The organism is Intrasporangium chromatireducens Q5-1, from assembly GCF_000576575.1.
In the GTDB taxonomy this organism is placed as follows: domain Bacteria; phylum Actinomycetota; class Actinomycetes; order Actinomycetales; family Dermatophilaceae; genus Intrasporangium_A; species Intrasporangium_A chromatireducens.
Map to the genome: position 1 here is coordinate 1 of NZ_AWQS01000010.1, position 47,514 is coordinate 47,514.

A 47,514-nucleotide genomic window follows, 5' to 3' on the forward strand; every position below is an offset into this window, starting at 1 on the left:
TCGTCGGTTGGTGGCCCTTCGATGGGAGGTCGTTCGCGAGGTCGTCGGCGACCCAGCCGCCGCAGACCACCGCCTCGAGGAGCGAGTTGCTCGCGAGGCGGTTGGCGCCGTGCAGCCCGGTGCTGGCGACCTCACCCACGGCCCAGAGGCCCGGAACGGTCGTGCGACCGTGCCGGTCGACGGTGACTCCGCCGCACTGGTAGTGGGCCGCCGGCCGGACCGGGATGAGGTCGGTGGCGGGGTCGATGCCGGCTGCCTGGCAGGCCCGCGCCACCGTGGGAAACGCGTCGGCGAAGCGTGAACCGAGCGCCCCCCGGGCATCGAGGAAGACGCGGCCACCACGGGACAGCTCACCCCAGACGGCGCGGGCGACGACATCGCGGGCCGCGAGCGGATCATCGGTCAGGGGGGCGCCCGTCGCGTCGACGAGCAGGGCGCCCGCACCGCGTACCGCCTCGCTGACGAGCGGCATCGGGTCGAGCCCCACGTCAAGAGCGGTCGGGTGGAACTGGACCATCTCGAGGTCGCGCAGCTCCGCACCCGCTCGGGCAGCGAGGGCCAGCCCCTGGCCGCGTGAGCCGGTCGGGTTCGTCGTGTGCCGCCACAGCTGCCCCGAGCCGCCGGTCGCGAGGATGACTCGCTCGCTCCGGAGCTGGAAGGAGCGAGATGCCAGAGCGCCGGGTGCAGCGTGCGCAGGTGTGGCGAGGAGCGCAGGGGCCGGGCTCCAGGCGGCGCGTTCCGCGGCGACGCCGGCCACCCGACCGTCGGCGACGAGGAGGCGCGTGGCGATCGTGCCCTCGAGCACCGTGATCGAGGGGGTGCGCCGCACAGCACCCACGACGGCGCGCAGGACCTCTGCCCCCGTGCCGTCCCCGGCTGCGTGGACGATGCGGCGTCGGGAATGCGCGCCCTCGAGGCCGAGGCGATAGCGCCCGTCCGGCGTCCGGTCGAAGCGCGCGCCGAGCTCGGCCAGGTAGTCGACCGCTGCCGGAGCGGCGGCGGTGATCCGTGCGACGACCTCCGGCTCGCAGAGCCCGGCTCCGGCCGCAATGGTGTCGGCCGCGTGGAGCTGCGCGGAGTCGTCGTCACCAAGTGCCGCCGCGATGCCGCCCTGCGCCCAACCGCTCGCGGCGCCGTGCCCGAGCCGCCCCGCCGCCAGCACGATCACCGGATGCGGCGCCAGCCGTAGGGCGGTGACGAGGCCTGCGAGCCCCGCGCCGACGATGACCGGGACTCCGGTGGCACCCGCGGCGCCGGCGGGCGAGAGCTGGCTGAGCGTCATACCGACAACATCCGGTCCACAGCGGCTCGGGCACGGTCAGCCACCGCCGGGTCGATGGTCACCTCGTGGGTCATCGACTCGAGGCTGTGGCGGATCTTCGCGAGGGAGTTGCGCTTCATGTGCGGGCAGAGGTTGCACGGGCGCACGAAGTCGATCTCGGGATGCTGGGCGGCGATGTTGTCGCTCATCGAGCACTCGGTGATGAGCGTGACCTGGCGTGGGCGTCGCTGCACGACGAAGTCGAGCATCTGGGCGGTCGAGCCGGCGAGGTCGGCCGCTGCGACGACCTCGGGCGGGCACTCGGGGTGGGCCAGCACGACGGTCTCCGGATGGTCGGCGCGGATCCGCTCGATGTCCTGCGCGGTGAAGCGCTCGTGCACCTCGCAGCGGCCGGGCCACGTGATGACCTCGACGCCGGTCTGCCGGGCGATGTTCTGGGCCAAGAACTCGTCGGGGATCATGATGACGCGGTCGACGCCGAGGGACTCGATGACCTTGACGGCGTTGCCGGAGGTGCAGCAGATGTCGCTCTCGGCCTTCACGTCGGCCGAGGTGTTGACGTAGGTGACGACCGGGACCCCGGGGTGCGCCGCGCGCAGGGAGCATACGTCTGCTGCGGTGATCGACTCGGCCAGGGAGCAGCCGGCGAGCGGATCGGGGATGAGGACGGTCTTGGTGGGGTTGAGCAGCTTGGCGGTCTCGGCCATGAAGTGCACCCCGGCGAGGACGATGACGTCGGCGTCCACCTGCTGCGCCTCGCGAGCCAGGGCGAGAGAGTCGCCGACCACGTCCGAGACGCAGTGGAAGATCTCCGGAGTCTGGTAGTTGTGCGCGAGGACGACGGCGTTGCGCTGCTGCTTGAGGCGCAGGATTGCCTCGGCATCGTCGGCGTAGGTCGCCCACTCGACCTCCGGGATGACGTGGCGGACCTTCTCGTACAGATGCGCGGTCCGGTCCACGGCGGTCGGGGCAAGGGTGTCGCTCACATCGGCTCCTAATTATGCTTGTCGTGAGCATATGTCACATGCAGTATATATGCTTACTCGGAGCACATCGCGGCCGACGTGACGCAGCCGACACGCCTCGCGGGCGCGGGCGCTGCCATGCGTGGAGGCCACCTCGTCTCGCCAGTTCCTCGGTCTCATGCGCTTCGCCGCTCGCCGGTCGGGCTGCAGTCACACCACCGCCCCATTCGCCGGGCCTCAGACCCGCTATATGGCGTGCCCGTCGGGCTGCAGACATGCCACGTCCCCCCGCCTGTCGAGGGCAGGGGCGGGGCGGGGCCGCTATCGGTGGCCGAAACCGTGGGGGAGGTGCCAGATCACTTGGTCAGGCAGGATCTCTGGCGTCAGTCCGAGGGCGTGCACGACCGTGTGATGCCGGCCGCACAGCAGGACGCCGTTCGAGAGGTCGGTGGATCCGCCGAGGTACCACGGGACGGCGTGATGGGCATGGCACCACTGCGGAGGGACCGTGCAGCCGGCGATCGAGCAGCCCTTGTCCCGAATCGCGAGGGCGCGGCGTTGGGCCGGGGTGAAGAACCGCTCGGCGTGGCCGACGTCGAGCGGTTGTGAAGGGCCGCCCAGCATGGTCGGGATGATCGACGCCTCGCACGCCAGTCGACGCACCGTCTCTGCAGACAGGACCTCGTCGTTGCCCGCGACGCCGGCGCCGCGGACCTGCTCGAGCAGCGACTCGAGGCTCATCGTGATGATGAGCTGCGTGCGGGGCGTCCGCGGGCTGCCCTCCGGGTTGCCGACCGCCCGCTCCAGCAGCTCCAAGAGAGCATCCGCTCGCCGGGTGGCCGCCGCCCGCGGATCACGCCCGGTCTTGAGCCCGCAGTCGGCATGCGGGTCCTTGGCCGGGTCGCCGATGTCGTCCTCGCTCAACTGGCGTCGGCCCGTTCCCGCCGTGCCGCCGGACCTTTCCGTGCAGTCGTCCGCGCTCGACCGGTCGCGACGCGGCCCCGCCGGGCCGCAGGGTCCTGACGTGCCGCCGCCCGCGTGCGCATGCTGCTCGCGGTGCAGGTCGCAGTCGCAGGGGAAGCCGTCCCAGTCGAGGTCTGGCCGCGGACGCGAGAGCGGGTCGAGCGCGGCGTCCAGGACGGCGGCTGCCTCGGGATCGAGCCGGAGGCGGTACTCGACCATCCCGGCCGACCGCCCGACCCTGGTCAGGGACCGTCCGGCGCGCGTGCGGGCGTCCTCGTCCGCCACGTCCTTGGGTGGCTTGAGCGCAGCACGAGCGTGGGCGACCAGCCGGCGCAGCTCCTTCAGGCCGAGCACGTCGACCGTCTCGACCATAGAGTCGACCACGGCCTCGAGATGCTCGCGGTCGGCGACGCGCACCACGTCGTTGTAGAACCGGACGATCGCTGCGGCCTGCTCGACGGTCGCCGCACCGGACCGCACCTTGTGGGCGAGCGGTTGCCATCGTGGCTCGGTGAGTGCGGCGCCCACGGCGGTCGCCGCCGTGCCGGCCCCACCGGCCAACGTCGGGGCGTGCGCGGTGACCCAGTCGTTGCGGGAAACGCCGTCGGCCTCCCCGTAGCCATGCCGGACCACCGTCGAGGCCAGCACCGCGGTGAGGGCGTGCGCCTGCTGGCGCACTGCCTCGGCCTGCTCGATCGCGTCGCCGACCCCAGCGGCGGGCAGCCAGAAGACCGGATAGCGCTCGGTGATGGCGCGCAGCTCGTTCGCGATCGAGGCCAGTCGCGCAGCGAGCCCTGGCAGGTCCTCCATCGCCTCGTCGGACAGCTCGGCGGCCCGGACGGGTCGGTAGTCCAACCCCATCGAAGGCATCGTCGTTGCTGTCATGACTCGAACATACAAGCGACCGCCGACACTGCCCTCGAACAATCCACAGGCCCGTCCCCGGTCGGATCACGGGGCAGCCCTCCACCCGGACCGCTCGCGAACCGCCGCCGAAAACCGCCCGATCACAAGGGCTGCCGAGCGGATCCGCACCCATCAGGAAAAGCCGGCTCAGCGGCATACGAGAGGCGCGGCGTGCGCGAGACTCCGACGCCGTCGCGAGCGGCAGCGGCCCCCTCAGCGGGTCCGCGGCAGCTTCGTCCCCGCGATGGTGCGCTCGTCGAGGATGGCCCGCCGGAAGCGATAGACCCGGGCCGGGCGCCCGCCGGTCTCGGTGTCGGTGCCACCGGTCGGCTCGACGAGGTCCTGCTGCATGACGAGTCGCCGGAAGTTCTGCTTGTGCAGCGCCTGCCCGGCCAGCGCCTCCACCGCGGTCTGCAGCCGTCCCAACGTGAATGCGTCGGGCATCAGCTCGAAGACGACGGGGTGGTACTGGATCTTCGCGCGCAGCCGGGCGATCCCGGTCGCGAGGATCCGCCGGTGGTCGCCCTGCATCCGCTCGCCCGGCACGACGTCGCCGCCGGACCGCGCGGGCGCCTCGGGTAGAAGGCCCGCCTCGTGGAGCAGCTCGTAGCGCTGGAGCACGAGCTCGGGCGCCCATGGCCGCCCCGTGAGTCCGAAGCAGACCTGGGCGCGCAGCTCGCGCCGGTCACGTTCGTCGGTGCGCCGGCTGCGGGCGATCCACTTGTCGAGAAGCGGCCCGATGACGTCGTCGACGAGGGCCGGCCCGGTCGCTCCGGGACGCCGGTCCTCCCACGGGAAGTAGTCGTACCAGTCGCGCCACTCCGGATCGCTGCGGTCGGTGGGAGCCTGGGTGAGGCCGAGGTAGGACACCGACACGACACGCCCCCCGGCCGCCGAGCGGTCCGGGTCGGCGAACGTGTAGAGCTGCTCGACGTAGCCGAGCCGGTGGTGCGTCTGCTGCTCGACCCACGCGCTGAGCCCCGCCTGCATCGAGCGGTGCTCGCTCCGCAGGGGCCCGGACGGCAGGCGCTGCCCCTCGTCGGCCGTCAACACGAGAGGCCGGTCGTCCGCCACCGCGGTCACGACGGCGACGAGCTCGGTCCCAACGCGCTCTCCGGTCACGCGCCCATGATGCCCACTCCCGCACGTGTGGGGTATTCGAGCGGGCCCCCCGCGCGCCGTCGCGCCGCAACGGCAGAGGTATGCCGCTCAGCTCGGCCGGCTTGCCGGCGAAGCCAGCGGGTGGCCGGGCCGCGCTTTGTACCGACCTCTTGACACAAGACCGCGGCGGCGCCATGCTCACCTTGTCTCAAGTCATTGATACAAGGGGAAGCGAAATGGCAACAGGTGTTCTGGGCCTCATCGGAATGGTGGCAGTACTCGTCGCCCTCGTGGTCGGGTTCGCGGTCCCGAGGCAGACGGTGGCCGCGCCGGAGGGCGCCGGGCCAGCTGTTGATGCAGCCGAACGGCACGTGCGTCGCCTCCGCCTGGTCGGCCTCGTGCTAGGGGGCGTTGTCGCCGTCTGGCTGTGGGGAGTCGACGCGCTGGGCCGTGGCTCCATGCTCGCGGCTGTCGGGTTCGGGCTCGCCTTCCTCGTCGTGATGTGCGTCGGGGAGCTCACCAACCCGGTGAGCCGGTCCGCGCGTTCTGATGCCGACCTGCGTCGACGGCGGGTCGGGGACTACCTGCCTCGTCGCCTGTCGGTCCTCGTCGCCGTCACCGTGGTCGTCCTGGCGGCGCTGCTCATCGTCGGACTGGTCGCCGGGACCGCGGACGACTTGGGCCGCCCGGGTCGAGCGCTCGCGTGGACAACGCCCACGGGCGGCGGAAGTGCCGGGCCGTGGCCGGGCAGCTTCTATGCCTGGCCGATGCTCGGTGCGCTGCTGGTGGAGCTGGCTCTCGCTGGAGCGGCGCTGCGCATCATCGCGCACCGTGCGCAGGTCGTGCCGAGTCAGGCAGCCAGCGAGGTGGACAGCGCGTTGCGGAGCGCGGCGGCCCGTGGCGTCGTCGCGGCAACCGGCGTGGCAACCGCCTTCCCGCTCGGTGGCCTCGGTGTCGTCATGGCCATCACGGCCAGCAATGCTGTTCGTGGCGGAGCACCGGGTTGGCTGGCGGTCGTCGTGTGGGTCGCGAGCGCTGCCGTGCTCCTGGCGGTTGTCACCTTCTCGCAGTCGGCCGCCTCCCTCCTGCGGTCCGCTGCTGGCCGCGTCGTCCGGGACGACACTGACGAGAGGGCCGAGGACCTCGGGGCCGGCGCCGCATGAGAGTCAGCGTCGATGCCGACGACCCCACACCTCCCTACGAGCAGATCCGTGGGCAGGTGGCTCGGCTCATCGAGGCCGGCCGGCTCGCCCCGGGTGACCGGCTGCCGACGGTGCGCCAGCTGGCCGGGGACCTTCGCGTCGCGCCCGGGACGGTGGCGCGTGCCTACAAGGAGCTCGAGATGGCCGGCCTGGTCGAGACGAGGCGGGCAGCGGGCACCCGCGTGGCACAGCGCCCGGTCCTGACCTCGAGTCAGCGGGCCCGGCGCCTCGCCAAGGTCATGTCAGATGCGGTCGAGACGGCCCGTTCTCTCGGTTGCGCCGAGGAAGAGATCGCGAAGGCCTGGGCGACCGCGCTCGGCCGACGCTGAGTAGCGGCGGGGCCTCCGGTGACCACGAGAACTGGTGTTGACGCCACTTCTCGTGGTGCAACGGCGCCGGTGACCACGAGAACTGGTGTTGACGCCACTTCTCGTGGCAGCCAGCGGGCCCCCCACCCACGCACCCGGCGCGCGAGAACGAGGTCGTGAGCGGCATACGGCCGCCGATAGGCTGGCCCGCGTGATCGACATCAAGGTTCTGCGCGACGACCCCGAGCGGGTCCGCGCCTCGCAGCTGGCCCGTGGAGAGGACCCGGGGGTCGTCGATGCGATCCTCGCCGCCGACGAGCGTCGACGGTCGTCCCTCGGCGAGTACGAGGCCCTGCGCGCGGAGCAGAAGTCGGTCAGCAAGAACGTCGGCGCGGCCATGGGCGCGTTCCAGAAGGCCAAGAAGTCAGACGCCCCGGACGTCGCAGAGCTGGAGGCGGCGGCCACCGCCGCGCGGGAGCGCGCCGCGGAGCTGAGCGACCTCGTCAAGGCGCTCGAGGCGGCGGCCAGCGCAGCCGGCGACGAGCTGAACGCCCTCATGCGCCGGGTCGGCAACGTCATCGTCGACGGCGTGCCCAGCGGTGGCGAGGACGACTACGTCGTGCTCGAGACCGTCGGGGCACCGAGGGACTTCGCGGCCGAGGGCTTCGAGCCGCGCGACCACCTCGAGCTCGGCGAGCTGCTCGGTGCCATCGACATGGAGCGCGGCGCGAAGGTCGCCGGCGCGCGGTTCTACTTCCTCACTGGCGTCGGCGCCCGGCTGGAGCTGGCCCTGCTCAACATGGCCGTCGCCCAGGCCATCGAGCACGGCTTCACCCCCATGATCACCCCGACGCTGGCGCGGCCGGAGGTCATCGTCGGCGCCGGCTTCATGGACGCGCACGCCGAGGAGGTCTACCACCTCGAGACGGACGACCTCTACCTCACCGGCACCTCCGAGGTCGCCCTGGCCGGCTACCACGCCGACGAGATCATCGACCTGTCGGCCGGCCCGAGGCGCTACGCCGGCTGGTCGGCCTGCTACCGCCGCGAGGCCGGCTCGCACGGCAAGGACACCCGCGGCATCATCCGGGTGCACCAGTTCCAGAAGGTCGAGATGTTCGTCTACTGCCGGCCCGAGGACGCCGAGGCCGAGCACCAGCGGCTGCTCGACTGGGAGCGCGAGATGCTCGCCAAGATCGAGGTGCCCTACCGCATCATCGACACGGCCGCGGGTGACCTCGGCAGCCCGGCTGCCCGCAAGTTCGACTGCGAGGCGTGGGTGCCCACGCAGGGCCGCTTCCGGGAGCTGACCTCGACCTCGAACTGCACGACGTTCCAGGCCCGTCGGCTCAACATCCGCGAGCGCGACCCCCGCGGGGCCGGCACCCGCACCGTCGCCACGCTCAACGGCACGCTCGCCACGACCCGCTGGCTCGTCGCCATCCTCGAGAACCACCAGCAGGCCGATGGATCCGTCCTCGTGCCCAAGGCGCTGCAACCCTTCGTCGGCCTCGACGTGCTGACTCCCGTCGGCTGAGTCGCCAGCCCTCCCGTATGCCGCTCACCCGACGGCCGCGCGTGCGCTGGGTGGCGCGGCGGCTGGGTCATTCCTGCGTCAGCCGGCGCCCGATGCCGCGCAGGTGCTCGAGAACGGTTGTCACGACAGCGCGTTCGGCGCGGTCCGGTCTGGCGAGGGCAAGCACCGTCCGGCTCGACCGCACGTCGGTGATCGGCAGGGTGACCACGCCGTCGCGGGGACGAGTGGTGTAACGCGGCAGCAGAGCGAGCCCCTCGCCGACGGCGACGAGCGACTCGACGAGCCGGTTGTCCCTGACCCGGTGGCGCACGTCGAGGGCTCCGCCGGCGCGGTTCTCGATGGCGATGCGCAGGTCGTCGAACGGATAGCCAAGGGGCACGCCCACCCACGGCTGCCCGGCCAGGTCGGCGGCAGCCACGGACGAGCGCCCCGCCAGCGGATGGGTCGCCGGCACCGCGACGTCGAGCGGCTCCCGCGCCAGCGGAACGACGAGCAGGCGTTGGCCAGTCCGGGGTCGTCGGGCCATGCTGTGCCCGATGACGATGTCGTAGTCGGCGGTCTGCGGGGCGAAGTCGGCCTCGGCGATGTCGAGGTCGTCGAGCTCGATCGTCACGCGGGTGCCCCGCAGTGCGCCGAGCAGCGGAGGCACGAGCACCTCCGCGGCACTGGGCAGTGAGGCGATCCGGACGACTCCGGTCGGCTCGCCGCGCAACTCGTCGAGGTCGCGCTGCACCTCGCCGAGGGCGGTGGCCACGGCCACGGCGCCATCGGCGAGGAGGCGTCCGGCCGCCGTGAGGCGCAGGCCGCGCCCGTCCGGCTCGACGAGCCGCATCCCGACGTCGCGCTCAGCGGTGCGCAGCTGCTGCGAGACCGCGGAGGGCGTGCGATGGGTGGCCGCCGCGACGGCGGCCAGGCTGCCACGGTCGGCGAGCTCGCGGAGCAGCTCGAGGTGCCTGACCTCCATGTAGGGAGCCTAAATGATCGCATAAGAACAATGAGATGGTCCTGAAGGGAGGATGAGGCGAGCATGGACCCATGCCGTTCCGCCATCGCCTGCTCGCCGGCCTCGTTGCGGTCATGTGGGGCGTCAACTTCCTCGCGATCCACCTGTCGCTGGAGCAGTTCCCGCCGCTCTTCCTGGTCGCACTCCGCTTCGCGCTGCTGGCGGTCCCCACCGTCCTGTTCGTCCCGAGGCCGAACGTTCCGATCCGGTGGCTCGTCGGCTATGGTCTCGGCTTCGGAGTCATCCAGTTCACCTTCCTCTACACGGGGATGGCGGCCGGGATGCCGACGGGCCTCGCCTCACTGGTGCTGCAGGCCTCCGGCCCCTTCACCCTCGTCCTCGGGGCGTTGCTCCTGCGTGAACGGGTGCGGCTCGTCCAGTGGGCGGGCATCCTCCTCGCCATCCTCGGGATGGGCCTCGTGGGGCTCTCGCAGGCGGAGGCGGCCCAGTTCCTGCCCTTCGTCCTCGTCCTTGTCGGTGGCCTCGGTTGGGCGCTGGGCAACCTGTCGAGCCGGCTGGCCAAGCCGGCGAAGCCACTGCACCTCGCCATGTGGATGTCGGTCGTCGTGCCGGTGCCGATGCTGGCCCTCTCCCTCGTCGTCGAGGGACCGAGCGCCATCGGGCATTCGCTGGCGACTTCCTGGTCTCCCGCAGCGGCTCCGGCCTGGGCCGGACTCGTCTACACCGTGGTCATCGCCACCGTGGCGGGCTCGGGCGTGTGGACCTGGCTGCTCGCTCGGCACCCGGCCGGCGTCGTCGCGCCCTTCTCCATGCTCGTGCCCATCGTCGGAATCCTCACCGCGGCTGTCGTGCTCGGCGAGCGGCCCACCCTCCTCGAGTACGTCGGCGGCGCCATCGTGGTCACGGGAGTGATTGTCGGGTCACGCCTCGGACGCGACACCGCCGGGCCGGACCCACGCAGCGACCGGACCGCCGATGGTCCGCCGCGCGACGCCCTCGCGCCGCGCCGACTGCACCGGACCATGGGAGCCCGCTGAGCGGCATACCGACCGGGTTTGCAGGAGGGGGCGCGGTGGGTAGGAGCAAGCGGAACCCGACCACAGGAGGTGCGCCATGGGAGCAGGCGTGACGCTTGCCGTGCTCGGCGCGATCCTCGCGTTCGCCGTGCGGGCCACCCCGCCCGGCCTCGACCTGCACGTCGTCGGGGTCATCTTCATGGTGGCCGGCGCGGCGCTCATCGTCCACGCGCGACGGGGGAGCCGACGCGAACGCGTCATCACGCGGGTCGAGCAGCCCTCGGACCCCAGCCTGGCGCCGCACACGATTCGCGAGACGATCCGCGACGTCGATCCGGAATGACCTGGGGATCTCCGCCTGGGGACGGAGGCGCCGGCGCGAGCCGACGCCTACCCTGACGACGTGTCCGACACCGATGGCCGGCGTGCCCGACTGAGACGGTTCTTCGCCGTCGACGACCCCTGGGAGCGGACGCCGCCGACGGGCTACCTCCGGCGGGACGCCGCGCTCGCGGTGGCCATCTGGCTCGTCTGCGCGCTCGGGCTCGAGCTGGCCCGCAGCTGGGGTGCGCTCGACCACCGGGACCTGCACGTGCCGTGGTGGCAGGCCCAGGTCGCGTCCGCCACGGCGGCGCTGCCGCTCGTGCTGCGCCGACGCAACCCGCTCGCCCTCGCGGTCTACCTGTCCGCTCACATGTTCGCGGTCGGCATGCTGGCGCCGCTGGTGATGATCCAGTTCTCGATGCAGATGCTCTACTTCTTCGGGCTCTTCGGTGGCATGGCGTGGGCGCGCAGCCGCCAGGCAGCCGTGACGACGCTCGGCTTCATCGTCGTGTTCATGTTCGGCTGGCTGACGTGGCAGTTCGCCATCGGCGCCGGCGTCGAGGGCATGGACGTCGCCACGCGGCACGGGATCTTCCCCCCGGTCCTCGCGAACGTCGCCTACTCGATCCTGGTCAACATCTTCTACTTCGGCGCCGCGGTCCTCGGGGGCCAGCTGACGTGGCGCACCGCCCGTCAGCGGGCCAAGCTCGCGGACCAGGCGCGCACGCTCGCCGCTCAGTCCGAGCAGCTGCGCGAGCACGCCGTCACGGCGGAGCGGCTCCGCATCGCCCGGGAGCTGCACGACGTCGTGGCCCACCACGTCGCCGTCATGGGCATCCAGGCTGGCGCAGCCCGCAAGGTCCTGCGACGTGACCCCGACGCCGCCGCCGGAGCGCTCCACCAGGTCGAGCAGTCCTCCCGGGAGGCCGTCGGTGAGATGCGCTCGCTCCTCGGCACCCTGCGGGGCCGCGGTGAGAGCGCGTCGCGGGGCCCCGAGCCCGGGCTGGCCGACCTGCCGGCGCTCCTCGACGACGTGCGCTCGAGCGGGCTCGCCGTCTCGTATGCCGCTCACGACGACCTCGGCGTGGGCGCGGACGGTATCCCTCCCGCTGTCGCACTCAGCCTCTACCGGACCGTGCAGGAGGCGCTCGCGAACGTTCGGCGTCACTCGACGGCGCGGAGCGCCAGCGTCGTCGTCCGGCTCGGACACGCCGCCAAGGGGGACTATGCCGAGGTCGAGGTGCTCGACGACGGCCGTCCCCGGACCGGGACGGCGGGGTCGGGGCTCGGGCTGCTCGGGATGCGCGAGCGCGTGACCCTCCACGGCGGCGAGGTGGAGGTCGGACCACGCGCCCTCGGCGGCTACCGCGTGCGGGTGCGGCTGCCGCTCCAGGGAGTCCACGCATGAGTGACGGCTGTCTGCGGGTCGTCGTCGTCGATGACCAGCGCCTGGTCCGAAGCGGCTTCGCCATGATGCTCGGTGCCGAGGACGACATCGTCGTCGCAGGTGAGGCCGCGAACGGCGCGGAGGCCATCGACCTCGTCCGTCGCGAACGACCGGACGTCGTCCTCATGGACGTCCAGATGCCCGTCCTCGACGGCATCGCAGCGACAGCGACCATCGTCGGTGAGGACCTGGCCAAGGTCATCATCCTCACGACGTTCGACCGGGACGACTACCTCTTCGATGCCCTGCGCAACGGTGCGAGTGGGTTCCTCCTCAAGAACACCGACCCCGACGACCTGGCGGAGGCGGTCCGGGCCGTCGGCCACGGGCACGCCCTCCTCGCACCCGAGGTGACCCGACGGGTCATCGAGGCGATGACCCGCGAATCGCCCCGGCAGCCGGAGCAGCCGGGACGGGACAGCTCGGCGCCGAGGTCGGCTCCCGGCGCACCGGCGGCGCCAGCGGATCCCCTGGCGGCCGACCCCCGGCTGCGGCACCTGACCGCGCGCGAGCTCGAGGTGCTGGGACTGGTCGGGCGCGGCCTGTCCAACGCCGAGATCGCCGCCACGCTCTTCGTGGGTGAGGCGACGGTGAAGACCCACGTGTCGTCCTGCCTGGCCAAGCTGCACCTGCGCGACCGGGTCCAGGCCGTCGTGCTCGCCTACGAGACCGGCCTCGTCGTCCGCGGAGGCTGATCCGGGTCGCTCCCGAGCTGAGTCGGCCTCCCCCTCGAGGTGGAGGCGACACCGCGGAGCCGGCCGAAGATCCACCCCGCGGGGGATCCGGGGGAGGTGAGCGGCATACGACACTGGCCCTGACCCACCCACCACGTGACGAGAAGGACACCCCGTGCTCGAGGTGAAGAACCTGACCCGCCGCTTCGGCGAGCACATCGCCGTCGACGACGTGAGCTTCGACGTCGCCGACGGGCGACTGACCGGCTTCGTCGGCGGCAACGGCGCCGGCAAGACGACGACGATGCGGATGATCATGGGCGTCCTCGCGATCCACGGCGGCGAGGTCCGCTGGGACGGACGCCCCATCACCACGGCCGACCGGCAGTCGTTCGGCTACATGCCCGAGGAGCGAGGGCTGTACCCGAAGCAGCCCGTCCTCGACCAGCTCGTGTACCTGGGCCGGCTGCACGGGCAGTCGGCCCCGGCAGCCCGGGCCGCCGCCACCGAGCTGCTCGAGCGCTTCGGGCTCGCGGACCGCGCGAAGGACAAGGTCGAGTCGCTCTCGCTCGGCAACCAGCAACGGGTGCAGATTGCGGCGGCCGTGATCGCCGACCCGGTGGCCCTCGTGCTCGACGAGCCCTTCTCCGGCCTCGACCCGCTGGCGGTCGACTCGATGGCGGACCTGCTGCGCGAGTACGCCCGCCGCGGGGTCCCGGTGCTCTTCTCCTCCCACCAGCTCGACCTCGTCGAGCGGCTCTGCGACGCGCTGGTCATCCTCTCCGGGGGTCACGTCGTCGCGAGCGGCACGGCCGACGAGCTGCGCCGCTCCGGTCGTGTCCGCCACCGGCTCGTCGCCGGGGACGACGTCGGCTGGGTGCGCGACGTCCCGGGCCTGACCGTCGTCGACGTCGACGGGCCCACCGCCCTGGTCGAGCTGCACGACGAGGCCACGGGCACCCGCCTGCTGACCGAGGCGCTCCGCCGGGGCAGCGTCCGGGAGTTTGCCGAGGTCGTCCCGACCGTCTCCGAGATCTACCGCGAGGTGACCGCATGACCCTCATGACAGACCGGCGCACCACCGCCGCTCGTCCCGACCCGTCCACCGACCGGCCGGCCGTCGTCGAGCGTCCGTGGCAGGTCGTCGCGGCCCGGGAGATCGCGGTGAAGCTGCGCGACAAGAACTTCCTCATCTCGACGTTCTTCACGCTCGTCCTCATCGCCGGGTCCTTCGGGTTCCAGGCCTTCCTCGCCAACCGTCCGCACGAGGCCACCATCGCGGTGACGAGCCCGGCGGCGGCCGCCGTGGTCGACCAGGCCGAGCAGGCCGGCGTCGCCGCCGAGGTGAAGCTCGAGTGGAGCGTGAAGCAGGTACCCGATGCCAAGGCTGCCGAGGCGCTCGTGCGCGCCGGCGATGCAGACGTCGCCCTGCTGCCCGGTGCGAACGGGGCCCAGTGGCGGCTCGTCGGCGAGCGGGAGAGGGATGACACCGTCTCGACGTGGGTCGAGAAGGTCGTCGGGGAGCAGGTCCTGGCCGAGCACGCCACCGCCCTCGGCACGTCGGTCGAGCAGCTCCGCGCGGGGTCGACCGTCAGCTATGACCTGCTCGACCAGGACGCCCGCGACCCCGGCTTCGTCCGGGTCGTCGGCTTCGCGTTCGCGTTCCTCTTCTACCTGGCGGCGTTGATCTTCGGGATGCAGATCGCGCAGAGCGTTGTCGAGGAGAAGCAGTCGCGGATCGTCGAGATCCTCGCCGCCGCCATCCCGATCCGGCAGCTGTTGGTGGGCAAGATCGTCGGCAACGTCGTCATGGCGGTCAGCCAGCTCGTCCTCTTCGTCGGCGTGGGTCTGGTAGGACTCTCGTTCAGCCCGTGGGCGGCGCTCCTTCCGGCGCTCGCCGGTGCCGCAGGCTGGTTCCTCGTCTTCTTCCTCGTCGGGTTCGTCGTCCTCGCCGCCATGTGGGCGGTGGCCGGCTCGCTCGCGACCCGCAACGAGGACCTCCAGTCGACCTCGACCCCGGTGACGACGCTGACGATGGTGATCCTCTTCGGTGGCATCTTCCTGACCGGGACGGGCCAGCTGATCGCCTCGTACGTGCCGCTGATGTCCGTCGTCGCGATGCCGATCCGGCTCGCCTCGGGAACTGCCGCGTGGTGGGAGCCGCTCGTGTCGATCGGGGTCACGCTCATCCTCGCGGTCGTCCTCGTCCGTCTCGCGGCGCGGATCTACAGCAGGTCGGTCATGCAGACGGGCACGCGCCTGACCGTGCGCCAGGCGATGAAGCTGCAGGGCTGAGGAACGCCGGGAGGCCGGTCCGGCGGTCACCACCCGCAGGTACCGTATGCCGCATGACGAAGCGGATGCTGTGCCTCGACCTCGACGGCACCACCCTGCTCCACACGGGCGAGCTCACCGAGCGGGTCCGGGCCGCCGTGGCGGCGCTGCCCGACGAGGTGGAGGTCGTCATCGCGACCGGCCGCTCGATCATCGCGACGACGCCGGTGATCGAACAGCTGGGCCTGCGGCACGGCTTCGCCGTCTGCTCGAACGGCGCCGTCACGATCCAGGTCAACCCCGATCCGCCGGGCGGCTACTCGATCGCCGAGACGGTGACCTTCGACCCCCGGCCCGTCCTCGAGCAGCTGCGTGACGCACTGCCCGACGCCCGGATCGCCGTCGAGGAGCTGGGGGTCGGCTTCAAGGTGTCCCAGCCGTTCCCCGACGGCGAGCTGATGGGCGTGACCAGGGAAGTGCCTTGGGAGGAGCTCGTCCGTGACCCGGTCACGCGTGTCACGCTCCGGCAGCCGGAGTCGACGCCGGAGGAGTTCATGGAGATGGTGGAGCGGGCAGGTCTGCACGGCGTCTCCTACGCCGTCGGCTGGTCGGCCTGGCTCGACATCAACCCGGAGGGCGTCTCCAAGGCGTCGGCCCTCGAGCTGGTGCGGCGGCGCATCGGTGTCGAGCCGCAGCACACGATCGCGTGCGGGGACCAGCGCAACGACCTCGAGATGCTCTACTGGGCCGCGTGGGGCGTCGCCATGGGCAACGCGCCCGAGGAGGTCAAGGCCGTCGCGGACGAGGTGGCCGACGACGTCAACGACGACGGGCTGGTGCCCATCCTCGAGGCCCTCGGCGAGGCGGTGCGCGCAGGCAAGCCGTTCCGGGACGGGGTCCAGTCACAGGCCAGCCACCGCTACTCCGCTTGACCGTGACTACATATGCCGATCGTCTACATCCACGGGGTGGCGGTTCGGGACGAGGACGAGGCGCTCGCCCGGGCGACGCGACGCTTCCGTGAGGTGCCGTGGCCGACGATCGAGGCCCACCTGCGCGAGCACGTCGCCCCGGTCGTCTCCGACGACCCCACCGGCGTGCCGATCATGCGGATCTACTGGGGTGACCTCGGCGCCGAGTTCGCATGGGGCGGCCGGTCCCTCGTCTCACGCCCGCTCGACGAGGAGCTGACCCTCGCGGACGAGGCGGCCGGGACGGGGCGCCCGGGACCGGCGGAGGTGCTGCGCGAGCGGGGCCGGCGCACGCTGCGTGAGACCGTGACGGCGATCCGCCGACCCGTCGAGGACTTTCTGCCGACCTTCATCGGTGACGTCATGGTCTACATCGCGGGCCGGGGCACGGCGACGGCGCCCGGCCCCATCCCGCAGCGCATCCTCGTCGGCCTCGAGACGGCTGCCTTCGCCGCCGAGTCACGGGACGAGCCGCTCGTCGTCGTCACGCACAGCATGGGTGGCCAGATCCTCTACGACGCCCTCACCCACTTCATCCCGAGGACACCGCAGCTGCGTCACATCCGCGTCGACTTCTGGTGCGCCCTCGGCTCCCAGGTCGGCTTCTTCGAGGAGCTCAAGCTCTTCCTCGAGAGCGACCCGCGCTACAGCGCCGAGTCCGGCCGGCTCACTCCGCCACCGCCTGCCGAACACCTCGGCGGCTGGTGGAACGTGTGGGACCACGCCGACCTCGTCAGCTTCCGCGCCGAGGGCATCTTCGAGGGCGTCGACGACACGGCGTTCTTCGCCGCCGGGACGCTCGCCACGGACCACAACCGCTACCTCGACCACGCCGCGGTCTATCGGACCCTCGCGACGAGAGTGGCCGCCAGTCTGGCCGCTGATCCTCGGCGCAAAGTCTCGCCACCCGGTGTCGAAACGCGGCAGGCTCGTTCGACGCAGGAGTGAGGCGCCGCCCGGCGCCGCTCACCACGAGACCAGGAGACCGCAATGCGCTTCATGATCATCGTCCCCGGCAACGCCGAGACCGAGGCGGGCGCCATGCCGAGCGAGCAGCAGCTCGCCGACATGACGGCCTACAACGAGGAGCTGCTCGCCGCAGGCGTGCTCGTGACCGGCGAGGGGCTGCACCCGACGAGCCGGGGCGCCCGGCTGCACTACACGCACGACGGCTCGGTCACCGTCACGGACGGCCCGTTCGCCGAGGCGAAGGAGATCGTCGCCGGCTTCACGATCATCGACGTCAGCTCGAAGGAGGAGGCCATCGAGTGGCTCAAGAAGTGGCCCCGCTCGACCGCGGACGACTTCACGCTCGAGCTGCGGCAGCTCTTCGACGCCGCCGACTTCGGGGAGGCCCTCACGCCGGAGCTGCAGGAGCGCGAGGCGCGCATGCGTGAGCAGGCCGCCCGCGCCGCGGCGCAGGGCTGACCGGTCACCACATGAGCGACCCCGACCGGGCCCGGCGCACCGTCGAGGCCGTGTGGCGCATGGAGGCGGCGAAGGTCACCGCCGTCGTCGCCCGCCTCGTCGGTGACGTCGGGCTCGCCGAGGACCTGGCCCAGGACGCCTTCGTCCAAGCCCTCGAGCAGTGGCCGCGTGACGGTGTCCCGGACGGGCCGGGCGCATGGCTGACGGCCACCGCACGCCGCCGGGCCATCGACCGGATCCGGAGGGACGTCAACCTGGCGGACAAGCTGCAGCAGCTCGGCCATGCAGAGCAGCTGCGCGTGGCGGCCCTTGCCGAGTCGGAGTTCGACCTGGCTCTTGAGGACCTCAAGGACGACGTCCTCGCCCTGATCTTCGCCGCCTGCCACCCGCAGCTCTCGGCCGAGTCACGAATCGCCTTGACGTTGCGGATGATCGGCGGCCTCACCACGCGCGAGGTCGCTCGCGCGCTCCTCGCCCCGGAGAAGACGGTCGGCCAGCGGATCTCCAGGGCCAAGCGCACCCTTGCTGCCGACGGCGTGACGCTGGCGATCCCCTCCGGCGAGGAGCTCGACCGCCGGCTCGCCTCGGTGCTGGAGGCGGTCTACCTCATCTTCAACGAGGGCTATGCGGCCACCTCCGGTCGGGACTGGGTGCGGGGAGACCTCATGGAGGAGGCCATTCGGCTCGGCCGGGTGCTGACGGCCCTCGCGCCGGCCGAGCCCGAGGTGTTCGGCCTGCTCGCGCTGATGGAGATCCAGGCCTCGCGCACGCGCGCCCGGATCGCCCCCGACGGGTCACCGGTCCTGCTCCTCGACCAGGACCGCACGCGGTGGGACTGGACGCTCATCCGCCACGCGCTCGCCGCGCTGGCGCGCGCGAGCCAGCTCAGCGGCATACGTGGTCCGTATGTCCTCCAGGCCGAGATCGCCGCGTGCCACGCGCGGGCGAGCCGCGCCGATGAGACGGACTGGGCGCGGATTGTCGCGCTCTACGAGGAGCTCGGGCGCATCGTGCCGTCACCTGTCATCGACCTGAACCGGGCTGTCGCCCTGTCGTATGCCGCTGAGCCGGCTGCCGCTCTCGCCGTCGTCGACGCGCTCGTCGAGGCAGGCGCCCTCACCGACTACCACCTGCTGCCGAGCGTCCGCGGTGACCTGCTCGAGCGGTTGGGCCGGCGTGCGGAGGCGCGCGCCGAGTTCGCCCGCGCCGCGGAGCTGACCGAGAACGAGGCTGAGCGGGCCTTGCTGCTGCGGCGTGCCGCGTCGGGATCGCCCCGCGACGTCAGCCGCGCCCCGCAGCCTCGGTGAGCGCCCGAAGCCGCTCGGCGTGCTCGGCGGTGAGCGCGCCGGCCGCCATCCGCCAGTCCCAGCCGCCCTCGATCCCCGGGGTGTTCATCCGGGCCTCGGACCCGAGGGCGAGCACGTCCTGGGCCTGCATCATGGCCAGCTGGCAGGGGGAGCCCAGGGCCAGCTCGATGAGCGCCCAGGACGGTTCGCGGTCGACGTCGGCCCGCACGCCGGCACGGGCCGCCGCCGCCCGCACCATCTGCCGCGGAGCGTCCGGCAGGGTTGCCCACCAGCCGAGGACCGTGTCGTTGTCATGGGTGCCGGTGTAGACGACCTGGTCGTACTGCAGGTTGTCGGGATGGTGGGTGTTGTCGGCGTAGGCCGGGTTGAAGCCGAACTGCAGCACTGCCATCCCGGGCAGTCCCAAGGTGCGGCGCAGCTCGATCACCGCGGCGTCGATGTCGCCGAGGTCCTCGGCGAGGATCGGCAGCTCGCCGAGCTGTGCCTCCGCGGCGTCGAACAGCGCCCGGCCGGGACCCCGCTCCCAATGACCCTCCATCGCCGTGTCGGCATCGGCCGGGATCGCCCAGTAGTCGACGAAGCCGCGGAAGTGGTCGAGCCGGACGAAGTCGAAGAGGGTGAACGACCGTCGCAGCCGCTCGATCCACCAGCGGTAGCCGTCGGCCGCGATGACGTCCCACCGGTAGAGCGGGTTGGCCCACAGCTGTCCCGTTGCCGCGTAGGCGTCCGGGGGACAGCCGGAGACCGCGTCCTCGCGGAACATGCTCGGCCAGGCCCGGACGTCCGCCCCATCCGGTGCGACATAGATGGGGACGTCGCCAAGGATGCGCACGCCAAGAGCAGCGGCATGGGTGCGCAGGTCCGCCCACTCCCTCGCGAAGCGGACCTGGTCGGCGAGGTCCCCGCCGAACGCGGTCCACGAGCCGATCCAGTAGGACTCGCGCTCGGCGAAGTCGGACAGCTCCTCGGCCGACACCGGTGCGTCGGGATGCTCGAGCAGGGCCGGCGAGGCGGCGAACGCGGACGGCGACTTGTACGGCGAGCCGAGCGGGTCGGGCACCGACACCGGCAGCACCTGCCACACGGACTGCCCGGCAGCCGCCAGCCAGTCCACGAAATCGCGGGCCGACGGCCCCAGCCGACCCTCCGGCAACGAGGTGAGGTGCAGCTGGACGCCGCTCGCAGGTGAAGTCATCACGGGCCCACCCTTCCACGAAGGACCTCCCAGAGCAGGCGTCTGGGGCGCTGACACCGACGTATCAGTGTTGGACCTGCGCCGCTCTTCCCACCAAGCAGGCCCGGATGGAACCAGTGCCCGCGGTCCGGGCCGCCCGCCGAAGGAGACGAGCATGGCCGCACGACCGGTGACCGACGGCGACGACCGCCCCCCTGACGACGCGTTCGAGCGGGCGTACCAGCGGGGCATCACCGAGGAGCTACCGCGCCCGCCGGAGCGCACCCGCGCGCTCCCCCCTGCACCGTTCGCCCTCCACGGGGCCGTCATCACGCCGGAGGGGGCCTGGTCGAGCGGTTACGTCACGGTGGCCGGCGGTGTCATCGACAGAGTCAGCCGGCGCCGGCCCTCGTCGGTCGACGTCCTCGAGACGGACGGGGTGATCCTGCCCGGCCTGCTCGACCTGCACGGCCACCCGGAGTTCAACGTCTTCGCTGCCTGGGAGCCGCCGAAGCGCTACGCGAACCGCTACGCCTGGCGCCGGTCCAAGGAGTACCAGGAGCTGGTCCGCGACCCACAGAACCGGCTCCTGAAGGAGCTGCCGCCCCACACCCAGACCCGCTACGCCGAGGTGCGTGCCCTCGTCGGCGGCGTCACCGGCATCCAGGGGGCCTCGGGGGCGAGCACATCGAGGTCGGAGCCGCTCGTCCGCAATGTCGACCAGTGGGTCTTCGGCACCCACCGCGCCCGGTCCCTCATCGACCTGCCCTCCGGCTCGTTCGGGCTGCCGACCTTCACCCGGATCCTCGACCAGATCAGGTCCGGCGAGGTGACGGCGTTCTACCTGCACCTGTCGGAGGGTGCGCGAGGCGACCGCGTCAGCGCGAAGGAGTTCCAGCACTTCCTCGACCTCGGCGGCGCGACCCCGGCGACGAACCTCATCCACGCCTCGGCGCTCACGGCGGACGACCTGCACACTGCGGCCGAGGCCGGCTGCCGGCTCGTGTGGTCACCGCAGTCCAACCTGCGCCTCTACGGCGAGACGACCCTCGCAGGTGCGGCGCTCGACGCCGGGATGCCGGTGGCGCTCGGCGCGGACTGGCTGCCCTCCGGCTCGACGAGCCTGCTCGCCGAGCTGAAGGTCGCCCGGCGTCAGCTGGCCGAGCAGGGACATCCCATGGCTGCGGCCGACCTCGTCGCCATGGTGACGACGGTTGCCGCGCGCGTGGCAGGGCTCGAGGACCGCCTGGGCTCCGTCGCCGTCGGGCGGCCGGCTGACCTCGTGGTGCTGGAGCGCCACCACTCGGACCCCTACGAGAGCGTCTGTCTGGCCGACCCGTCGTGGGTCCGGCTCGTCACGATCGGTGGGGACGTCACCTACGGCCGCGCAGACTGGTTCGACACCCTTTCGGGCCGCGCCGCCGGCCACACCATCGAGGACCTCCTCGCGTGGGGCAAGCCGATGCGGCTCGACACCGGGTTCCAGGGCCCGGGCGAGCCACCGCTGAGCGAGGTCCGCGCGGCCCTCGTCGGTGCGTACGCGCCGGTGGGGCCGATCTTCGCCTAGCAGCCGGTTCGCCGCGCCATAAGACGCTATACGCGCCATACTCTGCACATGAGCCGCGTGCCGAACCCGTACCGACCGGGCTTCAACGTGCCGCCACCGGCCTTCGTCGGGCGCGACGGCGTCCTCGCCTCGGTGCGGGAGGCACTCGACGTCGCCGCGCTGGACGGCCGCACGCCCCGTCCGCTCATCCTGACCGGGACCCGCGGGGTCGGCAAGACGGTCGCGCTCGGCGAAGGCGCGGCGCTCGCGGCGGAGCGGCTCGGGTGGCCGACCGTCCACGTCGAGGTGCGGCCGCGACGGCCCTTCACGCCGCTGCTGCTCGAGCGGCTCGAGGCGGTCCGCCTCGACCTCGAGCACACGACGAAGCGGGGCAAGCTCGGGCCACGGGTCACTGGCGGCAAGATCTCCGCGTCGGCGCTGGGGGTCGGCGCCGAGGTCAACCTCGAGCGGGGGGCGGAGGGACCCACCACCGCCGACCCCGTCGGGGAGGCGCTCGCCGCGACGATGGTCGTCGCGATGCGTGAGGGAGCCGGGGTCGTGCTCACCCTCGACGAGGCGCAGCTCGCCGCGCGGGACGAGCTGGCCGGCTTCACTGCCGTGCTGCAGGAGCACATGGGCGATGACTGGCCGCTCGTCGTGATCGTCGCCGGGCTGCCCTCGCTGCGCGACCCGAACCGGTCGGTCACGTACCTCGAGCGGGGGGAGTGGCAGGAGCTCGGCCTGCTGAGCGCCTCCGACGCCCGGCAAGCACTCATGGAGCCGGCCGCCGAGGCGGGCCGGCCGCTGGACGCCGCCGCCGCAGACCTCCTCGTCGAGGCGTCGGGCGGCTACCCCTACGCCGTCCAGCTCTACGGCCATCACGCCTGGCGTGCATCGTCCGGGGCCACGCGGATCACCGTCGCCCACGCCCGCCGGGCGCTCGACGCTGCCCGCCACGAGCTCGAGGACGGGCTCTACGTCGCCCGCTGGAACGACGCCTCCCCGAAGGAGCAGGAGTACCTCGCCGCGGTCGCCACGCTCATCGTGCGGACCGGTGAGGCGACCGGACCGCAGGTGGCGACCGCCCTCGGCAAGGCCCAGAGCCAGGTCTCCTACCTGCGGGACCGGCTCCTCAAGAAGGGCACGCTCTACGCCGAGGGTCCTCGCCTGCTCTTCCTCACCCCCGGCATGGCTGACTGGGTGGCTGGCAGGTAGGAAATTGCTGCCCCGTCGATCGAGACAAGCGCACTGTCATCCGGAGAGGCGCACTGTCGATCCGGAGAGGCGCACTGTCGATGGGGAGAGGCGCACTGTCGACGGGGAATGGCGCACTGTCGATGGTCAGGAGGGGGGTGAGTCGGCCGAACGGCGGCGGCCGACGAGCCACGTCGCGACGCCGACGACGACGAGGGCCGCGATCGCCGTGAGCGCGTACCAGGACCCGGCCATCGCGGCGAGCCACGCCTGCACGATGGCCAGCCCCACCGTGGCGTAGATCGCCGCCCACGCCGCCGAGCCGACGACCGCGGCCGGCAGGTACAGCCGCATCGGCATGCGCAGGGCCCCAGCGGTGAGGTGGATCGTCGTCTGGATCCCGATCGTGAGGTACGACAGCGCCACCGCCACCGGACCGAGCCGCCGGATCAGCCGCTCCGCCCGCACCCGGCTCGCCCGGCTCGGCCGGTCCCGGAGCCGCTGCCAGCCGGCGACGGCCCCGCGGCCCACCCAGTACGTCGCGTTGGAGCGGACCATGACGATGCACCACAGCGCGACGAACGCCTGCCAGAACGGCAGTCGGGCGAGGGCATCGAGCATGGCCACACCATAGGTGTGTGGGCGACGAAGGATGGAATGCTGGACCGGCCATGACACCATCCCGCGAGCTGACCATCACGTCCCCGGCGAACCCGCGCCTGAAGGCGCTGCTCGCCCTGCGTCGGCGCCGCACCCGTGAGGAGACCGGGCAGACGGTCGTCGAGGGCTACGAGGAGCTCGCCCTCGCGCTCGAGGCGGACGTCCGGCCGCGCACCCTCTTCGTCTGCGAGGAGCTGTTCAGCCCCGCCGGCCGGGCCGGCTCCCAGGACATCGGCCACCAGTCCGACCTCCTCGCTCGGGTCCGGGAGACGGGCGTGGAGGTCGTGCACCTCTCGCGCGGCGCCTATGAGAAGGTCGCCTATCGCGAGGGCGCCGACGGTCTCCTCGCGCTCGTCGACCAGGTCGGTATGCCGCTGAGCTCGCTCCCGGTCGACCGCCCGGACTTCCTCGGCCTCCTCGCGCAAGGAGTCGAGAAGCCGGGGAACCTCGGCGCCATGCTCCGCACCGCCGACGCGGTCCGGGTCGACGCGGTCGTCGCCGCCGACCCGGTCACCGACTGGGGCAACCCCAATGTCGTGCGTGCGAGCAAGGGAACGGTGTTCGCCCTGCCGGTCGCGAGCGCGACGACCGACGCGGTGCTCGCGTGGGCCGGCGCGAACGACGTCGACCTCGTCGTGACGACCCCGGAGACCGACCGGCTCCACACGGAGGTCGACTACACCCGTCGGGTCGCGGTCGTCGTCGGCAGCGAGAAGCACGGCGTCGACGAGCGGATGCTCGAGGCGGCCGCGCATCGGGTGCGAATCCCCATGCGGGGCAAGGCCAACAGCCTGAACGTGTCGGTCTCGGCGGCGATCGTGCTCTACGAGGCGGTCCGCCAGCGCGCCACGCGCTGACCTGCGCGTCCGGGTGGGAGCCGGCTCAGCGGCATACCTCAAGGGTCCCGCCGGCGGCGACGAGGGGGTGGTCAAGAGCACCCCTTGGCGTGTGCCACGATGTCTTGTATGCGAGTTGACCACGTCTCCTATGCGGCGGAGCCCGACGGCCTGCAGGCAACTGCCGAGCGGCTGTCGAAGCTCATCGGTGTGGAGCCGGTCGACGGGGGGGTGCATCCCCGGTTCGGGACGCGCAACGTGATCCTGCCGTTGGCCAACCACAACTATCTCGAGGTCGTCGAGGTCCTCGACCACCCGGCGTCCGACAAGGCACCGTTCGGCCAGGCGGTCCGCGCCCGCTCCGAGGCCGGGGGCGGCTGGATGGGCTGGGTCGTCGCCGTCGACGACATCCACCCCGCGGAGGAGCGCCTCGGTCGCGAGTCCGTCGAGGGCAACCGGACCCGGCCCGACGGGGTCGAGCTGCGGTGGCGGCAGCTGGGCATCAAGGGCCTGATGGCCGACCCGCAGCTGCCCTTCTTCGTCCAGTGGGAGGACATGGCCGTGCACCCGTCCAACGGGGCGAGCGCGGCAGTCGCCCTCGAGCGGCTCGAGATCGCCGGTGACCCCGACCGGGTCCGCGAGTGGCTGGGCCTGCCGTCGGGCTACCGGCCCGAGGGCGTCGACTTCACGTTCGTCGCGCCGCGCGGCACACCGGGTCTGATGTCGGTGACGTTCACGACGCCGGATGGCGAAGTCACCATCTGAGCACGACCGCCTCGAGAGGCCGGCCCTTGCAGGGACCGGCCTCTCGGCGTCTCAGCGGCGGAACGCCTTGAGCCGCAGCGAGTTCGACACGACGAGCACCGAGGACAGGGCCATGGCGGCGCCGGCGATCATCGGGTTGAGCAGGCCGAACGCGGCGACCGGGATGGCCAGGGTGTTGTAGCCGAAGGCCCACAGCAGGTTCTGCTTGATCACCTTCAGCGTCGCTCGGGACAGCTCGATGGCGTCCCCGACGGCGTCGAGGTCGGAGCGCACGAGGATGATGTCGGCGGAATCCATCGCGACGTCGGTGCCCGACCCCATCGCGATGCCGAGGTCAGCCTGGGCCAGCGCAGCGGCGTCGTTGACGCCGTCGCCGACCATCGCGACGACCTTGCCCTGCTGCTGCAGGTCGCGCACGATCGCGTGCTTGTCGGTGGGCAGCACGTCGGCGCGGACCTTCGCAGGGTCGATGCCGACCTGCTCGGCGACGCTGCGGGCGTTCGCCTCCGCGTCGCCGGTCAGCAGGTATGGCGTCAGCCCCAGTCCCCGGAGCCGCTCGACGGCCGCGCGGGACGAGTCGCGCACGGCGTCCCCCACCGTGAGTGCGGCGTGCGCGGTGCCGTCCCACCCGACGAGGACCGTCGTGCCCGGAGTGGTGCGGGCGTGCTCGACGAGGGCTGGGTCGACGGTGTCGAAGAGGACCGCCTTGCCGACGGTCACCTCGGTGCCGTTGATCCGGGCGGACGCGCCCTCGCCCGGGTTCGCCGTGAAGTCGGTGATCCGGGGCAGCCCGATGCGGGCCTCCTTGGCCCCGGCGACGATGGCTCGGGCGATGGGGTGCTCGCTGCCCTGCTCGACGGAGGCCGCCGCCTTGAGCGCGGCCTTCTTGTCGAGCCGGCCGATGACGGCGATCTTCTTCAGCCGCAGGTCCCCCGTCGTCACCGTGCCCGTCTTGTCGAGCACGAGTGTGTCGACCCGGCGGGTGTCCTCGAGCACCTGCGGGCCCTTGATGAGGGTGCCGAGCTGGGCGCCCCGGCCCGTGCCGACGAGGAGGGCGGTCGGCGTCGCGAGACCGAGGGCGCAGGGGCAGGCGATGATCAGCACCGTCACGGCGACGGCGAGTGACTGCGGGACGCCGTGGCCGGTCGCGAGCCAGGCGACGAGGGTGACGAGCGCGATGGCGAGGACGACCGGCACGAAGACGGCCGAGACCCGGTCGGCGAGCCGCTGGATCGGGGCCTTGCCGGTCTGGGCCGCCTCGACGAGGCGCTGGATGCCGGCGAGCATCGTGTCGGCGCCGACCTGCGTCGCCTCGATGACGAGTCGGCCGGTCGTGTTGATCGTGCCGCCGGTCACCGCGTCGCCGACGGTGACGTCGACCGGTGCCGACTCACCGGTGACGAGGCTGGCATCGATGGCACTCGAGCCGTCGCGGACGATGCCGTCGGTGGCGACCTTCTCGCCCGGCCGCACGAGGAACTGGTCGCCGACGGCGAGCTGCTCGACCGGAACGCGCTGCTCGCCGGTGATTCGGGTGCGCGGGTCCACCCGCAGGACCGACACGTCCTTGGCGCCGAGGTCGAGCAGGGAACGCAGGGCGTCCTTGCCGCTGTCCTTCGCCCGCGTCTCGAGGAACCGGCCGACGAGCAGGAACGTCGTGACGACCGCCGCCGTCTCGAAGTAGAGGTGGCTCTGCCCGGCGAGCAGGGCGACGAGGGAGTAGAGGTAGGCGGCCAGCACGCCGAGCGAGACCAGCGTGTCCATGGTGGACGCGAGGTGACGCGCGTTGATCGCCGCGGCCCGGTGGAACGGCCACGCGCACCAGGCGACGACCGGCGTGGCGAGGACGAGCTGGAGCCAGGGGCTGGCCGGGAAGGCGGGCACGACCATGGCGAGCAGGAACACCGGGATCGTCAGGGCCGCCGCGACGACGAGGCGGGTCCTGAGGTCCGCGCCGACCACGCTGCGCACCAGGCGGTCCCGGTGCCTGTCGAGGGTCGCTGGTGTCCCGTCTTCGGTCGCGGAGGTCGCTGGGGCGGGCGGCTGTGGCCTGCCTGTGGAGCCGGCCCGGGCGGCGGGGGAGGTGCGTCCGGGAGCGGGGTGAGCGGCATACCGGCTGTTCAGCTTGTCGAGGAGGGCACCCGCGGCGGGGCGCCCGGGGGCCCCGGCGGGGATGACCGTCGCGGCGTAGCCGGTGCGCTCGATCTCCGCGACGATCTGCTCGACGGTGACGGGCCCGGTGTAGACGACCTGCGCCTTCTCCGTCGCGAGGTTGACGGTGGCGGACTCGATGCCCTCGACCTTGCCGAGCTTGCGCTCGATGCGCGCCGAGCACGACGCGCACGTCATGCCCGTGATCGCGAGGCGGACCTGCTGCGGTCGGGGCCTGGCGGTCGTGCTGTCCGTCATCAACCTCTCCTTCGTGCCTCGGAGCCGCCTCGATCGTATGCCCGCATCGCGGCGCGGCGGTGGGGGCGCGACGGGCCGGGCTGTGGAGGATCGGCACATCCTGGCGTGGCTGATCCTCCACAGCGTGGGTGGCAGGACGGCGCGGCAGTGGCCGCCGAGGCGTCAGGGCAGGTAGTCCACCAGGCGGCTCGCGAGGGCCGTGTAGGTCTGCGGGGTCAGCTCGAGGAACCGCGCCTCGACGTCGGCGGGCAGCCCCAGGCCCCGGACGAACTCCCGCAGGTCGTCGCCGTTGATCCGGCGGCCCCGGGTCAGCTCCTTGAGCCGTTCATACGGCTCCTCCATGCCCGGCACACCCTGCGCCCCGAGCGCCCGCATCGCCGACTGGATCGGCTCGGCGAGCACCTCCCAGTTCGCCTCGAGGTCGGCCGCCATCGCCGCGGGCACGGCATCGAGACCGGCGAGACCGCGGGCGACGTTGTCGAGGGCGAGCAGGCCGTGGCCGAAGGCGGTGCCGATGTTGCGCTGCATCGAGCTGTCGGTGAGGTCCCGCTGCATCCGGCTCTCGACGAGGGTGGAGCCGAGGACGTCGAGCAGCGCGTTCGAGACCTCGAGGTTGGCCTCGGCGTTCTCGAAGCGGATCGGGTTGACCTTGTGCGGCATGGTGCTCGAACCGACAGTGCCCTGGCCCCGCACCTGCGCGAAGTAGCCCATCGAGATGTAGGTCCAGACGTCGGTGCACAGGTTGTGCAGGATCCGGTTGAACCGGGCCAGGTCGGCATAGAGCTCGGCCTGCCAGTCATGGCTCTCGATCTGCGTCGTCAGCGGGTTCCACGTCAGGCCGAGCCCCTCGACGAACTCACGCGACACGGCGGGCCAGTCGACGTCGGGCAGCGCGAGGAGGTGAGCGCCATACGTGCCGGTGGCGCCGTTGAACTTGCCGAGGTACTCCTGCCGCTCGACCCGACGCAGCTGCCTGGTGAGCCGCCACGCGAGCACGGCGAGCTCCTTGCCCATCGTCGTCGGCGTCGCCGGCTGCCCGTGCGTGTGGGCGAGGAGGGGGGTGTCGCGCAGCTCGCGCGCCATCGTGGCGAGCTGGTCGACGAGCGCGCGGGCCTTCGGCAGCCACACCTCGGTCACGGCGCCCTTGACCATGAGCGCGTAGGACAGGTTGTTGACGTCCTCACTGGTGCACCCGAAGTGGATCAGCTCGGCGAGTCCCTTGTCCTCCTCTGCCGGCGCGATCGCGGCGAGCCGTCGCTTGAGGTAGTACTCGACGGCCTTGACGTCGTGCACCGTGACCCGCTCGATGTCGCCCAGCTCCGCGACGTCGTCCGGGCCGAAGTCCGTCACGACCTGCCGCAGGGCGGCGACCTCGTCGTCGGTCAGCTTGCGCACCCCCGGGACGACGCCGTGGCTCGTCTGGAACACGAGCCACTCGACCTCCACGTGGACCCGCTCCCGGTTCAGCGCCGCCTCCGACAGGTGGTCGACGAGCGGCGCGACAGCAACGCGGTAGCGGCCGTCGAGCGCGCCGAGGGCGATGGGCGGGGTGGCGTCAGCGAGCGAGGGCATGCCGCCATCCTCCCAGCCGGGCTGGGCCACCCTCAAAACCATCCCGTATGCCGCTCACCTCCCCATCCCCTCCCCGTCGAGTGAGCGCAAACTCCGGCCGCGGCCCGTCCAGTGAGCGCGAACTCCGGCCGCGGCCCGTCGAGTGAGCGCAAACGCCGGTCTCGCCCGGTGCCTCAGCCGCGGTCGGGCAGCTGCATGATCGCGAAGGTCTCGCCCTCGGGACCGGCGACGACCGACATCCGCCCGTAGGGCGAGTCCTGTGGGGGCCGAGGAACGCCACCGCCGAGCTCGGGGATGCGGGCCACCGTGGCGTCGCAGTCCTCGACGGCGAAGTACACCGTCCAGTGCGAGGCGTCGTCGACCGGGGCGTCCGCGGGCATCGCCCCGACCCCGACGAACGGCTCTTCGTCACCGACGCGCGCGACCGAGTAGCGGAAGCCCCCCTCGCCGATCTCCTGGAGCTGCCAGCCGAAGACCTCGGCATAGAACGCCTTCGATGCGTCGTAGTCGCGGGTCATCGTCTCGCTCCAGCACATGGCACCCGGCTCGCCGACGAGCTCCATGCCGTCGTGGCTGCCGGTCTCCCACAGCCCGACCCGGGCGCCCGAGGGGTCGATGAGGACGGCCGCCCGCCCGAAGCCCCGGTCCTGGTCCGGCTCGGAGCCGACCTCCGCCCCGGCCGCCTCGGCACGGTCGGTCGCTTCTCCGGGATCGGCGACGGCGAGGTAGACGGTCCAGGCCGGGGTCATCCCCTGGTCCTCGAGGGGCTGCTGGCCGATGCCGGCGACGGCGCGGCCGTTGCGTTTGGCGACTCGGTAGCCCTCCGGGTTCGTGCTGCTCGCAGGGACTCTCCAGCCGAGGACATGCTCGTAGAACGTCGCTGTGCGCTCGACATCCTGCACGAGCAGGTCGGCCCAGCATGGCTGGCCGGCCGGGAACGGTGACGGTGGGGCGGGCATGCGCACTCCTGTCGTCCGGGCGTCGGCGGCTCCGGCGCCGTTCTCCTAGACAACCACGTCCATCGCGGCGCCGCAGGGCCCGGTCGCCTCGCCAGACCGTGACCGGCGGCGGGACTCAGTCCTCCTCGTGCGGCTCCAGAACCGAGAAGACCTCACCCTCAGGCCCCCTCAGCACCGCGCCGAGGCCATACGGGCCCTCGAACGGACCGTTGAGCAGCGCCGCGCCGAGTCCCAACGCGGTCGCGACCGTCTCGACGATCGCCTCGGTCGCGAAGGAGGCGATCCAGTGCGACGGGATGTCGTCGGGCCATTCCGGGCCGACCTCGGACAGCCCGAAGGCGGGGTTGCCGTCGCTCGTCGCGGCCGTCGCCCAGCGCGGGCCGCCTTCCTCGGACGCATCGGTGAAGCGGAGGTCGAAGACGGCCCGGTAAAAGGTCTGCACCGCGTCGTAGTCGCGGGTCGCGAGCTCGTTCCAGGTCAACGAGCCGGCCTCGTCGAGCACTCCGGACCCGGGCAGCCAGCCAGGCTCCCACACGCCGAAGTACGCACCACCGGGGCCGGTCGCGATGAGGCTGCGCGCGAGTCGGCCCATCGTCGCTGGGCGCCCGAGCGGGCGTCCGCCGTGCTGCGCGATCGCCCGCCCAGCGGCATACACGTCCCCGGTGCGCAGGTAGGTCGTCCACTGGCTCGGCACGGGTGCCCCCTCGGGGCGTCGGCTCAGGCCAGCCACCGGCGCGCCGTGGAGCAGCGCCAGGGGGTAGCCGCCGGTCTGCTCGTCCCCGGGTCGCCAGCTCCAACCGAAGAGCGCGGTGTAGAAGTCTTGTGCGGCAGCAGGATCCGCGACGAGCAGGTCCACCCAGCACGGTGCCCCCACCGGATAGGCCGGGATGGTGAGTCTCAGGTTGTCCATGCCTCAGCGGAGCCGTTCCTCGAGGTGGGTGAGGATCCCCCGGCACGCCGCCTCCACCTCGCGGAAGCACCTGGCGAAGTCGGAATCGTCGCCGTACCAAGGGTCGTCGGTCTCCAGGGTGCCGTTGGCGACCGCTGTGGGGTCGAACTCGCGGACCAGGCGAATCTTGTCGCGGTCCGCGTCATTGCGGGCCAGCCGTCGCAGCGCACGCACATGGCCCAGGTCCGAGGCAAGGACGAGGTCGACGTCGTCGAAGGTGCGCTCGTCGAACTGGCTTGCGCGGTGGGCCGACCCGTCATAGCCGTTGCGGTGCAGCACCGCGACCGTCCGCGGGTCGGCCCGCTCCCCGACGTGCCAGTCGCCGGTGCCGCTCGAGGTGACCCGGATCTGGTCCGACAGACCGGCCTCCGCGACGAGCTGGCTCAGGATGACGTCGCCCATCGGCGACCGGCAGATGTTGCCGCTGCACACGAAGGTCACATGCAGGGGTTCGGCGGCCATGGGGCTATTCAACACCGTCGGTGCGGCGCGGCGGTGGCGGGCAGTGTCGGTGGTCGGTGGGACGGTTTCGCCATGACGACGGGACAGGGGCCGGCCGGGCCGGAGGAGCTGGTGGAGCAGTTCGCGCAGTGCGTGGCGGCTGGTGACGTGGCGGGGATCGTCGGGTTGTATGCCGCTGACGCCGTCGTCAGCCTCCGTGACGGTCGCGAGGCGGTCGGGTCGGTCGAGATCGGTGCGGCGTTCGTGGCCGCACTGGCGCGCGGGCTCGACCTCGCCGCTGAGCCGGCGGGTCGGCCGATCGTCCGGAACGGGGTGGCGTGCACGTCGACGCGCACCGCCGACGGTCGGGTCTGCACGCAGGTCGCCCGACGGGCAGCGGACGGGTCATGGCAGTGGCTGCGCGACGGCTTCCGGCTGCGCGAGCTCAGGATCGAGGAGGTGACGCGGGCGGGGCGGGACGTCGCCTGAGTGGTGCGCGGCTCGGGCATCGGTCCAATTCAGTGGTGCCGGGCCTCCCTGTGGGACACCATGGGTCGATGGCGCGGGTCCTGCTCGTCGACCTCGACGGGGGCGGCAACCTGCCTCCCGAGCTGGGCCTGCTCGAGGAGCTGGTCCGGCGCGGCCACACGGCGCACGTGCTGGCCGATCCGACCATCGAGGTCAACGCGCGAGGTGTGGGGGCCGGCTTCACGCCGTGGCGGCGGCCCCGGCACTTCGGCAGTATCGACGAGCAGACCGCCGGGATCCGCGACCTGGAGCGGATGCAGCCGCTGGCCCGAGCCCGCTTCGCCCGCGACGAGATCCTCTGCGGACCGGCCCCCCTGTATGCCGACGACGTCGTCGAGACGGCAGCGGGGTTCCGGCCCGACGTCGTCCTCGTCGGTTGGGCGCTCGTCGGTGGGGTGATCGGCGCGCTCGCGACCGGTGTGCCCGTGGCCGCGCTGATTCCCAACGCCTACAACCGGCCGTCGGCTCCGCTCCCCAGCTCGGCACCGGTTGGGAGCTCCCGCGCGGCCGCCCCGGCCGGTGGCGTGACGCCGCTCTGGCCGGCGTCGTGCGGCGACTCCAGAGCTCCGGCCTCGACCCGGTCAACGCGGCGCTCGCTCGCCACGGGCTCGATACCACCGACGACATGTTCTCCCTGGTCGACCGGTGTGAGCGGGTCCTGGTGCTCACCAGCCCCTCGTTCGACCTGCCGTTCCCGGACCTGCCCGCGAACGTGCGCTACGTCGGTCCGCAGCTGGAGGACCCAGCCGTGGTCGCCGGCGGCGCCGACTGGCGACCGGAGGGAGAGGGGCCCTTCGTCCTCGTCGGCATGAGCTCGGTCTACCAAGGGCGGACCGAGCTGCTCAACCGGGCTGCGAACGCCTTGGGACGCCTGCCGGTTCGCGGGCTCGTCACGACGGGCGGCGGCGTCGACCCCGCCGAGGTCGAGGCGCCGCCCAACGTGCGGGTGGTGCGATGGGCGCCCCACTCGGAGGTGCTCGAAGAGGCCACTGTCGTCGTGACCCACTGCGGCCACGGGACGGCCGTCAAGGCGCTCGCGGCGGGGGTGCCCATGGTCTGCGTGCCCCAGGGGCGCGACCAGAAGGACGTCGCCCTGCGGGTCCGCCGGGTGGGCGCCGGCGTCATCATCAGCCGACGCGGTGGCCGGGAAGCTCTCGCCGACGCCGTGAGCCGGGTGCTCAGCAAGCCCGGCTACCGAGCGGCCGCCGAGCGGTTCGCCCTCACCCTGCAGGCCGAGCGGCAGCACTACCCCAGCGGTGCCGACGAGGTCGAGGCGCTGCTGCGCGCGCCCGCATGACGGACGCCCCTCAACGGACGCAGCTCAGGGCCGCCGAGCCCACGGGCCCGTGTGGAGCCATGTTCAAGGCGCCGCCCAGGGGCGTGTGGCGAGGCGTGTGCGGAGGCGTAGGTTGCACCCTGTGCCCGACGCCTCCGACACAGCCGCCGTGACGACGCGCCGGTCGCACCTGATCGACCTCACGCCACTGCGGGCCAGCCCGGCCTTCGCCCGGCTCTGGGCCGGCAACACCCTGTCGGGGATCGGCGCGGTGATGACGAATACCGCTGTGGGGCTGCACATCTACGACCTCACGCAGTCCACGTTCATGGTCTCGCTCGTTGCGTGGTTCTCGCTGGTGCCGATGATCGCCGCCGGCCTCTACGGGGGCGCGATCGCCGACCGCTTCGACCGGCGTGCCGTCGCCCTCATCGCGTCGGTCGTCGCGTGGCTCTCGACCGTCTCGTTGGCGACGGTCGCCTGGGGTCGGCTCGAGACGGTCTGGGTCTTCTACGTCATCACGACCGTGAACGCCGTGGCGGCGACGATCGCCTCGGCGACCCGGCAGGCCATCACGCCCCGGCTGCTGCCCGTGTCCCTGCTGCCGCAGGCGGCTGCGCTCAACGGCATTGCGATGGGCTTCATGGTCACGCTCGGGCCGGCGGCCGCCGGTGTCCTCGTGGCCCGGGTCGGCTACGAGTGGACCTACACCGTGGACGTGCTGCTCTTCGTGTTCGGCTTCCTCGGCCTGTGGACCTTGCCGAGCATCCAGCCGGAACGGACGCCTGACGGTCGGGTGATGAGCGGTCTGGCCGCGGTGCGGCACGGGCTGCGCTACCTCCGGGAGGCGCCGAACACCCGGATGAGCTTCGTCGTCGACATCATCGCGATGACCTTCGGCCAACCGATCGTGCTGTTCCCTGCCGTGGGGGCGATCGTGCTCGGCGGCGGAGCCGTGACGGTCGGGCTGCTCACCGCCTCGTATGCCGTTGGCAGCATCGTCTCGAGCGTCTTCTCGGGGCGGGTGACGGGTGCGCGCTGGCAGGGCCGGGCGATCCGCGCGGCCATCACGTCCTACGGACTGGCCATCCTCGGCCTCGGCGTCGCGCTCGCCGTCGTGACCCTCGGCGGTTGGTCCGTCCGATCGTCCGACTTCGCCGACGTCAACGTCTGGGGGCTCGTCGCGTCGTGCGGCTGCCTCGCCTGGGCCGGCGGGTCGGACAACATCAGCGCGATCTTCCGCACGACCATCCTGCAGGCGGCCGTGCCGGACGCGATCCGGGGCCGGATCCAGGGCATCTTCACCGTCGTCGTCTCGGGCGGGCCGCGGGTCGGGCAGATGTTCGCCGGGTCGCTCGCCGCCGTGTCCGTGACGTGGCTGCCGCCCCTCGTCGGCGGCGCGCTCGTCGTCCTCCTCGTGTGGGTCGCGGTCGCGCGCGTCCCGTCCTTCCGCGAGTACGACGCGCTCGACCCGCAGCCCTGACGACGCCGTCCGGAGAGCGCCGTCAGCGCCGTGCCGTCAGCGCCGTCCCCTCAGCTGTCGGCGTCCGGGAAGCCCTTCGGGTTCTGGCTCTGCCACCGCCACGTGTCGACGCACATGTCGTCGATCGTCCGGGTGGCCCGCCAGCCCAGCTCGGCGTTCGCCTTGCTGGGGTCGGCGAAGGAGACCGCCACGTCACCCGCGCGACGGCCGACCACCTCGTAGGGCAGCTCCCGGCCCACGGCCCGCTCGAAGGCGTGCAGCATCTCGAAGACACTCGTGCCACGACCGGTGCCGAGGTTCCACGTCGAGACCGGCTCGGCCGTTGTGGACAACCGGGTGAGCGCCGCGAGGTGACCGGCGGCGAGGTCCTCGACGTGGATGTAGTCGCGCAGGGGGGTCCCGTCGGCCGTCGGGTAGTCGTCGCCGAATACCTGCAGCTTCTCGCGCCGCCCCACCGCGACCTGGGCGATGTAGGGCACGAGGTTGTTCGGTGGGCCCTGGGGGTCCTCGCCGATGGTGCCGCTCGCGTGCGCCCCGACCGGGTTGAAGTAGCGCAGCAGTGCAAAGCGCATCGACGGCTTGGCCACTGCGATGTCGCGCAGGATCTGTTCCTGCATGACCTTGGTCCAGCCATAGGGGTTGGTCGCCGACGTCGACCGGTCCTCCGTCGCCGCCTCCTGGTCGAGGCCGTAGACCGTCGCCGACGACGAGAAGACGAGCTTGTCGACGCCGTGCCGCTGCATGGCGCGCACGAGCGAGAACGTCGAGCCGAGGTTGTTCTCGTAGTACTCGAGCGGCATCTCGACGCTCTCGCCGACAGCCTTGAGCCCGGCGAAGTGGATGACGGCGTCGATGTCCTCGTGCGCGAAGAGGTGCTCGGTCTTGTCGTGGTCGGTCAGGTCGAACGAATGCACCGGCAGGTGCTCACCCGTCAGCGCCTCGAGCCGGTTCACCACGGACGGCTTGCTGTTCGCGAAGTTGTCGACGATGACGACCTCGTGGCCGGCGGCGACGAGCTGGACCACGGTGTGCGAGCCGATGTAGCCGGCCCCTCCGCTCACGAGTACGCGCATGGTCGCCAAGCGTAACGACCCGGTGGCCCTTCGACGTGAAGTGGCCCTTCGACGTGAAGTGGCCTTTCGACGGGCCGGGGCATGACCGCGCAGGTATGCCGCTGAGCTGACTCAGCCCAGCGGCATACCTGTCGCTGTGGCTGGCGCACACGGGGTCCGCTCGACGGAGGCGTCAGGTGACGAGGAATCCGGCGAAGGCCATCGACAGGAGCGTGACCGGCATGGCGACGAGGAGGCCGGCGAAGACGTACATCAGCGCGGACGCGATCGGGACGGGAAGCCCCCAGATCCGGGCGGGCTCGAGCAGGCCGATCCGCACCTTGGCCGCCGAGGGGGTCGAGCCCATCGCCATGCTCCCGGCCGGGCTCGCCCCGCCACCGGCCATGTCGACGATGGCTCGCGCCGTGGGCATCGGCCCGACGTCGCGGACGGCAGCCCGGTCGGCGAGCACCTCGATGAGCAGGTGGACCTCGCGCAGCGCCGTCTCGGAGCGGACGAAGGGCGGCACCGCCTCGTGGACGACGGTGAAGAACTCGAGGATCAGGTCGTGCCGGGCGGCGAGGTGGGCGCGCTCGTGGGCGAGGACCGCCTCCAGCTCCTCGGCCGGGAGCCGGTCCAGGGTGCCCTGGCTCAGCACGACCCGGCGGCTTAGGCCGGGCAGGCAGTAGGCGGTCGGGGTCGGGTGCTCGAGGACCCGCAGGTGCCGGTCGTCGTGCGAGGCGAGCACGTCGACGAGCTCACGGTGCCGCTTGCGGACGACGCGCAGGTTCCGGCCGACACGGTGCCCGGCGACGAGCAGCCGCGCGAGGACGAGCCCGCTCACGACGCCCGCGAGGGCGACGAGACCGAGGTGCTCGGTGATCCGCGACTGCTGGCGCACGATGAACGGCACGGCGGCCGGAGCGGTGAAGAGCGCGGCGAGCACCGCGGCCACCGCCGTCGCCTGCCAGACGACGAGGGCAGCACGCGGTGCGCGACGGAAACTGGTGAAACCCGCCATCAGCCGTGGCACCGGCCAGGCGAGGGCCATGGCCAGCAGCGCCAACGGCAGGATGTACACCGAGTATCAGGTCACTTTCTGCCGGCGGTGACGTCCGCGCGGCGTCGAGCCCGGGGCCTGGCGGGCCTCGAGCGCGGCCAGGGCGGCACGGAGCTCGTCGATCTCCTCCGGGGTCGACTCGTCGAGGAAGTGGAGCAGGGCGCTGCGGCGCTCGGTGCCGGCGAGCTCGCCGAGGGCGTGGCGCATCGTCTCCGAGGTCAGCTCGTCACGGGACGCCGCGGCGGTGTAGCGCCAGGCGCGGCCGTCTCGCTCGCGCGTCACGAGGCCCTTCTTGGCCATCCGGTCGAGGACGGTCATGAGGGTCGTGTAGGCGAGGTCGCGCTGGACGCCGACGACGTCGTGCACCTCGCGGACGGTCAGGCCCTCCGGGTGGGAGGGGCCTTCCGTCCAGAGGTGCTCGAGGACGGCACGCTCGAGCTCGCCGAGGCGGTTGCGGGGAGTGGTGGACATGGTGCCTCCAAATCTACTCGGGCGGGCGCTGCATCGTGACGACCTGGTCGAAGAGCGAGAGCCCCTCGGGTCGGTGGGTGGCCATCACGATCGTTGGGTGGGGACCGGGTTCGGGGTCCGCGGTCAGGAGGTCGGTGAGGACGGCGGTGGCCGTCGGCGGGTCGAGGTGGGCGACGGGCTCGTCGAGGAGGATGACCGGGCGCCGGCTGAGGAGGGCCCGCGCGATCGCGATCCGGGCCCGCTCACCGCCGGACAGCCCGCGTCCACCCTCGCCGAGGCGGGTGTCGAGGCCCGCGGGGAGCGCGGCGAGCAACGGGGACAGCCCCGCGCGACGCAGCGCGTCCCGCACCTCGGCGTCGGTCGCTCCGGGCCGCGCCAGGGTCAGGTTGGCCCGCAGCGTGCTCGCGAAGACGTGCGGGAGGTCGTCGACGATGGCGACCTGGTCGCGCACGCACGCCGTGAGCAGGTCGGTGACGTCGACGCCGTCCCAGCCCACCGTGCCGCCGGTCGGCTCGAGGTGGCGGGCGAGGACGGCGAGCAGGGTGGACTTGCCTGACCCGTTCGGGCCGGTGAGAGCGACCCGTGAACCGGCGGGTACGTCGAGAGCGATCGGCCCGACGTCGGTCCTCCCGCCGGTCCACGAGGCTGTGAGGCCGCGCGCGGTGAGGCGCGGCGCGCCGGTCGTCGCCGGCAGGTCGGTCGTCCCGCCCGGCCCGACGGCGGGCTCGAGCCCGAGCAGTGCGTCGATCCGCGCCGCGCTGCCCGTGGCCCGGGCGAGCGCGCGCATCGCGTCGGTGAGCGGGGTGATGACCTCGCTCACGGCCACGGGGGTGAGGAGCAGCAGCGCCTTGACCGGGGCAGCCAGGGCGAGCGGCCAGACGACGACGGCGGTCAGCACGACGGCCCCGCCGACGAGGAGCAGGAACGCTGCGGAGGCCGTGGCGCGACCGATGCTCTGACGGCGAGTCGCGGTCGTGAGGGTCCGTTGGGCATCGTCGAGCCACCCCATGGCGGTGGGCCAGCCGCCGACTGCGTGCAAGTCCGTCGCCTGGCTCGTCATCAGCTCGCTGACCCTCATCACTTCTGCGCGCGCGGCGAGCAGCTCGGCGAGGGAACGGGACTCGAGGCGATAGGCGACGACACAGACCAGGGCGATGCCGACTGCGAGCGCCGACAGCACGAGCCCGACGGCCGGTGCGAGCCAGCTCGTCAGGAGGATCGCGAGCCCCCCTGCGACGACCGATGAGATGACCGGCACCGTGACGCGCACCTGGGCGTCGACCACGTCGTCGAGGTCGTCGACCACGCCGGCCAGCACGTCCGAGCGACGGCGGCGGCCGAGCCGCGCCGGAGTCAGCGGGATGAGGGCGTCGTATGCCGCCCACCTACGTCGCGCGAGCAGCGCGAGGGCAGCATCGTGGCTGACGAGGCGCTCCCAGTAGCGGAACACCGGCCTCGCGATGCCGAACGCGCGGACCGCCACGATGGCGGTCATCAGGGTCAGGATGATGGGCCGCTCGGCCGCGCGGACGATGAGCCACCCGCTCGTGGCGGTCAGGGCCATGCCGGACGCGGAGGCGATCCCGCCGAGGACGCCGCCCTTGACAATGCCGGGGGCCGGGCGCGCCACACCGGCGCGCCGGTCCTGCCGCCGTGGGGGGCGGAGATCCGGTGCGCCCTGCCGCGACGTGAGCACCACAGCGTGGGGGCTCCGGGCCGTCATCGGCGCACCTCCGCTCGCAGCTCGGTTGCCGGGCCGTGCACCGGCTCGAGGTGGACGTGGTGGTCGGCCAGTCGCAGCAGCTCGGGGCGGTGCGTCACCGCGACGACGACCCGGCGCTCCGCGAGCTCCGCGATGAGGGCGTGGGCCTGCTCGGCGGCGTCACCGTCGAGGTGGGCGGTCGGCTCGTCGAGCAGGACGAGCGGCTCGGTGCAGAGCGAGGCGCGGGCCAGGGCGATCCGCTGCCGCTGCCCGGCGGACAGCCCGAACCCGTCGTCGCCGAGCGGCGCGTCGAGGCTGCCGGGCAGGGCCGCGACGACGCCGTCGAGACCGACCCGGCGCAGGGCCTCCCACACTGCCTCGTCCCGGGTCGATGTCATGCCGCGGCTCATTGGGCTCGCAGATACATCGATGGAGGGGATGGGTCGGGGGGCGCCGAGGGTCACTGCGGCACGGACGGTGCCCGCGGGGATGAAGGGCCGCTGGGTCACCAGGTGCGCGGCCGGGGCCGTGACCGTGCCCCTGGTCGGGGTCCGGAGACCGGCCAGCAGCTCGAGGAGTGTCGACTTGCCCACGCCGGAGGGGCCGGTCACCACGGTGAGCCCCGGCGCCAGCCGGAGCGTGAGGTCACGGAGCACGGGGGCCAGCTCAGCGGCATACCGGTACTCCACCCCCTCCACCTCCACGAGCGCGGCGTTGGGGGTCGAACGCACCGGTGCGCCGCTGAGTGCACCCTCGCAGGCTGCGTTCGGAGCCTCGAGGTGGGCGAGGATCGCGTCGAGGGCGACGGCGCCGCCGGCAGCGGAGTGGAACTCGGCACCGACCCGACGGATCGGCCAGTAGGCCTCGGGCGACAGGAGGATCGCGACGAGCCCGGCCCCGAGCGACATCGTGCCCCACGACAGGCGCAGGCCCACCACGACGGCGACGATCGCGACCGAGATGCTGGCGAGCAGCTCGAGCGCCGCCGAGCTGAGGAAGGCGATCCGCAGGGTGGCCATCGTCGCGCTGCGGTGGCGTTCGCTGACCTCCTTGACGACGCCCACCTGGTGGCCGGCCCGGCCATAGCCGACAAGGGTGGGCAGCCCGCGGACGACGTCGAGGAAGTGCCCGGAGAGCTGGGCGAGGGCGACCCAGCGGCGTTCCGTCGAGGTCTGCGTCGCCTTGCCGATGAGGACCGCGAACACCGGCAGCAGGGGCAGGGTCAGCACGACGATGACCGCGCTCGGCCAGTCCACGACGGCGAGGGTTGCGATCGCGAGGCCGGGGACGAGCGCGGCGGTCAGGAGGGTGGGCAGGTAGCGGGCGGCATACGGCTCGACGGCCGTGGCCCCGGACGTCGCGAGCGTGACGGCGGTGTCGGGGTCGGGGCGCCGCTCCGCCGGCAGCCGGCCCCAGGCCCGCAGGAGTGCCGAGCGCAGCCGGGTCGAGACGGCCGCGCCGGCCCAGGCCGAGACGATGTCGGATCCCGCCGCGAGGAGGGCTCGGGCGGCGAAGAGGGCCGCCAGCCAGAGCGCCGGGGTGCCCACCGGCGCCCCCTCGACGACCGCGACGACGAGGGCGCTGAGCGCGAAGGCCGTCGCGACCGTGAGCGCGCCACTCAGCACGCCGACCGCCGTGAGGGCAGCGATCGGCGCGCGGACCGCGGGGACGGTCCGGAGCAGGCGCGGGTCGAACGGCTTCACTGTCTGGTATCGCTCCTGTCAGGGCACGTGCTCGAGCACGACGTCGTCGGGGATGTGCTGCGTCGTGAGCCGCTTGCGGAACACCCAGTAGGTCCAGCCCTGGTAGAGCAGGACGAGCGGGGTGAAGATGACCGCGACGATCGTCATGACCGTGAGCGTGTAGTGCGAGCTCGATGCGTTCGCCGTCGTGAGGCTCCACGCCGGGTTGGTCGACGAGGGCATGACGTTCGGGAAGAGGATGAGGAAGTAGGTCGCCACGGCCATGGCGATGGTGACGGCCGTGCCGATGAACGCCGGCCCCTCACGATCCTTGAGGTTGAACCACAGCGCGGCGACGAAGGCTCCGGCCGCGAGGATCGTCGTGACCCACGAGGCGAGCCCGCCACCCTGCAGGCCGAGGACGAGCAGGAGCAGCACGGCGAGGCCGGCGGCGGGCACGCCCGCTCGCGTCGCGATGCGCCGGGCGTCCATCCGGATCTGCCCATCGGTCTTCAGCGCGAGGAAGATCGCGCCGTGCGTCACGAAGAGGGCGACGAAGGTGAGGCCACCGAGCAGGCTCGTCGGGTTCAGCAGGGTGAAGAGGTTGCCGGTGTACTCCTTGGCGGCGTTGATCGGGACGCCGACGACGACGTTGGTCAGCGCCACGCCCCAGAGGAACGCCGGCACGAGCGAGCCCCAGAAGATCGCGAGGTCCCACCGGCGCTTCCACGTCTCCTCCGGCCGCTTGTGGCGGTACTCGAAGCCGAGGTTGCGCAGGATCAGGGCGACGAGGATGAGCAGCAGGGGCAGGTAGAAGCCGCTGAACATCGTGGCGTACCAGTGTGGGAAGGCGGCGAAGGTGGCGCCGCCGGCGGTGAGGACCCACACCTCGTTGCCGTCCCAGACGGGGCCGATCGTGTTGAGCATGACACGGCGCCGCTTCTCGACCTCCACGTCCGCCGCGGCGGGGGCCGCGTCCGCGGCGGCCCGCTTGCGCCCGCCCAGGACGGGCATGAGGACGCCGACCCCGAAGTCGAACCCCTCGAGGACGAAGTAGCCCGTCCAGAGGACGCCGATGATGATGAACCAGACGGTGCTGAGCTCCATGGCCTGCCCTCTCAGTAGGCGAAGACGAGGGGAGCGTCCTCGTCCCGGTCGGACGGTTCCTGCGGCGGCTCGTAGGGCTCGGCCCCACGGCGCACGTAGGTGAGGAAGAGCTTGATCTCGACGACGGCGAGCGCGCCGTAGAGCAGCGTGAAGACGACCATCGAGGTGATGACCTCACCCATGGACACGCCGGGAGAGACGCCGGCCCCGGTGGTCATGAGCCCGAAGACGAGCCACGGCTGGCGACCCACCTCGGTGAAGATCCATCCGAAGGAGTTGCCGATGACGGGCAGGATCGGTGCGGCGATCGCGGCCCAGTAGAGCCACCGGTGTGTCGGGGTGCGGTCCTTGCGGGTCAGCCACAGGACGGCGACCGCGATGGCGGCAGCGGCGATGCCGACCCCGATCATGAGACGGAAGGTCCAGTAGGTGGTCGGGATGTTCGGCACGTAGCTGGTCGCAGCGTCCTGGACGAGGGCGTTGCCCGAGGCCCCATAGGTGCTGAGGTACTGGGTGCGCAGGTCGTTGATGCCCTTGACGGCGCCGTCGAACGACCCGGTCGCGAGGAAGCTCAGCAGGCCCGGCACCTCGATGAGCGCGTTCGTGTGCTGCCCGTCGAGCGAGCCGATCGTCAGCACCGAGAAGGGCGCGCCCTCGCCGGCGGGGACGGAGTCGTAGATCGCCTCGGCCGCGGCCATCTTCATCGGCTGGACCTCGGTCATGATCTTGCCCTGCACGTCACCGGTGATCGCGACGCCGAGCCCGGCCACGAGCGTGACGACCGCACCGATCCGGGCGGCCTTGCGGTAGAGGGGTGCGTCGGGCGCCTTCTTGAGGGCCTCACGCCGCATGAGGTGCAGGCTGACGCCCATGATCACCGCGCCACCGACCATGTAGGCGGCGAGGGCGACGTGCGGGAAGGTGACGAGCTGCACCTTGTTGGTCAGCACGGCGAAGAAGTCGGTGAGCTCGGCGCGGCCGGTCGCCGGGTTGTAGGTGTAGCCGACCGGGTGCTGCATGAAGGAGTTCGCCGAGAGGATGAAGTACGCGGACAGCAGCGTGCCGATGTGGACGATCCACATCGTGGCCGCGTGCAGCTTCTCGGGGATCCGGCCCCAGCCGAAGATCCACAGCCCGAGGAAGGTCGACTCGAGGAAGAAGGCGAGCAGCGCCTCGACGGCCAGCGGTGCGCCGAAGATGTCCCCGACGAACCGGCTGTAGTCCGACCAGTTCATCCCGAACTGGAACTCCTGGACGATGCCCGTGACGAGCCCGAGGGCGAAGTTGATCGTGAAGAGCTTGCCGAAGAACTTCGCCAGGCGCATCCACTCCGGGTCGTGGGTCCGGACCCACTTCATGTGGAACCACGCGACGACCGCCGACAGGCCGATGGTGATCGGGACGAAGAGGAAGTGGTAGACGGTCGTGATGGCGAACTGCCATCTCGCCAGGTCGGTTGCATCCACGGTTGTCTCCCGGAGGGCCATTTCACTACGGAACGTAGTAGATACTACGCCACGTAGTATCTGCGGCCAATGTGGGGGCCCTCGCAATCCGCGGCACCCGCTGCGACAGCGACGGTGCGCGGGGGGCCGGCATCGGCTGATGGCACGATGGGCGCCGTGAGGTACGAGCGGGCGATGCGGCGGACCCTGTTCCGGCTCGGGGGTGGGGATGCGGAGGTGGCGCACGAGCACACCCTGGGGGCACTCGCCGCGCTGAGCCGGGCGACGCCGCTGCTCCACGGGCTGCGTCGGCTGTTCGCCGCCGACGCCCCTCGGGACGTCTTCGGGGTCCGGTTCCCCAGCCCGGTGGGGCTCGCCGCAGGTCTGGACAAGAACGGGGTCGCGCTGCCGGCCTGGCCGGCGCTCGGGTTCGGCTTCGTCGAGGTCGGCACGGTGACCCGCCACCCCCAGCCGGGCAACCCGCGCCCGCGCCTCTTCCGGCTCGTCGACAGCGGCGCCGTCATCAACCGAATGGGTTTCAACAACGCCGGCGCCGACGCCCTTGCCGCGCGGCTGCGGGCGCTCGGGCCGATCGGGGTGCCCCTCGGCGTGAGCATCGGCAAGTCCAAGGTCACGCCGGTCGAGGACGCAGTCGGCGACTACGTGTACTCCCTGCGGGTGCTGAGGCCCTACGCCGACTACTTCGCCGTCAACGTCAGCTCACCGAACACACCGGGCCTGCGGAGCCTGCAGGACCGGGGCGCGCTCGACACCCTGCTCGGCGCGCTGCGCGGCGAGAGCGACGGCACGCCGCTCCTCGTCAAGATCGCGCCGGACCTCACGGACGCCGCCATCGGGGAGGTCCTGGAGGTCTGCACAGCGCACGGGGTCGACGGGCTCATCGCCACGAACACGACGATCGGTCGGGACGGGCTCGTGCCGACGGACCGGGCCAGGGCAGCGGAGGCCGGTGGCCTCAGCGGGCGCCCGCTCACCGAGCGGTCCCGCGAGGTGGTGCGCTTCGTCCACCGGGAGGCGCCCGGCCTGCCCGTCATCGGCGTCGGCGGGATCGGCAGCGTCGACGACGCGCTGCGGATGCTCGACGCGGGGGCGGCCCTGCTCCAGCTCTACACCGGCTTCATCTACGGCGGACCGCCGCTCGTGCGCGCCATCAACCGCGCCCTCGCCGCGGGTTGCCCGCGCTAGCCGCATGCGCCACGAGAGCACGCGGTGTGTCCCTTTGTGGTCGTCGGACCGACGAAAAGGGCACGCGCCCACGCCGCCGACTGAGCGGCATACGGTGTGCTCCGGGGACGCCCGTCAGGCTCGGGGACGTTCGTCGACGATCCGGCGGGCCTTGCCGACCGACCGCTCGATCGAGCCGGGATCGCGGACCTCGACCCGGCACGTCGTGCCGATCCGGGTCTTGATGGTGTGCTCGAGCCGCCGCGACAGCGCTGCAGCCTCGGCGTCGGCCATCCGCTCGTGCGGCTCGACGAGCACGGTCAGCTCGACCATCCGGCCCGGCTGGCGCAGGACGCACTGGAAGTAGGGCGACAGGGCCGGCTCGGCCAGCACGTGCTCCTCGATCTGGGTCGGGAAGACGTTGACCCCGCGGATGATCATCATGTCGTCGCTGCGACCGGTGATCTTCTCCATGCGCCGCATCGAGGGAACCGCCGTGCCCGGCAGGAGCCGGGTCAGGTCGCGCGTCCGGTAGCGGATGACCGGCATGGCCTCCTTGCTGAGCGAGGTGAAGACGAGCTCACCCGGCTCGCCCTCCGGGACCGGCTCCTCCGTCACCGGGTCGATGACCTCGGGGTAGAAGTGGTCCTCCCACAGGTGCAGGCCGTCCTTCGTCTCGGCCGCCTCCTGCCCGACACCCGGGCCCATCACCTCGGACAACCCGTAGATGTCGACCGCGTCCATGCCGGTGCGGCCCTCGATCTCGGCCCGCATCGACTCGGTCCAGGGCTCGGCGCCGAAGATCCCGACCCGCAGCGACGTGTCGTGCGGGTCGAGGCCGAGCCGCTCCATCTCGTCGAGGAGGGACAGGAAGTAGGACGGCGTCACCATGATGACGCTCGCGCCGAAGTCGCGGATCAGCTGGACCTGTCGGTCCGTCATCCCACCGCTGACCGGCACGACGGTGCAGCCGAGCCGTTCCGCGCCGTAGTGCGCCCCGAGCCCACCGGTGAACAAGCCGTAGCCGTAGGCGACATGGACGACGTCGCCCGGCCGTCCTCCGGCGAGGCGGATCGACCGTGCCATCAGGTCGGCCCACGTGTCGATGTCGCGCCGCGTGTAGCCCACGACCGTCGGGCGGCCGGTCGTCCCGGAGCTCGCGTGGACGCGGACGACCTGCTCGCGCGGCACCGCGAACATGCCGAAGGGGTAGTTGTCGCGCAGGTCGGCCTTGCTCGTCAGCGGCAGCCGGGGCACGTCCTCGAGCGACCGGATGTCGTCGGGATGGACGCCCTTGGCCTCGAACGCCTTCCGATAGTGGGGGACGTTGTCGTATGCCGCTCGCACCGTCGCCTGCAGCCGCTCGGTCTGCAGCTGGCGCAGCGCGTCGACCGACAGCGTCGGAACGAGGCTCTCGTCGGTCCGCTGCGGCGATGCGCCCTGGTCGGGGCGGGAGGACGTCGTCGTCATGCCCCCCATTGTGTCCCGGGTGTCAGGTCGGTGGGCGTTCCGCGGCGTCCGCGGCCAGGTCGGCTGCTGCCGCCGGGCCCGGCACGTCGCGCCCGCCCTCCTCGCCGCCGCCCTCGCCGCCGCGCTCCTCCGCGTTGCGCATGCGCCGCAGGAAGGCTCGAGTGCGCTCGTTCCTCGGGTGCGCGATGACCTGCTCGGGTGGGCCCTCCTCGCAGACGACGCCGGCGTCCATGAAGACGACGTGGTCGGCGACCTCTCGGGCGAACTCCATCTCGTGCGTGACGACGATCATCGTCATCCCGGTGCGGGCCAGCTCGCGCATCACCCGGAGCACCTCGCCGACGAGCTCCGGGTCGAGGGCGGAGGTTGGCTCGTCGAAGAGCATCAGCTTCGGGTCCATGGCCAGGGCCCGGGCGATCGCCACCCGCTGCTGCTGCCCACCCGAGAGTGCGCCCGGGTAGGCCGCTGACTTGTCCGCGAGGCCCACGGACGCGAGCAGGTCCTGCGCACGGGCCCTCGCAACGCCCTTTCGCACGCCCTTGACCTGCGTCGGCGCCTCGATGACGTTCTCGAGTGCCGTCTTGTGCGGGAAGAGGTTGAACCGCTGGAAGACCATGCCGATCTCGCGGCGCTGGGCAGCGATCTGCTTGTCGGTGAGGTGGTGCAGCTGTCCCCGATCGTCCTGCCGGAAGCCCATCAGCTCGCCGTCGACCCAGATGCGTCCGCCGTCGATGGACTCGAGCTGGTTGATGCACCGCAGGAACGTCGTCTTGCCGGACCCCGAGGGCCCGAGCAGGCACACGACCTCGCCGCGGCGCACGGTCAGGTCGATGCCCTTGAGCACCTCGTTGCCGTGGAAGGACTTCATCACGTTGACGGCGCGGACGAGCGCCTCGTCCTGCGTGCCGCTTGACTGTCGCGTCGTGGCGGTCTGCGCCATCACGCACCTCCCATCCCGGCCGGCCGTGCCACCCGTTGCTGCTGGGCCCGCCGTGCCGCCCGCTTGCTCTGGCCGAAGCCCCGGCCGAAGTAGCGCTCGAGGTAGTACTGGCCGACCATGAGCACCGAGCAGACGATGAGGTACCACGCGACGACCGCGACGTAGGACGCCATGATCTCCAGCGTGCGCGTGCCGATGATCTGCACCTGGTAGTAGAGCTCGGTGATGATCGGGATCGCCACGAACAAGGAGGTGTCCTTGACCATGGCGATCGTCTCGTTGCCGGTGGGCGGCACGATGACGCGCATCGCCTGAGGCAGCACGATGCGCCGCATCGTCCTGCCGCTGCTCATCCCGAGCGCCTGGGCGGCCTCGCGCTGCCCGGGGTCGACGGAGATGATCCCAGCCCGGGCGATCTCGGCCATGTAGGCCGCCTCCGACATGCCCAGGCCGATGATGCCGGCCAGCAGGGTGCTCGAGAACGCCTGGAGACTGAGGTGGAAGAACGTGAAGTCGTTGGACAGCCCGAGGAGGTGCGCGAACTGCTGGCCGAACGGCACCCCGAAGTCGAGGGAGTTGTAGAGGAACGGGATGCCGGTGCCGATCATGCCGAGCAGCACGATGCGGGGGATGCCGCGGAAGAACCAGGTGTAGACGAAGGAGACCCAGCGCAGGACCGGGTTCTCGGACAGCCGCATCACGGCGAGGAGGACGCCACCGACGACGCCGAGGATCATCGCGCCGATCGTGCCGACGATGGTCCCCTTCCACAGGCCCTCGAGAACGGGCTGCTGGTTCATGATCTGCAGCGCGACGGGGAAGTTCCACTTCTCGTTCGTCACGAAGGAGCTGATCATCATCGCGACGAGGACCGCGATGATGATGACGGCGACCCAGCGCCACGGGTGCGGGACCGGCCGGGCGTGGATCGCGCCCGGC

The 47,514-nt window shown here is 72.0% G+C and carries 43 protein-coding genes; 21 read left to right on the plus strand and 22 right to left on the minus strand.

Translation table 11 applies throughout. The annotated features are described in order from the left end of the window. The 4 genes from N864_RS02450 to N864_RS02470 all read right to left on the minus strand — a co-directional run. On the minus strand, window positions 1-1,282 hold a 1,282-nt coding region (locus N864_RS02450; protein ID WP_034713073.1), incomplete at its 3' end, for an L-aspartate oxidase. Continuing rightward, window positions 1,279-2,268: a quinolinate synthase NadA gene (nadA, locus tag N864_RS02455; RefSeq protein ID WP_051518094.1), complete on the minus strand. Its 990-nt coding sequence runs from the start codon at window positions 2,266-2,268 to the stop codon at window positions 1,279-1,281. The genes nadA and N864_RS02450, both read right to left, overlap by 4 nt. 300 nt (window positions 2,269-2,568) lie before the next feature. After that, entirely contained in the window at window positions 2,569-4,095 is a 1,527-nt protein-coding gene (locus N864_RS23400) for an HNH endonuclease signature motif containing protein (protein WP_081793303.1), read from the minus strand. 234 nt (window positions 4,096-4,329) lie between these two features. Next, window positions 4,330-5,238, minus strand: a complete 909-nt coding sequence (locus N864_RS02470; RefSeq protein WP_034713075.1) for an NUDIX hydrolase — start codon at window positions 5,236-5,238, stop codon at window positions 4,330-4,332. A gap of 215 nt (window positions 5,239-5,453) precedes the next feature. On the opposite strand from N864_RS02470, the gene N864_RS23405 reads away from it, so the two are divergent. From N864_RS23405 to serS, 3 genes are all read left to right on the plus strand, one after another. Next, window positions 5,454-6,380, plus strand: coding sequence for a hypothetical protein (locus N864_RS23405; RefSeq protein ID WP_155892794.1), 927 nt, complete (start codon window positions 5,454-5,456; stop codon window positions 6,378-6,380). Beyond that, complete coding sequence (locus N864_RS02480; RefSeq protein ID WP_034713077.1) at window positions 6,377-6,748, plus strand: GntR family transcriptional regulator; 372 nt, start codon at window positions 6,377-6,379, stop codon at window positions 6,746-6,748. Before N864_RS23405 ends, N864_RS02480 begins: the two co-directional genes overlap by 4 nt. Before the next feature lie 190 nt (window positions 6,749-6,938). Continuing rightward, complete coding sequence (gene serS / locus N864_RS02485) at window positions 6,939-8,264, plus strand: serine--tRNA ligase (RefSeq protein ID WP_034713079.1); 1,326 nt, start codon at window positions 6,939-6,941, stop codon at window positions 8,262-8,264. A gap of 67 nt (window positions 8,265-8,331) precedes the next feature. On the opposite strand, the gene N864_RS02490 is transcribed toward serS, so the two are convergent. Beyond that, on the minus strand, window positions 8,332-9,228 hold the full coding sequence (locus N864_RS02490; protein ID WP_034713082.1) for a LysR family transcriptional regulator: 897 nt from the start codon (window positions 9,226-9,228) through the stop codon (window positions 8,332-8,334). A gap of 71 nt (window positions 9,229-9,299) precedes the next feature. Between N864_RS02490 and N864_RS02495 the strand changes: the two genes are divergently transcribed. From N864_RS02495 to N864_RS02540, 10 genes are all read left to right on the plus strand, one after another. Then, a complete protein-coding gene (locus N864_RS02495; RefSeq protein ID WP_081793304.1) occupies window positions 9,300-10,265 on the plus strand; it encodes an EamA family transporter in 966 nt (321 codons plus the stop codon). Window positions 10,266-10,341: 76 nt separating this feature from the next. Beyond that, window positions 10,342-10,587 (plus strand): DUF6458 family protein, encoded by a 246-nt coding sequence (locus N864_RS02500; RefSeq protein ID WP_051518097.1) that lies wholly within the window; start codon window positions 10,342-10,344, stop codon window positions 10,585-10,587. Window positions 10,588-10,647: 60 nt separating this feature from the next. Continuing rightward, entirely contained in the window at window positions 10,648-11,976 is a 1,329-nt protein-coding gene (locus N864_RS02505; protein ID WP_034713084.1) for a sensor histidine kinase, read from the plus strand. Beyond that, window positions 11,973-12,710 carry a response regulator transcription factor gene (locus tag N864_RS02510; protein ID WP_034713087.1) on the plus strand — a complete coding sequence of 246 codons (738 nt, stop codon included), beginning with the start codon at window positions 11,973-11,975 and terminating at the stop codon, window positions 12,708-12,710. Before N864_RS02505 ends, N864_RS02510 begins: the two co-directional genes overlap by 4 nt. Window positions 12,711-12,864: 154 nt before the next feature. Next, on the plus strand, window positions 12,865-13,746 hold the full coding sequence (locus tag N864_RS02515; RefSeq protein ID WP_034713089.1) for an ABC transporter ATP-binding protein: 882 nt from the start codon (window positions 12,865-12,867) through the stop codon (window positions 13,744-13,746). After that, the gene (locus N864_RS02520) at window positions 13,743-14,984 is read left to right on the plus strand and encodes an ABC transporter permease (RefSeq protein ID WP_034713091.1); all 1,242 of its coding nucleotides are present in this window, start codon (window positions 13,743-13,745) and stop codon (window positions 14,982-14,984) included. The genes N864_RS02515 and N864_RS02520 overlap by 4 nt, the downstream gene beginning before the upstream one ends. 53 nt (window positions 14,985-15,037) lie before the next feature. Then, window positions 15,038-15,895, plus strand: a complete 858-nt coding sequence (locus N864_RS02525; RefSeq protein WP_034713094.1) for an HAD family hydrolase — start codon at window positions 15,038-15,040, stop codon at window positions 15,893-15,895. Window positions 15,896-15,907: 12 nt separating this feature from the next. After that, window positions 15,908-16,882 carry a hypothetical protein gene (locus N864_RS25010; protein WP_051518098.1) on the plus strand — a complete coding sequence of 325 codons (975 nt, stop codon included), beginning with the start codon at window positions 15,908-15,910 and terminating at the stop codon, window positions 16,880-16,882. Between the two features lie 42 nt (window positions 16,883-16,924). Further along, a complete protein-coding gene (locus tag N864_RS02535) occupies window positions 16,925-17,362 on the plus strand; it encodes a YciI family protein (RefSeq protein WP_034713097.1) in 438 nt (145 codons plus the stop codon). Window positions 17,363-17,373: 11 nt separating this feature from the next. Further along, window positions 17,374-18,669: an RNA polymerase sigma factor gene (locus N864_RS02540; protein ID WP_034713101.1), complete on the plus strand. Its 1,296-nt coding sequence runs from the start codon at window positions 17,374-17,376 to the stop codon at window positions 18,667-18,669. On the opposite strand, the gene N864_RS02545 is transcribed toward N864_RS02540, so the two are convergent. Beyond that, window positions 18,644-19,864, minus strand: coding sequence for a 4-alpha-glucanotransferase (locus N864_RS02545; RefSeq protein ID WP_034713154.1), 1,221 nt, complete (start codon window positions 19,862-19,864; stop codon window positions 18,644-18,646). The two genes, N864_RS02540 and N864_RS02545, sit on opposite strands and share 26 nt — an antisense overlap. Before the next feature lie 154 nt (window positions 19,865-20,018). Here N864_RS02545 and N864_RS02550 point away from each other — a divergent pair, with 154 nt between their 5' ends. Both N864_RS02550 and N864_RS02555 read left to right on the plus strand, forming a co-directional pair. Further along, a complete protein-coding gene (locus tag N864_RS02550; protein WP_051518099.1) occupies window positions 20,019-21,410 on the plus strand; it encodes an amidohydrolase family protein in 1,392 nt (463 codons plus the stop codon). A 48-nt stretch (window positions 21,411-21,458) separates the two neighbouring features. Continuing rightward, a complete protein-coding gene (locus tag N864_RS02555) occupies window positions 21,459-22,604 on the plus strand; it encodes an ATP-binding protein (protein ID WP_081793305.1) in 1,146 nt (381 codons plus the stop codon). Between the two features lie 126 nt (window positions 22,605-22,730). Here the strand turns inward: N864_RS02555 and N864_RS02560 are convergent, their stop codons facing one another. Further along, a complete protein-coding gene (locus N864_RS02560) occupies window positions 22,731-23,204 on the minus strand; it encodes a DedA family protein (RefSeq protein WP_034713105.1) in 474 nt (157 codons plus the stop codon). 50 nt (window positions 23,205-23,254) lie between these two features. Between N864_RS02560 and N864_RS02565 the strand changes: the two genes are divergently transcribed. Both N864_RS02565 and N864_RS02570 read left to right on the plus strand, forming a co-directional pair. Beyond that, the gene (locus N864_RS02565; protein WP_034713108.1) at window positions 23,255-24,100 is read left to right on the plus strand and encodes a TrmH family RNA methyltransferase; all 846 of its coding nucleotides are present in this window, start codon (window positions 23,255-23,257) and stop codon (window positions 24,098-24,100) included. 108 nt (window positions 24,101-24,208) lie between these two features. Then, complete coding sequence (locus N864_RS02570; protein ID WP_034713110.1) at window positions 24,209-24,844, plus strand: VOC family protein; 636 nt, start codon at window positions 24,209-24,211, stop codon at window positions 24,842-24,844. 51 nt (window positions 24,845-24,895) lie between these two features. Here N864_RS02570 and N864_RS02575 read toward each other — a convergent pair whose 3' ends face one another. The 5 genes from N864_RS02575 to N864_RS02595 form a co-directional block, all read right to left on the minus strand. Continuing rightward, complete coding sequence (locus N864_RS02575) at window positions 24,896-27,253, minus strand: heavy metal translocating P-type ATPase (protein WP_034713113.1); 2,358 nt, start codon at window positions 27,251-27,253, stop codon at window positions 24,896-24,898. 162 nt (window positions 27,254-27,415) lie between these two features. After that, window positions 27,416-28,825, minus strand: coding sequence for an adenylosuccinate lyase (purB, locus tag N864_RS02580; protein WP_034713158.1), 1,410 nt, complete (start codon window positions 28,823-28,825; stop codon window positions 27,416-27,418). A gap of 173 nt (window positions 28,826-28,998) precedes the next feature. Beyond that, the gene (locus N864_RS02585; protein WP_034713116.1) at window positions 28,999-29,784 is read right to left on the minus strand and encodes a VOC family protein; all 786 of its coding nucleotides are present in this window, start codon (window positions 29,782-29,784) and stop codon (window positions 28,999-29,001) included. Window positions 29,785-29,899: 115 nt separating this feature from the next. Next, on the minus strand, window positions 29,900-30,694 hold the full coding sequence (locus tag N864_RS02590; protein WP_034713119.1) for a VOC family protein: 795 nt from the start codon (window positions 30,692-30,694) through the stop codon (window positions 29,900-29,902). A gap of 3 nt (window positions 30,695-30,697) precedes the next feature. After that, window positions 30,698-31,195, minus strand: a complete 498-nt coding sequence (locus N864_RS02595; RefSeq protein ID WP_034713123.1) for a low molecular weight protein-tyrosine-phosphatase — start codon at window positions 31,193-31,195, stop codon at window positions 30,698-30,700. 72 nt (window positions 31,196-31,267) lie between these two features. On the opposite strand from N864_RS02595, the gene N864_RS02600 reads away from it, so the two are divergent. The 3 genes from N864_RS02600 to N864_RS02610 all read left to right on the plus strand — a co-directional run bounded on the left by N864_RS02600 (window position 31,268) and on the right by N864_RS02610 (window position 34,461). After that, entirely contained in the window at window positions 31,268-31,663 is a 396-nt protein-coding gene (locus N864_RS02600; protein WP_051518100.1) for a YybH family protein, read from the plus strand. Window positions 31,664-32,249: 586 nt separating this feature from the next. Next, window positions 32,250-32,999 carry a glycosyltransferase gene (locus N864_RS02605; protein WP_034713125.1) on the plus strand — a complete coding sequence of 250 codons (750 nt, stop codon included), beginning with the start codon at window positions 32,250-32,252 and terminating at the stop codon, window positions 32,997-32,999. Window positions 33,000-33,120: 121 nt separating this feature from the next. Continuing rightward, window positions 33,121-34,461: an MFS transporter gene (locus tag N864_RS02610; RefSeq protein ID WP_081793306.1), complete on the plus strand. Its 1,341-nt coding sequence runs from the start codon at window positions 33,121-33,123 to the stop codon at window positions 34,459-34,461. A 50-nt stretch (window positions 34,462-34,511) separates the two neighbouring features. Here the strand turns inward: N864_RS02610 and galE are convergent, their stop codons facing one another. The 7 genes from galE to N864_RS02645 form a co-directional block, all read right to left on the minus strand. Then, window positions 34,512-35,534, minus strand: coding sequence for a UDP-glucose 4-epimerase GalE (gene galE, locus N864_RS02615; RefSeq protein WP_034713126.1), 1,023 nt, complete (start codon window positions 35,532-35,534; stop codon window positions 34,512-34,514). A gap of 172 nt (window positions 35,535-35,706) precedes the next feature. Then, the gene (locus N864_RS02620; protein ID WP_240474179.1) at window positions 35,707-36,594 is read right to left on the minus strand and encodes a M56 family metallopeptidase; all 888 of its coding nucleotides are present in this window, start codon (window positions 36,592-36,594) and stop codon (window positions 35,707-35,709) included. 6 nt (window positions 36,595-36,600) lie between these two features. After that, window positions 36,601-37,044, minus strand: coding sequence for a BlaI/MecI/CopY family transcriptional regulator (locus N864_RS02625; protein ID WP_034713127.1), 444 nt, complete (start codon window positions 37,042-37,044; stop codon window positions 36,601-36,603). Between the two features lie 13 nt (window positions 37,045-37,057). Next, a complete protein-coding gene (gene cydC, locus N864_RS02630; RefSeq protein ID WP_081793307.1) occupies window positions 37,058-38,767 on the minus strand; it encodes a thiol reductant ABC exporter subunit CydC in 1,710 nt (569 codons plus the stop codon). After that, window positions 38,764-40,449, minus strand: coding sequence for a thiol reductant ABC exporter subunit CydD (cydD, locus tag N864_RS02635; RefSeq protein ID WP_034713129.1), 1,686 nt, complete (start codon window positions 40,447-40,449; stop codon window positions 38,764-38,766). The genes cydC and cydD overlap by 4 nt, the downstream gene beginning before the upstream one ends. A gap of 18 nt (window positions 40,450-40,467) precedes the next feature. Then, window positions 40,468-41,535, minus strand: coding sequence for a cytochrome d ubiquinol oxidase subunit II (gene cydB, locus N864_RS02640; RefSeq protein ID WP_034713131.1), 1,068 nt, complete (start codon window positions 41,533-41,535; stop codon window positions 40,468-40,470). 11 nt (window positions 41,536-41,546) lie between these two features. Continuing rightward, on the minus strand, window positions 41,547-43,001 hold the full coding sequence (locus tag N864_RS02645) for a cytochrome ubiquinol oxidase subunit I (protein ID WP_034713132.1): 1,455 nt from the start codon (window positions 42,999-43,001) through the stop codon (window positions 41,547-41,549). Between the two features lie 147 nt (window positions 43,002-43,148). On the opposite strand from N864_RS02645, the gene N864_RS02650 reads away from it, so the two are divergent. Then, window positions 43,149-44,186 carry a quinone-dependent dihydroorotate dehydrogenase gene (locus N864_RS02650; protein WP_420805200.1) on the plus strand — a complete coding sequence of 346 codons (1,038 nt, stop codon included), beginning with the start codon at window positions 43,149-43,151 and terminating at the stop codon, window positions 44,184-44,186. A 114-nt stretch (window positions 44,187-44,300) separates the two neighbouring features. Here N864_RS02650 and paaK read toward each other — a convergent pair whose 3' ends face one another. The 3 genes from paaK to N864_RS02665 form a co-directional block, all read right to left on the minus strand. Further along, the gene (gene paaK, locus N864_RS02655) at window positions 44,301-45,635 is read right to left on the minus strand and encodes a phenylacetate--CoA ligase PaaK (protein ID WP_034713133.1); all 1,335 of its coding nucleotides are present in this window, start codon (window positions 45,633-45,635) and stop codon (window positions 44,301-44,303) included. A 22-nt stretch (window positions 45,636-45,657) separates the two neighbouring features. Continuing rightward, window positions 45,658-46,575 carry an amino acid ABC transporter ATP-binding protein gene (locus N864_RS02660; RefSeq protein ID WP_081793308.1) on the minus strand — a complete coding sequence of 306 codons (918 nt, stop codon included), beginning with the start codon at window positions 46,573-46,575 and terminating at the stop codon, window positions 45,658-45,660. Continuing rightward, a partial coding sequence (locus N864_RS02665; RefSeq protein WP_034713136.1) for an amino acid ABC transporter permease occupies window positions 46,575-47,514 on the minus strand: 940 nt, incomplete at its 5' end. The genes N864_RS02665 and N864_RS02660, both read right to left, overlap by 1 nt.

Coding starts and splice junctions, on each gene's coding strand:
- N864_RS02595 (WP_034713123.1), bottom strand. CDS start 31,195: ATGGCCGCCGAACCCCTGCATGTGACCTTCGTGTGCAGCGGCAACATC.
- N864_RS02555 (WP_081793305.1), top strand. CDS start 21,459: ATGAGCCGCGTGCCGAACCCGTACCGACCGGGCTTCAACGTGCCGCCA.
- N864_RS23400 (WP_081793303.1), bottom strand. CDS start 4,095: ATGACAGCAACGACGATGCCTTCGATGGGGTTGGACTACCGACCCGTC.
- N864_RS02490 (WP_034713082.1), bottom strand. CDS start 9,228: ATGGAGGTCAGGCACCTCGAGCTGCTCCGCGAGCTCGCCGACCGTGGC.
- N864_RS02540 (WP_034713101.1), top strand. CDS start 17,374: ATGAGCGACCCCGACCGGGCCCGGCGCACCGTCGAGGCCGTGTGGCGC.
- N864_RS02600 (WP_051518100.1), top strand. CDS start 31,268: ATGACGACGGGACAGGGGCCGGCCGGGCCGGAGGAGCTGGTGGAGCAG.
- N864_RS02575 (WP_034713113.1), bottom strand. CDS start 27,253: ATGACGGACAGCACGACCGCCAGGCCCCGACCGCAGCAGGTCCGCCTC.
- N864_RS02480 (WP_034713077.1), top strand. CDS start 6,377: ATGAGAGTCAGCGTCGATGCCGACGACCCCACACCTCCCTACGAGCAG.
- N864_RS02565 (WP_034713108.1), top strand. CDS start 23,255: ATGACACCATCCCGCGAGCTGACCATCACGTCCCCGGCGAACCCGCGC.
- N864_RS02590 (WP_034713119.1), bottom strand. CDS start 30,694: ATGGACAACCTGAGACTCACCATCCCGGCCTATCCGGTGGGGGCACCG.
- N864_RS02570 (WP_034713110.1), top strand. CDS start 24,209: ATGCGAGTTGACCACGTCTCCTATGCGGCGGAGCCCGACGGCCTGCAG.
- N864_RS02545 (WP_034713154.1), bottom strand. CDS start 19,864: ATGACTTCACCTGCGAGCGGCGTCCAGCTGCACCTCACCTCGTTGCCG.
- N864_RS02525 (WP_034713094.1), top strand. CDS start 15,038: ATGACGAAGCGGATGCTGTGCCTCGACCTCGACGGCACCACCCTGCTC.
- cydC (WP_081793307.1), bottom strand. CDS start 38,767: ATGACGGCCCGGAGCCCCCACGCTGTGGTGCTCACGTCGCGGCAGGGC.
- purB (WP_034713158.1), bottom strand. CDS start 28,825: ATGCCCTCGCTCGCTGACGCCACCCCGCCCATCGCCCTCGGCGCGCTC.
- N864_RS23405 (WP_155892794.1), top strand. CDS start 5,454: ATGGCAACAGGTGTTCTGGGCCTCATCGGAATGGTGGCAGTACTCGTC.
- cydB (WP_034713131.1), bottom strand. CDS start 41,535: ATGGAGCTCAGCACCGTCTGGTTCATCATCATCGGCGTCCTCTGGACG.
- N864_RS02625 (WP_034713127.1), bottom strand. CDS start 37,044: ATGTCCACCACTCCCCGCAACCGCCTCGGCGAGCTCGAGCGTGCCGTC.
- N864_RS02500 (WP_051518097.1), top strand. CDS start 10,342: ATGGGAGCAGGCGTGACGCTTGCCGTGCTCGGCGCGATCCTCGCGTTC.
- N864_RS02560 (WP_034713105.1), bottom strand. CDS start 23,204: ATGCTCGATGCCCTCGCCCGACTGCCGTTCTGGCAGGCGTTCGTCGCG.
- N864_RS02585 (WP_034713116.1), bottom strand. CDS start 29,784: ATGCCCGCCCCACCGTCACCGTTCCCGGCCGGCCAGCCATGCTGGGCC.
- galE (WP_034713126.1), bottom strand. CDS start 35,534: ATGCGCGTACTCGTGAGCGGAGGGGCCGGCTACATCGGCTCGCACACC.
- N864_RS02660 (WP_081793308.1), bottom strand. CDS start 46,575: ATGGCGCAGACCGCCACGACGCGACAGTCAAGCGGCACGCAGGACGAG.
- N864_RS02550 (WP_051518099.1), top strand. CDS start 20,019: ATGGCCGCACGACCGGTGACCGACGGCGACGACCGCCCCCCTGACGAC.
- N864_RS02495 (WP_081793304.1), top strand. CDS start 9,300: ATGCCGTTCCGCCATCGCCTGCTCGCCGGCCTCGTTGCGGTCATGTGG.
- N864_RS25010 (WP_051518098.1), top strand. CDS start 15,908: ATGCCGATCGTCTACATCCACGGGGTGGCGGTTCGGGACGAGGACGAG.
- N864_RS02535 (WP_034713097.1), top strand. CDS start 16,925: ATGCGCTTCATGATCATCGTCCCCGGCAACGCCGAGACCGAGGCGGGC.
- N864_RS02510 (WP_034713087.1), top strand. CDS start 11,973: ATGAGTGACGGCTGTCTGCGGGTCGTCGTCGTCGATGACCAGCGCCTG.
- paaK (WP_034713133.1), bottom strand. CDS start 45,635: ATGACGACGACGTCCTCCCGCCCCGACCAGGGCGCATCGCCGCAGCGG.
- N864_RS02520 (WP_034713091.1), top strand. CDS start 13,743: ATGACCCTCATGACAGACCGGCGCACCACCGCCGCTCGTCCCGACCCG.
- N864_RS02650 (WP_420805200.1), top strand. CDS start 43,149: ATGGGCGCCGTGAGGTACGAGCGGGCGATGCGGCGGACCCTGTTCCGG.